Source organism: Blastococcus sp. SYSU D00820 (genome assembly GCF_054050695.1).
The window spans coordinates 1-43,759 of the sequence record NZ_JBJGZW010000036.1 but is presented as its reverse complement, the minus strand read 5'-3'; the positions used below and the strand labels follow the sequence as shown (position 1 = coordinate 43,759).

General features: G+C 75.1%; 33 protein-coding genes. 20 read left to right on the top strand and 13 right to left on the bottom strand.

Annotated features, from left to right (window positions below):
- Positions 1-438: 438 nt before the first annotated feature.
- Complete coding sequence (locus ACI79R_RS23125) at positions 439-1,614, top strand: DUF222 domain-containing protein (RefSeq protein WP_456576034.1); 1,176 nt, start codon at positions 439-441, stop codon at positions 1,612-1,614.
- Positions 1,615-1,707: 93 nt separating this feature from the next.
- Here the strand turns inward: ACI79R_RS23125 and ACI79R_RS23120 are convergent, their stop codons facing one another.
- The 4 genes from ACI79R_RS23120 to ACI79R_RS23105 all read right to left on the bottom strand — a co-directional run bounded on the left by ACI79R_RS23120 (position 1,708) and on the right by ACI79R_RS23105 (position 5,033).
- The gene (locus ACI79R_RS23120) at positions 1,708-2,664 is read right to left on the bottom strand and encodes an alpha/beta hydrolase (RefSeq protein WP_456576033.1); all 957 of its coding nucleotides are present in this window, start codon (positions 2,662-2,664) and stop codon (positions 1,708-1,710) included.
- Positions 2,665-2,675: 11 nt separating this feature from the next.
- Positions 2,676-3,632, bottom strand: coding sequence for an alpha/beta hydrolase (locus tag ACI79R_RS23115; RefSeq protein WP_456576032.1), 957 nt, complete (start codon positions 3,630-3,632; stop codon positions 2,676-2,678).
- 2 nt (positions 3,633-3,634) lie between these two features.
- Entirely contained in the window at positions 3,635-4,033 is a 399-nt protein-coding gene (locus ACI79R_RS23110; protein WP_456576031.1) for a hypothetical protein, read from the bottom strand.
- Positions 4,034-4,208: 175 nt separating this feature from the next.
- On the bottom strand, positions 4,209-5,033 hold the full coding sequence (locus ACI79R_RS23105) for an IclR family transcriptional regulator (RefSeq protein ID WP_456576030.1): 825 nt from the start codon (positions 5,031-5,033) through the stop codon (positions 4,209-4,211).
- Between the two features lie 186 nt (positions 5,034-5,219).
- Between ACI79R_RS23105 and ACI79R_RS23100 the strand changes: the two genes are divergently transcribed.
- The 12 genes from ACI79R_RS23100 to ACI79R_RS23045 all read left to right on the top strand — a co-directional run bounded on the left by ACI79R_RS23100 (position 5,220) and on the right by ACI79R_RS23045 (position 22,996).
- Positions 5,220-6,770, top strand: a complete 1,551-nt coding sequence (locus ACI79R_RS23100; protein ID WP_456576029.1) for an ABC transporter substrate-binding protein — start codon at positions 5,220-5,222, stop codon at positions 6,768-6,770.
- Between the two features lie 84 nt (positions 6,771-6,854).
- Entirely contained in the window at positions 6,855-7,796 is a 942-nt protein-coding gene (locus ACI79R_RS23095) for an ABC transporter permease (RefSeq protein WP_456576028.1), read from the top strand.
- Complete coding sequence (locus tag ACI79R_RS23090) at positions 7,793-9,829, top strand: dipeptide/oligopeptide/nickel ABC transporter permease/ATP-binding protein (protein WP_456576027.1); 2,037 nt, start codon at positions 7,793-7,795, stop codon at positions 9,827-9,829. Before ACI79R_RS23095 ends, ACI79R_RS23090 begins: the two co-directional genes overlap by 4 nt.
- Positions 9,826-10,845 (top strand): oligopeptide/dipeptide ABC transporter ATP-binding protein, encoded by a 1,020-nt coding sequence (locus ACI79R_RS23085; RefSeq protein ID WP_456576026.1) that lies wholly within the window; start codon positions 9,826-9,828, stop codon positions 10,843-10,845. Before ACI79R_RS23090 ends, ACI79R_RS23085 begins: the two co-directional genes overlap by 4 nt.
- A 57-nt stretch (positions 10,846-10,902) precedes the next feature.
- Entirely contained in the window at positions 10,903-13,554 is a 2,652-nt protein-coding gene (locus tag ACI79R_RS23080; RefSeq protein WP_456576025.1) for a family 78 glycoside hydrolase catalytic domain, read from the top strand.
- Positions 13,551-14,474: an alpha/beta hydrolase fold domain-containing protein gene (locus ACI79R_RS23075; RefSeq protein ID WP_456576024.1), complete on the top strand. Its 924-nt coding sequence runs from the start codon at positions 13,551-13,553 to the stop codon at positions 14,472-14,474. Before ACI79R_RS23080 ends, ACI79R_RS23075 begins: the two co-directional genes overlap by 4 nt.
- On the top strand, positions 14,471-17,110 hold the full coding sequence (locus ACI79R_RS23070) for a family 78 glycoside hydrolase catalytic domain (RefSeq protein ID WP_456576023.1): 2,640 nt from the start codon (positions 14,471-14,473) through the stop codon (positions 17,108-17,110). Before ACI79R_RS23075 ends, ACI79R_RS23070 begins: the two co-directional genes overlap by 4 nt.
- Positions 17,107-18,597 carry a family 43 glycosylhydrolase gene (locus ACI79R_RS23065; RefSeq protein ID WP_456576022.1) on the top strand — a complete coding sequence of 497 codons (1,491 nt, stop codon included), beginning with the start codon at positions 17,107-17,109 and terminating at the stop codon, positions 18,595-18,597. The genes ACI79R_RS23070 and ACI79R_RS23065 overlap by 4 nt, the downstream gene beginning before the upstream one ends.
- On the top strand, positions 18,594-20,132 hold the full coding sequence (locus ACI79R_RS23060) for a family 43 glycosylhydrolase (RefSeq protein WP_456576021.1): 1,539 nt from the start codon (positions 18,594-18,596) through the stop codon (positions 20,130-20,132). Before ACI79R_RS23065 ends, ACI79R_RS23060 begins: the two co-directional genes overlap by 4 nt.
- Before the next feature lie 22 nt (positions 20,133-20,154).
- Positions 20,155-21,636 (top strand): amidase, encoded by a 1,482-nt coding sequence (locus ACI79R_RS23055; RefSeq protein ID WP_456576020.1) that lies wholly within the window; start codon positions 20,155-20,157, stop codon positions 21,634-21,636.
- Positions 21,637-21,638: 2 nt separating this feature from the next.
- On the top strand, positions 21,639-22,418 hold the full coding sequence (locus ACI79R_RS23050) for an SGNH/GDSL hydrolase family protein (protein ID WP_456576019.1): 780 nt from the start codon (positions 21,639-21,641) through the stop codon (positions 22,416-22,418).
- Positions 22,418-22,996 (top strand): DUF1349 domain-containing protein, encoded by a 579-nt coding sequence (locus ACI79R_RS23045; protein WP_456576018.1) that lies wholly within the window; start codon positions 22,418-22,420, stop codon positions 22,994-22,996. Before ACI79R_RS23050 ends, ACI79R_RS23045 begins: the two co-directional genes overlap by 1 nt.
- A 4-nt stretch (positions 22,997-23,000) precedes the next feature.
- Here the strand turns inward: ACI79R_RS23045 and ACI79R_RS23040 are convergent, their stop codons facing one another.
- The 3 genes from ACI79R_RS23040 to ACI79R_RS23030 form a co-directional block, all read right to left on the bottom strand.
- On the bottom strand, positions 23,001-23,192 hold the full coding sequence (locus ACI79R_RS23040; RefSeq protein WP_456576017.1) for a hypothetical protein: 192 nt from the start codon (positions 23,190-23,192) through the stop codon (positions 23,001-23,003).
- Between the two features lie 43 nt (positions 23,193-23,235).
- Positions 23,236-24,846 (bottom strand): MDR family MFS transporter, encoded by a 1,611-nt coding sequence (locus ACI79R_RS23035; protein ID WP_456576016.1) that lies wholly within the window; start codon positions 24,844-24,846, stop codon positions 23,236-23,238.
- A gap of 67 nt (positions 24,847-24,913) precedes the next feature.
- Positions 24,914-25,510: a TetR/AcrR family transcriptional regulator gene (locus ACI79R_RS23030; protein WP_456576015.1), complete on the bottom strand. Its 597-nt coding sequence runs from the start codon at positions 25,508-25,510 to the stop codon at positions 24,914-24,916.
- Positions 25,511-25,645: 135 nt separating this feature from the next.
- Here ACI79R_RS23030 and ACI79R_RS23025 point away from each other — a divergent pair, with 135 nt between their 5' ends.
- Both ACI79R_RS23025 and ACI79R_RS23020 read left to right on the top strand, forming a co-directional pair.
- The gene (locus tag ACI79R_RS23025; protein WP_456576014.1) at positions 25,646-27,856 is read left to right on the top strand and encodes a glycoside hydrolase family 3 C-terminal domain-containing protein; all 2,211 of its coding nucleotides are present in this window, start codon (positions 25,646-25,648) and stop codon (positions 27,854-27,856) included.
- Positions 27,857-27,947: 91 nt separating this feature from the next.
- On the top strand, positions 27,948-29,672 hold the full coding sequence (locus ACI79R_RS23020; RefSeq protein ID WP_456576013.1) for an AMP-binding protein: 1,725 nt from the start codon (positions 27,948-27,950) through the stop codon (positions 29,670-29,672).
- Positions 29,673-29,679: 7 nt separating this feature from the next.
- Here ACI79R_RS23020 and ACI79R_RS23015 read toward each other — a convergent pair whose 3' ends face one another.
- Genes ACI79R_RS23015 through ACI79R_RS23000 form a run of 4 tightly spaced genes read right to left on the bottom strand, consistent with a single transcriptional unit; the run spans position 29,680 to position 33,570 of the window.
- The gene (locus ACI79R_RS23015) at positions 29,680-30,297 is read right to left on the bottom strand and encodes a LutC/YkgG family protein (protein ID WP_456576012.1); all 618 of its coding nucleotides are present in this window, start codon (positions 30,295-30,297) and stop codon (positions 29,680-29,682) included.
- The gene (locus ACI79R_RS23010) at positions 30,294-31,754 is read right to left on the bottom strand and encodes a LutB/LldF family L-lactate oxidation iron-sulfur protein (RefSeq protein ID WP_456576011.1); all 1,461 of its coding nucleotides are present in this window, start codon (positions 31,752-31,754) and stop codon (positions 30,294-30,296) included. Before ACI79R_RS23010 ends, ACI79R_RS23015 begins: the two co-directional genes overlap by 4 nt.
- Complete coding sequence (locus ACI79R_RS23005; protein WP_456576010.1) at positions 31,751-32,539, bottom strand: (Fe-S)-binding protein; 789 nt, start codon at positions 32,537-32,539, stop codon at positions 31,751-31,753. The genes ACI79R_RS23010 and ACI79R_RS23005 overlap by 4 nt, the downstream gene beginning before the upstream one ends.
- Positions 32,536-33,570, bottom strand: coding sequence for a LacI family DNA-binding transcriptional regulator (locus ACI79R_RS23000; protein ID WP_456576009.1), 1,035 nt, complete (start codon positions 33,568-33,570; stop codon positions 32,536-32,538). The genes ACI79R_RS23005 and ACI79R_RS23000 overlap by 4 nt, the downstream gene beginning before the upstream one ends.
- A gap of 130 nt (positions 33,571-33,700) precedes the next feature.
- On the opposite strand from ACI79R_RS23000, the gene rhaI reads away from it, so the two are divergent.
- The 4 genes from rhaI to ACI79R_RS22980 all read left to right on the top strand — a co-directional run bounded on the left by rhaI (position 33,701) and on the right by ACI79R_RS22980 (position 39,587).
- Positions 33,701-34,873 carry an L-rhamnose isomerase gene (rhaI, locus tag ACI79R_RS22995; RefSeq protein WP_456576008.1) on the top strand — a complete coding sequence of 391 codons (1,173 nt, stop codon included), beginning with the start codon at positions 33,701-33,703 and terminating at the stop codon, positions 34,871-34,873.
- A 19-nt stretch (positions 34,874-34,892) separates the two neighbouring features.
- Positions 34,893-36,986: a bifunctional aldolase/short-chain dehydrogenase gene (locus ACI79R_RS22990; RefSeq protein WP_456576035.1), complete on the top strand. Its 2,094-nt coding sequence runs from the start codon at positions 34,893-34,895 to the stop codon at positions 36,984-36,986.
- A 31-nt stretch (positions 36,987-37,017) separates the two neighbouring features.
- Entirely contained in the window at positions 37,018-38,490 is a 1,473-nt protein-coding gene (locus ACI79R_RS22985; protein WP_456576007.1) for a rhamnulokinase, read from the top strand.
- A 92-nt stretch (positions 38,491-38,582) separates the two neighbouring features.
- Positions 38,583-39,587, top strand: a complete 1,005-nt coding sequence (locus ACI79R_RS22980) for an Acg family FMN-binding oxidoreductase (RefSeq protein ID WP_456576006.1) — start codon at positions 38,583-38,585, stop codon at positions 39,585-39,587.
- A gap of 3 nt (positions 39,588-39,590) precedes the next feature.
- On the opposite strand, the gene ACI79R_RS22975 is transcribed toward ACI79R_RS22980, so the two are convergent.
- Both ACI79R_RS22975 and ACI79R_RS22970 read right to left on the bottom strand, forming a co-directional pair.
- Positions 39,591-40,313: a monooxygenase gene (locus tag ACI79R_RS22975; protein ID WP_456576005.1), complete on the bottom strand. Its 723-nt coding sequence runs from the start codon at positions 40,311-40,313 to the stop codon at positions 39,591-39,593.
- A 211-nt stretch (positions 40,314-40,524) separates the two neighbouring features.
- Complete coding sequence (locus ACI79R_RS22970; protein ID WP_456576004.1) at positions 40,525-42,090, bottom strand: DUF222 domain-containing protein; 1,566 nt, start codon at positions 42,088-42,090, stop codon at positions 40,525-40,527.
- A gap of 529 nt (positions 42,091-42,619) precedes the next feature.
- Here ACI79R_RS22970 and ACI79R_RS22965 point away from each other — a divergent pair.
- Positions 42,620-43,144: a gamma carbonic anhydrase family protein gene (locus ACI79R_RS22965; RefSeq protein WP_456576003.1), complete on the top strand. Its 525-nt coding sequence runs from the start codon at positions 42,620-42,622 to the stop codon at positions 43,142-43,144.
- Positions 43,145-43,759 lie beyond the last annotated feature (615 nt).

The following is a 43,759-nucleotide window of genomic DNA, read 5'->3' as shown; positions in this document are numbered from 1 at the left end:
GGTTGCTGGGCGGTTCGCCCGCCGCTGCGTTTTTGTACCTCGCGGGCCGCCGATACGCCGTCGGCCGGCCCGGTGCCGGCGCGGTGGTCGCCGGCACCGCGCTGCTCGCGGCCGTGACCGGCGTGCTCGCGCTCGGCCTGGTCACCGGCCTGCTGCGCTAGGAGCGCCCCGCAGGTAGCAGCCGGAATCGCGCTTCTGGTCGCTCGGCGGTCGAGACGGGGGGTCTCGCCGGTGCCCGTGCAGTGTCCCTGGACGGGGGGCGCGCGAGGGCGATGGACGCGCGCCGTGTCGATCTCCGGTGCTGCTCACTCGGCGGCGTTCGCCTCTCCTCGGCGGTGAGTTCCGGGCGGGGGGCACGGGTCGAGGGGTGGTGCCAATACGGGCGCTGACCTGCGCGTTCATCTTGCGCAGCACCCTGTTGGCCGATAGTCTTCGAACATGCGTTCGACAGTTGATCCGGGGGGCGATGTTCTCGACGCGATCGCTGCCGGTGTCGCCGAGCGCAACCGGCGCGACGCCGAGCTGACCGCTCAGGTGCGGGCGGCGGACCTGGCCCAGGCGGCCGAGCGCGACGGGCTGAAGGCGATGGCGTCGTGGCTGAAGGGCCACTGCCGGATGGCGGGAGCGGAGGTGCTGCGGCTGGTGCGCAACGGCCGCGCGCTGGAACACCTGCCGGCTCTCGCGGAGGCGTTCGCGGCCGGGTTGGTCAACGCGCAGCAGGTGCACCTCGCGGCCGACGCGGTGACCCCGGCCCGGCTCGTGGCCGCGGCGGCGCAGGGCGTGGATCTGGCGGTGATCGACGCGGTGCTCACCCAGGTGGCGATCGAGCAGCCCGTCGAGAGCCTGGTCCAGGTGGTGAAGAAGTACGTCGACAACTTGGATCCCGACGGCCCCGAGCCCGATCCGACCGAGCGGCGGTCGCTGACCATCCACCGCAATGCCGATGACACCGTCACCTTCTCCGGCACGCTGGACGCCGTCGGCGGGGAGAAGCTGCAGACCGCGATCGAGGCCCATTCCCAGGCCGACCGGCCCGCCGACGACACCCGCACCCGCGCCCAGCGGCAGGCCGACGCCCTCGTCCAGGCCCTGGACAACACCCTCGCCGCCGGCAACCTGCCGATCCTGCGCACCCGCAAGCCCCAGGTGCTGGCCACCATCCCGCTGTCCGACCTCGCCTCCACCGACGTCGGCCGCGGCGCCGGGCGGATGGGGTTCGGCGCCGCCATCTCCGCCGCCCGCGCCCGCTGGCTGGCCTGCGACGGCGAGATCACCCGCCTCGTGATGGGCCCCGACGGTCAGCCGCTGGACGTCGGCAGGACCGCCCGCGTCGTGCCCCCGCACCTGCGGCGGGCGGTCGAAGCGTGGGACGGGGCATGCGTGTTCGCCGGCTGCACCGCCCCGACCCACTGGTGCGACGTCCACCATCTCGTGCACTGGATCGACGGCGGCGCGACCTCCTTGGAGAACTCCGCGCTGCTCTGCGAGCGGCACCACACCAAGGTCCACTCCGGCTTCCGCGTCGAACGGCAAGCCGAGGGCCGATGGCGTACCTGGCGCCCCGACGGCAGCGAGATCCTGACCCCCGCACCGCTGCGCGCCACCGCCGCCTGACCCGGCCCCCGGCTGCCCGCCGCCGCGCCCCGCGCGGACGGCGGCACCGGCATGCCATCTGGGCGGAGCACGTGCGTGCGCGCGACCAGATGCTCAGGCGCCCGGAGCGGCGACGACTCCCGCCATCAGGTCCAGCCCCGCGCCCACCGGCTCGAGCCGGGCCGGCAGGTCGAGGAATCCGTGCGCCATCGTCCGGACGACGACCTGGCGGACGTCGACGCCGGCGACGGCCAGCTGCCCGGCGAACGCCTCGCTGGAGGGCCGCAGGTCGTCGTACTCGGCGTTGAGGAGCACCACCGGGCACAGCCCGTCGACGGCGGCGTTGGCCGGCATCGCGTACCCATCGGCCCGGCTCTCCGGCCCGCCGACGTAGTTGCGCGTGATGAACAGGCGGTCGTCCGGGAAGAAGCGCAGCATCGGCGGCAGCTCCGCCAGCAGCGCCGCCAGGGGCGCGCCGGGCTCCGGCACGACGGCGTGCACCGTCGAGTACGCCAGGAGCAGCGCCGCGGGCAGCCAACCGTCGTCGTCGCGCAGCCGCAGCGTCGCCCCGGTGGCGAGGTTCCCGCCGGCGCTGGCGCCGCCCACGGTGATCCGCTCCGGGTCGATGCCCAGGTCCGCCGCGCCGTGGCGCACCCAGCGGATCGCGGCGACGACGTCGTCGTGGGGGACCGGGTAGCAGATCTCGCCCTGCGCCAGCCGGTAGTCGACGCTCACGACCACCGCACCGGCGCGGACGGCGACCTCGCGGGCCACCCCGTCGGCCTCGCGCATGTCGAGGTCGCCGCCGAGGAACGCGCCGCCGTGCATCCACACCAGCGCCGGGCGCGGCCCGGCCGGGCCGCCCTCCGGCCGGTAGACGCGCACCGGCACCTCGCCGTGCGGGCCGGGCGCCCGGTCGTCGGAGACCTCGACGTCGGTCCGGGGCTGCTCCGGCCAGCGGCCGTACTCCTGGAGGCGGGCCAGCTTCCCGGGGTCGGACTGGGCGTCGAACCAGTTGGCGATGCCGTCGAGCAGGTGCAGCCGCTCGGCGATCTCGGGGTGCAGGGGCATGCGGGCGTCCGTCAGGCGGTGGGCTCGGCGACGGTGGCCGCCATCAGGCCGAGCGCCCGGTCGACGGCGGCGACGGTGGGCGGCTGGTTGAGGAAGCCGTGCAGGGTGCCCGGCACCAGCACCTGGCGGACGTCGACCCCGGCGCGGGCCAGCTGGGCGGTGAACGCCTCGCCGGAGGTGCGCAGGTCGTCGTGCTCGGCGTTGAGCACCAGCACCGGGCAGAGCCCGTCGAGCACGCCCAGGCCCGGCATCGCGTAGCCGTCGGCGGTGCTCAGCGGCCCGCCGAGGTAGTTGGCGGTGATGTCGGCGGTGTCCTGGGGCAGGAAGCGCAGCAGCCGGGGGAGCTGTGCGAGGTCGGCCGCGAGGGCCCCGGTCGCCGGCGGCGGCACCGGGTGCACGGTCGTGTAGGCCAGCAGCAGGGCGGCGGGCAGCCAGCAGTCGTCGTCGCGCAGCCGCAGCGCCGCCCCCGCGGCGAGGTTGCCGCCCGCGCTCGCGCCGCCGACCGAGATCCGTGCCGGGTCGATGCCGAGGTCCGCGGCGGAGTCGCGCACCCAGCGCACGGCGGCGACGACGTCGTCGTGCGGCACCGGGTAGCTGACGCCGCCGACGCACAGCCGGTAGTCGACGCTCACCACGACCGCGCCGGCCCGCGCGGCCACCTGGCGGGCGGTCCAGTCGCCCTCGGGCATCTCCAGCGCGCCGCCGCGGAAGGCGCCGCCGTGCATCCACACCAGGGCGGGCCGGCCGTCGCCGTCCCCGTGCGGCCGGTACACCCGCACCCGCACCGGGCCGTGCGGGCCGGGCGCCTCGGCGTCGGAGATCGCGACGTCCGGTGGCGGCGGGGCGTCGCGCATGCCCATGAACTCGTCGAGGCGGGGACGCAGCGCCGGGTCGGCGAGGCCGGCCTCGATGGACTCGATGCCCTCGAGCAGGGCAAGGCGGGCGGACAGGGACGGGTCGATCGGCACGTTCACTCCTCCGGGACGGACATGGCCAGGCGGCGGGGCCGCCAGTTGTCGTGCGGGGCGACGGGGGACTGCTCCGCCGGCCGGGCTGCGCCGAAGAGCACGTCGAGGACGGCGTCGTCGGCCGCGCCCGCGGTCAGCAGGACGGCGGCCGCGCCGGGCACGTCGGCCGGACGGTCGACCAGGACGACGGCCGGCACACCGGCCGCGCTGCCGGGCGTGCGGACGACGGCGACGTCGGCGTCGGAGGGCCGGCGGGCGACCGCGGCGTGCCGGCGGACGAGCGCGGGGTCGATCCCCTCCGCGTACAGGCGCAGCCCCGCCGGCAGCGGCAGGACGGGGGAGTGCCCCGGTCGCGGCGGCCGGTTGGCGAGCAGGACGATCGACGGCTCGGTCCGGGACACGCGGCCTCCTCCTCGGTGGTCAGCGGCCCGCGGCAGGGCCGTTCGCGCGCGAATGGCGGATCCGGGCGTGGACGTCGGTCTGCCGCCCGTCACGAGCGCCCGGGGAGGATGGCCGACCGACGGGGGTGCCGCGCCAGGGCCGTGCCATTCACCGGAAGACCCCTCCCCGGATGGGTCAGCGCAGGGGTGGCCCGCCGCCCTGGCCGAGCGACCGGCGGGCGCCGAGGTCGCGGGAGATGGCCCGGGCGGCCGTGCGCAGCGCCGGGCCGAGCACCCGGGTGTCGGCCCGCTCCTGCGGCACGACGACCGACACCGACGCGGCCACGGTGTCGGTCGCGTCGAAGACCGGCGCGGCCACCGCGACCAGCGGCTGCGGCACCCGCCGTCGGACGGTGGCCAGCCCGTCGCGGCGGACGTCGGCCAGCGTCCGGCGCAGTGCTGCCGAGGACACCGGCACCCGCTCCGGCTCGTGCACCAGGGGCCGGGACATGTACTCCTCCTGGACCCCGGCTTCGGCGAAGGCCAGCAGGACCAGCCCGACCCCGGTGGAGTGCAGCGGCAGCCGGCCGCCGACCTGGTACAGCACCGGGATGGCGGCGTGCGATGACAGCCGCTCGACCAAGACCGCGTCGCCGCCGTCCCGGACGGCGAGGAGCACGTGCTGCCGGGTGACCTCCTCGAGGTCGCCCATGTACGGCATCGCGACCTGGCGCAGCCCCTGCCCGCGGGGGGCGAGTGAGGCGACCTGCCAGAGGCGCAGGCCGACCGTGAACCGGCCGTCGGTGCCGCGCTCGAGGGCGCCCCACGCGACCAGCCGGGAGGCCAGCCGCAATGCGGAACTGGTCGGGATCTCGCTGCGCCTTGCGAGCTCGCCGAGGGAGAGGGAGGTGTGCGTGGCGTCGAAAGCGGCCAGCAACGCGAGCGCCCGGTCGATCACCGGTGCGCCCTGCGGAGGACGGCGACCGCGGACCCGCGGCGCCGCGCTCGGGTCCTCGATCACCCGATGGTCATCCATTCGTAACGGTTGAGGCACCCACCACAGTTGCTTTCCATTGGTCGGCATTGTGCCTGACGCCACACGGTGCACGTCCGCATGGTGGCTGTCAGCCGGGCGACGGCGCCCGCACGGCCGACAACCGGCCGTCCGTGACCCCTCGATCTGTCGAGGATGAGAGGCCAGGACAGCATGAATCGATTCAGGACGAGGGCCCTCGGCGCAGCGGTCGCCGCGGCCACCGTCGCGTCGCTCGCCGCATGCGGCGGCGCTGGCGGTGGCGCGGCCTCCTCGAGCGAGGAGGGCACGCTCACCGTGGCCTTCGACGCGGACGCGGCACCCACCGGCTACGACCCGCTGCTCTACTCGCAGGGCCAGTTCACGTTCTTCGCGGCGCTGTATGACGCCCTGTTCGTCACGGCTACGGACGGCGCCATCGAGCCGAGCCTGGTGACCGAATTCTCGAACAACGCGGACAACACGCAGACGACGCTCAGCCTGCGCGAGGGCGTCACGTTCACCGACGGCTCGCCGCTCACCGCCGAGGTGGTCAAGGCCAACCTCGACCGGCGCAGCGAGGAGGACCTGGAGGCCTACGGTGCGCTGGCGCCGGGCGGTGCCAGCGAGATCACCGACGTGACCGTGCAGGACCCGCAGACCGTCGTCATCACTTGGGCCCAGCCGCAGGCGCAGCCGGAGAACAACCTCGTCGACACCGCCGGCATCATCATCGGTCCCGCGGGCCTGGCCGACCCGGACTCGCTGGAGACCACGCCGGACGGTTCCGGCCCCTACACGCTCGACGCGGACGAGACGACCCGCGCCAGTAGCTACACGGTCGTCAAGAACGACGAGGCATGGGCCGCCGACGAGTGGACCTACGACACGATCGTCTTCGACGTGATCACCGACCCGCAGGCGCTGGCCAACGCCGTCGTCTCCGGCGAGACCGACGTCGCGACGATCCTCGACCCGAGCGTGATCGACCTGGTCGAGCAGCGGCAGAGCACCGTCAGCGTCGGCGGCACGATCGTCGGCTTCCCTGTGACGGACAAGACCGGTGCGAGCAACCCCGCATTCGGCAGCGAGGCCGCCCGGCTGGCGATCTCCTACGCCATCGACCGCGAGTCGCTGGTGGAGGACCTGCACCCCGGTGACCGGCCGACCTCGCAGCTGTTCCCCGAGTCCGCGCCCGGCTTCGACGAGGCGCTGGACGACGAGTACGCGTACGACCCGGAGCGCGCCCGGGAGCTGCTTGCCGAGGCGGGCTTCCCCGACGGCTTCAGCTTTACGCAGACGGTGCTCGGCCAGCCGGACGAGGACCAGGTCGTCATCCAGAGCCAGCTGGCCGAGGTCGGGATCACGATGGAGTTCGTGATCGCCACCTCGACCGACCAGGTCTTCGCCGCTGTCCGCACGGACCCGGCGATCTGGGGCCCCTTCGCGGTAGGCGCCCAGCCCGCGGGCTTCATCGCCGGCGTGCTCTACGGCGGCTTCATGAACATGCAGGGAGCCACGGAGCCGGAGATCGAGGCCGCGCTCGGCGCGGCGCTCGGTGCGACCGGTGACGCCCAGGAGCAGGCGCTGACCGACCTGAACCGTGCGATCACCGAGAACGCCTGGTACATCCCGGTGTACGAGAGCTTCACCTACACCGGGTACAACGCCGAGTCGGTGAGCGAGCCGGTCTACGCCGGCGAGAACAACTACCTGGTCCTCTCGGCGATCCAGCCGGCGAGCTGACCCACTTCTGAGCGGCCGGTGGCCGCGGGTGCTCCCGCGGCCACCGGCCCTCCTCCCCGAACCCCTCCTCAGACGGGAACCCGGATGCTCGGCTATGTCGCACGGCGACTCGCCCTCGCGGTCGGCACGGTGCTGGCCGCGGTGCTGATCACCTTCCTGCTGGTCCACGCCGGGGAAAGCACGCCCGGCGCGGTTCGCCTCGGTCCGGGCGCCACAGAGGCGCAGGTCGCCGCGGAGAACGAGGCGCTGGGCTGGAATCGCCCGCTGGTCGTCCAGTTCTTCGACTACCTCGGCGACCTGGTTCGCGGCGACCTCGGGACGTCGCTGGTCGACCGCCGCGACATCGCCGCCGACCTCGCCGACCGGCTGCCCGTCACCGCGTCCATCGCAGTGCTCGCGACGCTCCTCTCCGGGGTCGTCGGCGTGCTGCTCGGCGTCGCCGCCGCAGTGCGCGGCGGGCGGACCGGGCGGGCGATCACCACCGGCAGCGGTGTGGCGCTGTCCCTGCCGGCCTTCTGGGTCGGCGTCCTCTTCGTCTACGTGCTGTCGTTGCAGCTGGGCTGGTTCCCGGCAACCGGCTACACCGAGTTCGGCACCGACCCGGTCGGGTGGTTGAACAGCATCGCCATCCCGGTGCTGACCCTGGCCATCGGCGGCGCCGCGATCGTCGCCCGCACCGCTGCGGCCGGCATGCGCGAGGCCCTCGCTCAGGAGCACATCCGCACCCTCCGGGCGATGGGGACACCGCAGTGGCGGATCCGCTACGTGCACGCCCTGCGGTACGCCAGCGTGCCGGTCGTGTCCGTGCTGGGAATCCAGTTCATCGCGCTGTTCGGCGGCTCGGTGATCATCGAGAACTTGTTCGCGCTGCCGGGTCTCGGCCAGGCCAGCCAGTCTGCCGCCGTGTCGAGCGACTTCCCGGCTCTCGTCGGCGTCGTCGTCGTCGCCACGGTGGTCGTGGTCGTCACCAACTTGCTGCTGGACCTGCTGGTCGCGGCGCTGGACCCGAAGGTGCGTACGTCGTGAGTGTTCTGCCCCTCGACGCGGCCGACGAGGTCGCCACCGAGCCCATCCCCGCGGCCCGGCGCCGTCGCGGCCTGCCCGGCTTCCTGCGCCGCCCCGGCGGGGTGTTCGGGGCCACCTGGCTCGTCCTGGTCGTCGTCGGCTCGCTCACCGCGCCGCTGTGGCGGCCCTACGAGGTGACCGAGCAAGACACGGCGAACCGGCTGGCGCTGCCCTCGGCCGACCACTGGCTGGGTACGGACCCGCTCGGCCGGGACCTGCTGAGCCGCATCTTCACGGCCGGCTCGCTGCCGCTGCTGGCGTCAGCGCTGATGCTGCTGGTCGCCTTCGGCATCGGCCTGCCGCTCGCGCTGGTCGCCGCCGAGCGGGGCCGCCGGGTCGAGCGGGCGATCAGCCGGGGCACCGAGGTGTTCCTCGCGCTGCCCGCGACCATCTTGCTGCTCGCCGTCATCGGCGTCATCGGCAACCGGCTCTACCCGGTCATGGCGATCATGGGCGTGCTCATCTCGGCCGCCGTCTACCGCGTGTTGCTCGGAGTGGCCCAGTCGGTCCGGCAGCGGCTCTACGTCGACGCCGCCCGGGTCAACGGCCTGGGCTCGCTTCGCGTCAACCTGGTGCACGTGCTGCCGTCCATGGCGACGGTGGTCGCGGTTCAGGCCGCCCAGCTGTTCGGCATCGGCCTGCTGGTCGTCGCCGGCCTGGCCTTCCTCGGCTTCGGCCCGGGCGAGCCGGAACCGAGCTGGGGCTTCATGATCCAGGACGCGTCCGGCTACATCTACACCGACCCGTGGCTCATGGTGCCCACCGGTCTCGTGCTCGCGCTCACCGTGGTGGCCGCCAACGAGCTCGCCGACGCCATTGCCGGCAAGGCACAGCACGCCGGCCGCGTGCGAAGCCGCCGCCGTCAGACGCCGCTGCGGCGGGCGGTCGCCGCAGCGACCGACGGGCCGGCGGCAGACCCCACCGCCGTCCTGGAGGTGCGCGACCTGGACGTGTCCGTGGACGACGGCCCTGACCTGGTCACTGGGGTGTCCTTCTCGCTGCAGCCGGGCCGGGTGCTCGGCCTGGTGGGCGAGTCGGGCTGCGGTAAGACGATGACCGCCCGCTCGCTCATGGGGCTGCTGCCCGACGGCGTGTCCGTCTCCGGCGGGTCGATCCGCTGGCAGGGGAGAGAGCTGGCCGGCCTGCCCGAGCACGAGCTGGCCCGCGTCCGCGGCCGGGAGATCGCGCTGATCTCCCAGGAGCCGATGGTGGCTCTGGACCCGATGTTCACCGTCGCCTCGCAGCTGACCGGCCCCATCCGCCGGTTCCGGGGCGTGGGACGAGGCGAGGCGCGCACCATCGCGGCCGACCTGCTGCGCAACGTCGGCATCGTCGACGCCGAGCGGGTGCTGAGGAGCTACCCCCACCAGCTGTCCGGCGGCATGGCGCAGCGCGTGTGCATCGCGCTGGCGCTGACCGGGCAGCCCGGCCTGCTCGTCGCTGACGAGCCGACCACCGCCCTCGACGTCACCGTGCAGGCCGAGATCCTCAGCCTGCTGCGGGCGCTGGTCCGCGACACTGGACTCTCTGTCGTCCTGGTGAGCCACGACCTGGGTGTCGTCGCCGACATCTGCGACGACGTCGCGGTGATGTACGCCGGCACGGTTGTCGAATCCGGGTCCGCCACCGCCGTCCTCGACGCCCCAGCGCACCCGTACACGATGGCGCTGCTCGGCGCGAACCCCCACGTGCCCGAGGGCGAGGCCGTGCCCGAGCGGCTGGCGTCCATCCCCGGCACCGTCCCGCCGCCCGGCTCGTGGCCGTCGGGCTGCCGCTTCGCCAGCCGCTGCCAGTTCGTGCAGGAGAAGTGCACGTCGCCCTTCCCGGCGCAGCCGGCGCACGGCGGCGGGGACGTTCTGTGCATCCGGGTGGAGGAGCTCACCCGGGCGCACGCCTCGTGGGACGCCGAGTCGATCGGGGCCGAGACCCGCCCCGGCGCCGAGGTGATCGCCCCCGCCGACCAGACCACCCCGACCGCTGGAGTGTCCGCATGAGCGCCCCCGCGCCCGCCGCCCCCGTCGCGTCCACCGCGACGCCGGCGCTGGAGATCCGCGACCTGGTCGTCCGCTACGGCGCGGGCCGCAGGGCGCGGTCCGCGCCGCCGGCGATCGACCGGGTCAGCTTCGACATCGCGCCCGGCGAGACCGTCGGCCTGGTCGGCGAGTCCGGGTCGGGCAAGTCGACGATCGGCAAGGCCGTGCTCGGACTGCAGCCACCGACCGCCGGCACCGTGCGGCTGCACGGGCAGGACATCACCTCGATGCCGCTCAAGCAGCGCAGCCGGCTCGCCGCCGACCTGCGGGTGGTGTTCCAGGACCCGTACTCCTCGCTCAACCCGGCGCGGACCATCGGCCAGACCCTCGTCGAGCCGCTGCGGCTGCTGGGCGTGAAGGGCGAGGAGGCCCTGCAGCGGGCCCGCCGCGGCCTGGAGTCGGTGGGCCTGCCCGGCGACGTGGTCGACCGGTACCCGGCGCAGTTCTCCGGCGGCCAGCGGCAGCGCATTGCCATCGCCCGCGCGCTGGTCTGCGACCCAAAGGTCGTCGTCCTCGACGAGCCGGTGTCGGCGCTGGACCTGTCCACCCAGGCCCAGGTGCTCAACCTGCTGGCCGACCTGCGCGACCAGCACGGCTTGGCGTTCCTGTTCATCGCGCACGACCTCGGCGTCGTCCGGTTCCTGGCGCAGCGCGCCGTCGTCCTGTACCGCGGTCAGGTGATGGAGACCGGTCCCGTGGAGGCGGTCACGCAGGCACCCCGCCACCCATACACGGTGGCGCTGACGGCCGCGGCCCCCGTACCGCGGCCGGCGGAGCAGGCCGCCCGCCGGCAGGCGCGCGAGGCGCGCGGGTTCGGGACCGCGGGCGCGGCCCAGCCGGCCACCGTGGGGTGCCCGTTCGTGCCGCGCTGCCCGCTGGCCACCGACATCTGTTCCGCCGAGCGCCCACCGCTGCGGCCGGTCGAGGGCACGCTGACCGCCTGTCACCACGCCGAGCGCGTGCCTGCGCTCCGCTGAGTCCGCGGGCCCAGCGCCGCGGCCGCGTCCGTCCCACCGCAGTTCCTTAGGAGACCCATGCCCTCGTCCGCACCGCACTCGCTGCGGGTGGAGCACCTCGACCAGCCGCTCGGCATCCGAGTGCCGGCGCCCCGGCTCTCCTGGCGGCTGCCGGACGGGGCCGGGGAGCAGCACGCCTACCGGATCACCGCCGACAACGGCTGGGACACCGGCTGGGTCGACACCGACGAGCATCTCCTGGTGCCCTACGGCGGCCCGGAACTCGGCTCGGGCGAGCGGGTCGAGTGGCGCGTGCGAGTGCGCACCGCGCTGGGTGAGAGCCCTGCCTCGGCGGCGGGCTGGTTCGAGACGGGTCTGCTGCACGCCGAGGACTGGGACGCCGACTGGGTCGAGCCCGGCCGCATGCCCGCCGGCCCGGCGGGGCAGCGGGCGGCCGCGCTGCTGCGGGTCGAGTTCGACGTGGTCCGGCCGGTGGTGTCCGCCCGGCTGCACGCGACCGCCCAAGGCCTGTACGAGGCGTTCCTCGACGGCACACGCGTCGGCGACGCTGAGCTGACCCCCGGCTCGACCCAGTACGACGCACGCCTGCAGGTGCAGACGCACGACGTGGCGGTGGGCCGGGGGGAGGGCCGGCACGCGCTCGCCGTGGTCCTCGCCGACGGCTGGTTCCGGGGCCAGATCGGCATCACGCGCGCCGCCGACCAGTGGGGCGACCGGATCGCCTTCCTCGCCCAGCTGCATCTGACGCACGACGACGGCAGCGTCACGGTGCTTGGCACCGGGCCGGACTGGCGCAGCTCGACCGGGCACGTCACCGCCGCCGACCTCATCGCGGGGGAGACCTGGGACCTGCGTGCCCGCCCAGGTGGCTGGGACGCCCCCGGCTTCGACGACGCCGGCTGGGAGGCCGTGCATGTGGTGCAGCACGGCTTCGCCGGGCTGGTGGACTCGCCGGCGCCGCCCGTGCGCCGGGTGGAGACGATCGTCCCGGTCTCGGTCACCCGCCTGGACGTCGATCGTCAGGTCGTGGACCTGGGCCAGAACATCAACGGCTGGGTGCGGCTGACCGACCTCGGCCCGGCCGGGACGACGGTCACGCTGACCCACGGCGAGTGGCTGGGCCCCGACGGCGACGTCACCACCGACCACCTGCGCCCGGCGGTGCCCTTCCTCCCCGAGCCGCTGCCGGCCGGGCAGGTCGACACCGTGGTCTCCGCCGGGGTGCCCGGCGACGTCTTCGAGCCGCGCCGCACCACTCACGGCTTCCGGTACGTGCGGATCGAGGGCCACCCGGCCGACCTCACGCCCGACGACGTCCGCGGGGTCGTGGTGCACACCGACCTGCGCCGCACCGGCTGGTTCGCCTGCAGCGACGAGCGGATCAACCGGTTCCACGAGGCGGCGGTCTGGAGCCTGCGCGACAACGCCTGCGACGTGCCCACCGACTGCCCGCACCGGGAGCGCGCCGGCTGGACCGGGGACTGGCAGCTGTACGTGCCGACCGCGGCCTATCTGTACGACGTGGCCGGTTTCTCCACCAAGTGGCTGCGCGACGTCGCAGCCGACCAGTGGCCCGACGGGACCGTTGCCAACATCAGCCCCACCTCGCGCTCCGAGGGCCGGGAGAGCCCGGTCGCCTTCCTCAACGGCTCGGCCGGCTGGGGCGACGCCGCGGTGATCGTGCCGTGGGAGTTGTACCGCGCCTATGGCGACACCGGCGTGCTGGCCGAGCTGTGGCCGACGATGGTCCGCTGGCTGGACCGGGTCGAGCGGATCGCTCGCGAGGACCGGCACCCGGCGCGCGCAGCCGCTCGCCCGGACCCGGCGCCGCACGAGGCCTACCTGTGGGACACCGGCTTCCACTGGGGCGAGTGGCTGGTGCCCGGAGAAGACGTGGGTGACTTCGGTGCCTTCGTCGCGGCCGACAAGGGGGACGTCGCCACCGCGTACTTCGCGCACAGCGCCGGGCTGATGGCCCGGATCGCCCGGCTGCTCGGCCGGGACTACGACGCCGCTCGGTACGGCGAGCTGGCCGGCCGGGTACGCGCGGCCTGGCAGGCGGAGTATCTGGGCGCCGACGGCTCGCTCACCCCCGACTCCCAGGCCAACCACGTGCGGGCGCTGGCCTTCGACCTGGTGCCGGCGGCGCTGCGGCCGGTGGTCGCCGACCGGCTGGTCGAGCTGGTCCGCAAGGCCGACACCCATCTGGGCACCGGCTTCCTCGCCACCCCGTACCTGCTGCCGGTGCTCGCCGACACGGGGCACCTCGACGTCGCCTACGAGCTGCTGCTGCAGGACACCGAGCCCTCGTGGCTGGTCATGGTCGACCGGGGCGCCACGACCGTGTGGGAGCGGTGGAACGGCGTCGACGCCGACGGCGTCCCGTCCGAGTCGCTCAACCACTACTCGAAAGGCGCGGTCGTCTCGTTCCTCCACCGTTACACCGCGGGGCTGGAACCGGTCGACCCCGCGTACCGCCGGTTCCGGGTCCGGCCCCGCCCGGGAGGCGGCCTCACCTGGACCGAGACGGCGCACGAGTCACCGCACGGCACGATCGAGGTGGCCTGGCGGCGCGCCGGCGACCGGTTCGACCTGCGCGTCGTCGTCCCGGCCGGGACCCGGGCCGAGGTGGTGTTGCCCGACGGCACGACCGCGACCGCCGGCCCCGGCGAGCACTCTTACACGACCAGTGCGGAGCGCCCCCGATGACCGCGACGACGACCGAGTGGATCGGCCCGGCCCGGTTCCTGCCCCCGCCCCCGGCCACCTGGCGCGCGGACGGCGCGCGCCACTTCTCCGGCGTCACCTACGCCGTGGCCTTCGGCTACCGGCCGCTGCAGCTGGACGTGTGGGTGCCCGCGACCGAGCAGCCCGCCCCGCTGGTGGTCTGGGTGCACGGCGGGGCGTTCATGATGGGCGACCGCCGCCACCTGCCCGAGACGCTCCGGGAGAACCAGGTCTTCGACGCGCTGCTGGCGGCCGGGCTGGCGGTAGCCACGGTCGACTACCGGCACGCGCTCGAGGCGCCGTTCCCCGCGCAGCTGCACGACGTCAAGGCCGCGGTCCGCTACCTGCGGCACTTCGCGGGCGACCTCGGCGTCGACACCACCCGCATCGGCGCGTGGGGCGAGTCGGCCGGCGGGCACCTCGCGGCGCTGCTGGGCCTGACCGGCTCCCGCGACGATCTCGAGGGCGGCCACGGCGTCGTCGGCCCGTCCAGCGCGGTGGACGTCGTCGTCGACTGGTACGGCCTGGCCGATCTGGAGACCATGCCGCGGATGCCGCCGCCGCCGCAGATCGCCCCGTTGCTGCCCGAGGAGATGCGGGTGCCGCCGGAGGACCACCTGCTCCGCGGGCTCACCGGCGCCACGCTCGCCGACGCCAGCCCGGTGAACCACGTGCGCGCCGACTCGCCGCCGTTCCTGCTGGTCCACGGCACCGCCGACTGGCTGGTGCCCTTCGCCCAGAGCGAGCAGCTGGCCGCGGCCATGACCGCCGCCGGCGCGCAGGTCGAGCTGGTGCCGATCGAGGGCGCCGGACACGTCTGGCTTGACTTCAACGACGTCGACGGGATCGTCGACCGCTCGGTGCGCTACCTCGCCGACACCCTCCTGGAGCAGCCCCGATGAGCGACCTGACCGTCCCGCCCGTCACCGTCGAGCACCACCGCGAGCCGTTCGGCATCGGCGAGCCCGCCCCGCGGCTGTCGTGGGGAACCCGCACCGAGCAGCCCGGCTGGCGGCAGGGGGCCTACGAGCTGGAGATCGCGCCGGAGGAGGGGCCGGCCTGGTCGTCGAGCCGGGTCGACTCCGCCGAGTCGGTGCTCGTGCCCTGGGGCGCGCCTGCGCTGGCCAGCCGCGAGCGCCGGTCGGTGCGCGTGCGCGTCTGGGGCGTCGACGCCGCCGAGCCGTCGGCCTGGAGCGAGGAGACCGTCGTCGAGGCGGGGCTCCTCTCGCCGGCCGACTGGACGGCGCGGCTCGTGCAGCCGGTGCTCCCGGACGACGTCGCCGAGCCGGTGGCGCTGCTGCGCCGCGAGTTCACGCTGGACAAGCCGGTCGCCCGCGCCCGGCTGTACGCCACCGCGCACGGCGTGTTCGAGGCCGAGGTCAACGGCGCGACGGTCGGCGACGAGGTGCTGGCTCCGGGCTGGACCAGCTACCGGCACCGGCTGCGCTACCGCACGCACGACGTCACCGCCCTGCTCCGCCAGGGCGCCAACGTCCTCGGCGCGCAGCTGGCCGACGGCTGGTACCGCGGCTCCCTCGGCTTCACCGGGAAGAAGGCGTTCTACGGCGACCGCACCGGACTGTTCTTCCAGCTCGAGGTCGAGCACCCCGACGGCACCCGCACCGTGCTCACCACCGACGAGGGCTGGCGGTCCACCACCGCCGGTCCGATCACCCGCTCGGGCCTCTACAAGGGCGAGACGGCCGACCTGCGCTGCGAGCGGCCCGGCTGGTCGGCGCCCGGCTTCGACGACGGCGCGTGGACCCCGGTCGAGCTCGGCGAGCTGGACCCGGCCGTCCTCGTCGCCCCCACCGGCCCGCCGGTGCGCCGCACCCAGACCCTGCCGGTGCAGGCGATCACCACCTCGCCGTCGGGGAAGGTGCTGGTCGACTTCGGCCAGAACCTGGTCGGCCGGATCCGGCTGGCCCTGCCCGACGCCCCGGCCGGCACCGAGATCACCCTCCGACACGCCGAGGTGCTCGAGGGCGGCGAGCTGGGCACCCGCCCGCTGCGCAGCGCCGACGCGACCGACGTCGTCGTGCTCGACGGCGCCGGCCCCCGCACCTGGGAGCCGCGGTTCACCTTCCACGGCTTCCGCTACGCGGAGGTCTCCGGCTGGCCGGGCGAGCTGCGCGCCGAGGACCTCGCGGCCGTCGTCCTGCACACCGACCTGCGCCGCACCGGCAGCTTTGCCTGCTCCGACCCCGACGTCACCCGGCTGCATGAGAACGTGGTCTGGGGCATGCGGGGCAACTTCCTCGATGTCCCGACCGACTGCCCGCAGCGCGACGAGCGGCTGGGCTGGACCGGCGACCTGCAGGTCTTCAGCCCCACGGCGTCGTTCCTCTACGACACCGCCGGGATGCTGCGCTCCTGGCTGACCGACCTCGCCGAGGAGCAGCTGCGCGACCACGACGGCGTGGTGCCGATGTACGTGCCGTTCCTGCCGCTGCTGCCGTTCCCGCAGCAGCCGGAGGTGGGCTGGGGCGACGCGGCCGTCGTCGTCCCGTGGGTGCTGTACCAGCGCACCGGCGACGCCGGCATGCTGGCCGACCAGTGGGAGTCGATGGTCGCCTGGATCGACGCCTTCGCCGGCCGCGCCGGCGCCGACCTGGACTTCCCCGAGGGCGGCTTCTCCTTCGGCGACTGGCTGGACACCGCCGCGCCGCCGGACAACCCGGCCGCGGCGCGCACCCCCTGGCAGTGCGTGGCCACCGCCTACCTGGCCCGGTCGGCCCGGACGGTCGCCGCGGCGGCCGGAGTGCTCGGCCGGGACGGGGCCCGGTTCGCCGAGCTCGGCGAGCGGGCTGCGGAGCGGTTCCGCGCCGAGTACGTCACCCCGAACGGCCGGGTGGCCTTCCCGTCGCAGACGGCCTACGCGATGGCGCTGGAGTTCGACCTGCTCACCGAGGCCCAGCGGGTGCACGCCGGCCGGCTGCTGGCCGAGCAGGTGCTGAAGGACGGCTGGCACATCGCCAGCGGCTTCCTCGGCACGCCGCTGGTCACCGACGCGCTCACGCACGCCGGTGAGCTGCCGAGTGCCTACGAGCTGCTGCTCCAGCGGGAGCACCCGTCGTGGCTGTACCCGGTCACCATGGGCGCGACGACGATCTGGGAGCGCTGGGACTCCATGCTCCCCGACGGGAGCATCAACCCCGGTGACATGACGTCGTTCAACCACTACGCGCTCGGCGCGGTCGCCGACTGGCTGCACCGCACGGTCGCGGGCATCGCGCCGGCCGCGCCGGGCTACCGCCGGCTGCGGTTCGCCCCGCAGCCGGGCCCGGGCATCACCTCGGCGGAGGCGACGCACGAGACGCCGTACGGTGCCGCCGCCGTGGCCTGGTCGGTCGAGGGGAGCACGCTGACCCTCGACGTCACCGTGCCGCCGAACACGACCGCCGAGGTGGTGCTGCCCGACGGCAGCGCGCCGGTCGAGGTCGGCTCCGGCCGGCACTCCTTCACCCGGGAGTACGCGGTGCCGGCGCCGGTCGAGAAGCCGGCGCTGTTCTTCGACCCGGACGCGCACGCGGAGTGAGCCCCCGCCGCCCCGTCGTCCCCGGCTTCCACCCCGACCCCAGCGTGGTCCGGGTCGGCGACACGTACTGGATGGTGCACTCGAGCTTCGAGTACGCCCCCGGCGTGCCGCTGTACCGCTCGGCCGACCTGCTCTCCTGGGAGCAGGTCGGCTCGGTGCTGGCCCGGCCGTCCCAGCTCGACGTGTCGGCGGCGCCGGGCTCCGGCGGCATCACCGCGCCCACCCTGCGCTGGCACGACGGCCGGTTCTGGCTGGTGACCACCAACCTCGCCGACGGCGGGTGGCAGGTGCTGGTCACCGCCGAGGACCCGCTGGGCGCGTGGTCGGAGCCGGTGCGGATGCCCGACGTGCGGGGCATCGACCCCGACCTCGCCTGGGACGACGACGGCACGCTGCTCGTCAGCTACGCCGGCTTCGGCGCGGGCGGGCCGGCCGGGCTGGTGCAGCAGGCGGTCGACCCGGTCACCGGCGCGGCGCTCACCGGACGGCGGCCGCTCTGGCAGGGCACAGGGGGCAAGTTCCCTGAGGGGCCGCACCTCTACCGGGTCGGCGACCTCTGGTACCTGCTGATCGCCGAGGGCGGCACCGAGCGCGGGCACGCGGTGACCGTCGCCCGGGGGCCGTCGCTGGCCGGGCCGTTCGAGGCGTGCCCGGCCAACCCGCTGCTCACCGCGCGGGGCACCGACTCGCCGGTGCAGAACACCGGGCACGCCGACCTGGTGCAGCGGCCCGACGGCAGCTGGGCGGTCGTGTTCCACGGCGTGCGGCCGCGCGGCGCCAGCCCCGAGTTCCACGTCCTCGGCCGCGAGACCTTCGCCGCCGAGGTCGAGTGGGCCGACGGCTGGCCGCGGGTGGGGGAGTGGCTGACCCCGCCCGACGTCCGCGTCGAGGCCGACGAGCTCTCCGGCGACGCGCTGCCCGCCTCCTGGGTGGCGCCGCGGCGGTTTCCGGCCGAGCTGCTCACCCGCGCCGACGGCGGCTGGCGGCTGACCGCCACCGACCCGGATCCCGGCAGCGAGGACCTCGCCTTCGCCGGCCGCCGGCAGGAGCACCTGTCCGCCCGGTTCCGCGCCACCGTCGCGGTGGCCGACGGCGCCGCCGGCGGGCTGTCGCTGCGGATGGACGCCCGGCACCACCTCGACCTCGAGGTGGCCGGGGACCGGGTGCGCGCGGTCGCCTCGGTGGGGCCGTTCCGCTCGGTGCTCGGCGAGGCGCCGGTCGAGCCCGGGACGGACGTCGTCCTGGAGATCCGGACGCTGCCCGGTGAGGGGCACTTCTCCTCGACCGCGCTGGCGCCCGACGTGCTGGCCGCCGGGCTGGTGGCCCGCGACGGGACGGTCGTGGAGCTCGGCCGGCTCGACGGCCGGTACGTGTCCACCGAGGTCGCCGGCGGCATGACCGGCCGGCTCGGCGGCGTCTGGTGCGCCCGGGGGACGCTGCTGGTGCGGTCGTTCGTCTACACAGGCACCAATGAGGAGAGCGCATGACAGGGACCTTCACAAACCCCGTCGTCCGTGGCGTGTCGCCGGACCCGTCGGTCTGCCGGGTGGGCGACGACTTCTTCCTGGCGACGAGCACCTTCGACTTCTGGCCCGGCATCCCGATCCACCACTCCACGGACCTGGTGCACTGGGAGCTGATCGGTCACGCCGTCACCCGGCCGGAGCAGTTCCGCCCGGGAGGCGGGGACGGCGCGTTCGTGCTGTACGCCCCGACACTGCGGTACTCCGAGGGCACCTTCTACGTCGCGTGCACCAACACCGCGCCCCTCGATCCGGCGCTGGGGCGGCGCGGGGGGAACGTCGGCAACTTCATCGTCTCCACGACCGACCCGGCGGGGGAGTGGTCCGACGCCGCCTGGGTCGACGGGCAGGCGTTCGACCCGTCGCTGCTGTTCGCCGACGGCACCTGCTACTACACCCGCCGCTCGTTCGACCTCGCGAACGCCGCCACCGGCCTCGGCCCGATCGTGCAGGCCGAGGTCGATCCCTCCACCGGCCGGCTCGCTGCGGCGCCCCGCCCCATCACCGAGGGCGTCACCGGCTTCTGCTCGAACGACATCGAGGGTCCGCACCTCTACCAGGTCGGCGACACGTACTACCTGTTCGCCGCGGAGGGCGGGACCGAGAGGGGCCACATGCAGACGGTGGCCCGCAGCTCCTCGCCCTGGGGCCCGTTCGAGCCGGCACCGACGAACCCGGTGCTGACCCACCGGCACCGGATGCTGCACCCCATCCAGTGCACCGGCCACGCCGAGCTGGTGCAGGCCCCCGACGGACGCTGGTGGGCGCTGTTCCTGGCCACCCGGGCCGACCGGCTGGGCGGCCCCGACCTGCTCGGCCGCGAGACGTTCCTGGCGCCGGTCGAGTGGCGGGACGGCTGGCCGGTGATCGGCAACGGCGGCACGGTCGAGCTGGAGATGCCGGCACCCGGCCTCCCGCGGTCGCCCGGCCGGGAGCGCGGGGACGCCCCGTGGCTGGCCGGCTGGAGCACCCGCCACTTCCCGGTCGCCGGGCTGACGGTCGACGCCGCGGTCGGCCGCGTGCAGCTGCCGGTCACGCCCGCGCGGTTGGACGACGAGGGCGCGGTGAGCGCCGTCTTCCTGCGGCAGACCGAGCACTCGGCGACGTTCACCGCGACGATCGACCGGCTGCCGCCGGCCACCGCGGCCGGGGTCACCGCCTACACGGGTTCCGAGCACCACTACGACCTGGCCGTCACCTCCGACGACCGGGGGCGCCGGGTGACCCTCCGCCGCCGGGCCGCCGACCTCGTCGCGGAGACCGCCGTGGCCCTGCCGGGGGACGGGCCGGTGACCCTGACGATCGCCTGCGACGGGGCCGAGTACCGGTTCGGGGCCACGACCGCCGCCGGGACCGTCGGCGTCGGCTCGGGCGCGGCGCGGCTGCTCGACGCCTCGCACGCACCCGGGTTCGGCAGCGTCCGGCTCGGCGTCTTCGCCACCGGCGCGGCCGGGGGGACGGTCGACGTCTCCGGGGTCGGCGGGCAGTCGGTCGGCTGATCCGACCGGATAGGTTCCCCCGGTGCAGGAGTCGGAGTACACGGAGCACGACGGGCTCGGGCTGGCCGCGGCCGTCCGGGCCGGCGAGGTCACCGCCGCGGAGCTGCTGGAGCTGGCGCGTGCCCGCGCCGACCGGCTGGACCCCCAGCTGAACGCCATCTGCCTGCGGCTGGACGACTACGCCGAGCAGCAGGTGGCCGGCGAGCTGACCGGCCCGTTCGCCGGCGTCCCCTTCCTGCTCAAGGACCTCCACCAGGACATCGCCGGTATCCCGACCTCGGCCGGCAGCCGCTCGCTGGCCGGGCGCCCGGCCGAGCACACCAGCACGGTGGTGCAGCGCTGGCTGGACGCCGGGCTGGTCGTCTTCGGCAAGACGGCCACCCCGGAGTTCGGGTCCAAGGGCGTGACCGAGCCCGAGGCGTTCGGGCCGACCCGCAACCCGTGGGACCGCGACCGCACCCCCGGTGGCTCGTCCGGCGGGGCGGCGGCGGCCGTGGCGGCGCGGATCGTGCCGGTCGCGGCGGCCAGTGACGGCGGCGGCTCGATCCGCATCCCGGCGGCGTGCACCGGCCTGGTGGGCCTCAAGGCCGGCCGCGGGCTGGTGCCGGCCGGGCCGGTGGAGAGCGAGCCGCTCAACGGGCTGGCCACGACCGGCGTCGTCTCCCGCACCGTCCGCGACACCGCCGTGATGCTCGACCTGCTCGCCGGGCCCGAGGCCATGAGCCCCTTCGCCCCCGCCCTGCCCGAGGTGCCGCTCACCGCCGGGCTCGACCGGCCGCCGGGCCGGCTGCGCATCGGCTACACGACGTACTCGGCGATCCGGGGCACGGCGCACCCCGAGGCGGTCCGCGCCGTGGAGTCCGCCGCGGCCCTGCTCACCGACCTCGGCCACCAGGTCGAGGAGGTCGATCCGCCGCACGACGACGCCCAGCTGGCCCGCGACTTCCTCACCATCTGGTTCGTGCACCAGGCGATCGAGATCGACCGGATCCAGCGGCTGACCGGCTGCCGCGACCGCGACTTCGAGGTCGACACCCGGGTGATGGCCGCGCTCGGCCGCGCGGTCAGCGGCGTCGAGCTGCAGGCCGCCGACGAGCGGCGCCGCGAGCACATCGCCGGGCTGGCCCGGCTGCACGCCACCCACGACCTGCTGCTGACGCCGACGCTCGGCGAGCCGCCGATCCGCATCGGCGCCCTCGACACCCCCGCGCCCCTGCGGCTGGCCAGCGAGGCCCTCCTGCGCACCCGCACCACCCGGGTCATGAAGCTGACCGGGCTGGTCGACCAGATCGTCGACAGCAACCTCGGCTGGGTGCCCTACACCCAGCTGGCCAATGTCACCGGCCGGCCCGCCATCAGCCTGCCGCTGCACTGGACGCCCGACGGCCTGCCGATGGGCGTGCAGTTCCTCGGCCGGCTGGGCTCGGAGGAGCTGCTGCTGCGGCTGGGCCGCCAGCTGGAGCTCGCCGCGCCGTGGGCCGACCGGCGGCCGGGGATCAGCTGACCGTGCCCCGTGCGGTCGCCCTCGGCAGCTCCTTCGCCGCCGGCCCCGGCATCGAGCCGCTGGTCGAGCCGCGCTGCGGCCGGTCGGCGCGCAACTACGCGCACCTGGTCGCCGAACGCCTGGGGTACGCCCTGGTCGACGTCAGCTCCGGGGGCGCGACCATCGACGACGTCCTGACCCGGCCGCAGGCGCTGATGGCCGGTGGCACCGTGCCCCCGCAGCTCGACGCGGTGACCGGCGACGCCGACCTGGTCACCGTCACCGTGGGCGGCAACGACGTCGAGTACCTGCTCACCCTGCTGCGCTGCTCGTACCGCGCCGACCCCGCCGGCGCCCCGGCCGGCTCCGGCGCGTTCTTCGGGACGCCGGTCGACCAGGCCGCGGTGCTCCCCGCCCTGGCCGCGCTGCCGGCGCGGCTGGCCGGCCTGGTGACCGCCGTCCGGGAGCGGGCGCCGCGGGCGCGGATCGTGCTGGTCGACTACCTGACCGTCGTCCCGGACGACGCGACGCCGGCCTTCCCGATGAGCGAGGAGGACCGGGCGTTCTGCGCCGACGTCGGCCGGCGGCTGGAGGCGGCCACCGCGGAGGCAGCGGACGGCGCCGGCGCGGAGCTGCTGCGCGCCTCGGCGATCAGCCGTGGTCACGCCGTCGGGTCGGCGCAGCCGTGGGTGACCGGCTGGGTGTTCGGCGACCTGGCCCGCGGCGGGCTCGCGCCCTACCACCCGAACGCCGCCGGCATGGCGGCCGTCGCCGACGCGCTCGTCGCGCACCTGACCCGCTGATGGACGCCGTCCCCTGGGCCGCCGGCAGCTGGACCGTGCCGCCGGTCGCCGCGAGGGCCGACGGTGCCGATCTGCTGGTCACCGCCGCCGAGGGCAGCGACGCCTGGCGGCACACCGCGTACGGGTTCGTGCACGACGACGCGCACGCGCTGCTCGCCCCGCTACCCGACGCCGGGGCGGTGGAGGTCGCCTTCGAGGTCGGCTACGACCGGCAGTTCGACCAGGCGGGACTGGTGCTGCGGGCGGGCCCGGAGACCTGGCTCAAGACCGGCGTCGAGGTCTCCGACGGCGTGCCGCAGCTCGGCGCGGTGGTCACCCTCGGCCGCTCGGACTGGTCGGTCGCCCCGGTGCCGGAGTGGGCCGGCCGGACGGTCACGGTGCGGGCCAGCCGGGCCGGCGACGCGGTGACCGTCCGGGCGCGGGTGGACGACGAGCCGTTCCGGCTGGTGCGGGTGGCGCCGTTCCCGGAGGGCGTGCCGGTCGCGGCCGGGCCGTACTGCTGCGCCCCGACCCGGGCCGGGCTGGTCGTCCGCTTCCACCGCTGGGCCACCGGGCCCGCCGACCGGTCGCTGCACTGACCATTCAGCGCCGCCTGCGCCTCCGGTACCGACGCAGCAGCACGACCACGGTGACGGCCAGCAGCAGCACCCCGGTGCACCAGCCGGCGGGCTCGGCGCCGCCGTCGCCGGCGAGCGCCGTCCAGAGGCCGCGGCCGACCACGTAGCCGACGACGACCACCAGCAGCCCCGGCACGGCCGCGGCGAGGACGAACACGCCCGGGACTTCGCGCCGGGCACCGCGCGCGGATGCGCCGGGGTCAGGCCGGCTGGGCCACCGGCCGCTCGTCGGACGACGTGCTGCCCGGGTCGGCGACCGCCTCGCCGCGGGCCACCATCCCCGACACCTCCGACAGCGGCACCTCCTTGAGCAGGAGGGCGAACACCAGGCCGACCGCCATGATCGGCAGCAGGTAGCCGAAGATCGGCGCCAGCGAGCCGGCGTAGGCGTCGACGATCGCCGTCTGCAGCGGCTCGGCCGCCCGCTGGACCGTCGACGGCACCACGCTGTCCGGGCCGGCGATGCCGGCCGCGGCGGCCTGGTCCGGGTGCGCGGCGAGCGCGTCGGCGAGCCCGGCGGCCAGCCGGCTGGTGAACAGCGAGCCGAAGACGGCGACACCGACGCTGATCGACGCCTCGCGGGCGTAGTTGTTGGTGGCCGTGGCCGCTCCCAGCACGTGCGGGGAGACGGCGTTCTGCGCCGCCAGGACGACGTTCTGCATGACCAGCCCCATGCCGAGGCCGACCAGGAAGATCATGCAGCCGACCGCCCACATGGGGGTGCCGCCCGCGAGCGTGGTCATCCAGGTCAGGGCCGCCGCGATGAGCAGCACGCCGGCGATCGGGAACACCTTGTAGCGGCCGGTGCGCACCAGGATCGGCGCGGAGCCGTGGATGCCGAGCGCCATGCCGGCGACCATCGGCGTCATCAGCAGGCCGGAGACCGCCGCGGAGGCGCCGGAGGTCATCTGCAGGAAGGTCGGCAGGAACGAGACCGCGGTGATCATGCCGAGCCCGACGCAGGCGCCGATGCCGGTGGCCATCACGAAGGTGACGTTGCGGAACAGGGAGAGCGGGATGATCGGCTCCGGAGCGCGCCGCTCGACCAGCACGAACGCCGTCCCGAGCACGACGACCGCACCGAGCAGCGCCAGGGCGAGGCCCGAGGTCCAGCCGGCCCGGCCGGCCTCCTCGGTGCCGAACACCAGCGCCGCGGTGGTGCCCGACAGCAGCACGATGCCCGCGTAGTCGATGGGCGCGCTGCTGCGCCGGCGGGGCAGCGTGAGAGCGAACCAGCCGACGGCCAGCGCGGCGAGCCCGACCGGCAGGTTGATCCAGAAGCACCACTCCCAGCCCAGGGCGGGGGAGTCGGTGAGGAAGCCGCCGACCAGCGGGCCGGCCACCGACGAGATCGCGAACAGCGCGCCGATCGGCGCCATGTACCTCGCCCGCTCCCGGGCCGGGACGATGTCGGCGATGATCGCCTGCGACAGGATCATCAGCCCGCCGCCGCCGAGTCCCTGGACGCCGCGCCAGATCACGAACCAGGTGAAGTCCGGCGACAGCGCGAGCCCGACGCTGGCGACGGTGAACAGGGCGATCGCGACGAGGAACAGCGTGCGCCGGCCCCACAGGTCGCCGAACTTGCCGTAGACGGGCATGACCAGGGTGGTCGCCAGCAGGTAGGCCGTGGTCACCCACGCCATGTGCGAGACGCCGCCGAGGTCGCCGACGATGGTCGGCATCGCCGTCGAGACGATCGTCTGGTCCAGCGCCGCGACGAACATGCCGGCCAGCAGCGCGGAGAAGATGACGTTGATCCGCCGCCGGGTGAGCACGACGGGGGTCGTGGCGGGCGGTGCGGCAGGCATGGAGCTCCTCGGGGACATGCGGAGGGCCGGACCGTCGGGGACGGTCCGGGGGATCAGGGGAGGGCGGCTACCGGGGCGGCAGCGGCAGCCCGGCGGCGATCAGGTCGTAGGCCTCGTCGACGAGGTCCTGCAGCGACACGGCGAAGCCGCTGCCGGTCCAGCGGTGCAGCGCGGTGCGCATCACCGTGGAGTGCACCGCCGCCAGCAGGGTCGGGTAGCCGTCCAGCGGCAGCTCGAGCCGGGCCGCGATCGCCGCGGCCAGGATGTTCTCGGCCTCGCTGAAGCTCGCCGACAGCCGCGGCTTGAGCGCGGGGTTGGCGTCGACCACCCGCAGCCGCAGCGGCCACAGCTCGGCGTCCCCGACGATGTCGGCGACGTCCTCCCGGGCCAGCGCGCGCAGCGACTCCACCGGGGGCTCCCCGGCCGGCCGGGCCAGCAGCTCCTGCACCAGGTCGTCGCGGGCGGTGGGCACGGTGCCGATGACCGCCTCGTCCTTGGACGAGAAGTAGTTGAAGAAGGTGCGCGGGGAGACCTCGGCGCGGGCGGCGATGTCGTCGACCGACACCGCGTCGAGCCCGTGCTCGCCGACCAGCTCCAGCGCGGCCCGGTGCAGCGCGCGGCGGGTGGCGATCTTCTTCCGCTCGCGCAGCCCCGGCTCGGTCACGACACCATTCTGCCGCAGATCTTGCGGAGACTGCAAACTTGCGGAGACTGCACGGCGTGTCGGTGGCTCCGACCGGTCTGCCGGTCAATGGCAGCCGGGGACGCCATCGCCCCGGCCGGTCCGGAGGATCGGGACGTGACGCCGACCGCTCCCGACCTGTCCGCGCTGTCCCTGGAGGAGAAGGCGAGCCTGCTCTCCGGCCGGGACTTCTGGTCCACCTCACCCGTCGAGGCCGCCGGCCTGCCGTCGCTGGTGCTCACCGACGGCCCGCACGGGGTGCGCCGCCAGGAGGGCGACTTCGGTGCCGTCGGGCTGATGGCCAGCCGGCCGGCGACCTGCTTCCCGCCGGCGGTGGCGGTCGGCGCCAGCTGGGACCCGGAGGTGGCCCGTCTGATCGGCGCGGCCGTCGGCCGCGAGGCCCGCGCGCTCGGCGTGTCCGTCGTGCTGGGGCCCGGGGTGAACATCAAGCGGTCCCCGCTGTGCGGGCGGAACTTCGAGTACTACTCCGAGGACCCCCTGCTGGCCGGCGTCCTGGGCGCCGCGCACGTGCAGGGGCAGCAGTCGCAGGGCGTGGGCGCGTCGGTCAAGCACTTCGCCGCCAACAACCAGGAGACCGAGCGCATGCGGATCAGCGCCGAGGTCGACGAGCGCACGCTGCGGGAGATCTACCTGCCCGCCTTCGAGCGGGTGGTCACCGAGGCCTGGCCGGCCACGGTGATGTGCGCCTACAACAGGATCAACGGCGTCCACGCCTCCCAGAACCGGTGGCTGCTCACCGAGGTGCTGCGCGAGCAGTGGGGCTTCGGCGGCGTCGTCGTCTCCGACTGGGGTGCGGTGCAGGACCGGGTGGCCGCGCTACGCGCCGGCCTGGACCTGCAGATGCCGGGCGACAACGGCACCGGGGACGCCGAGGTGGTCGAGGCCGTGGCCACCGGCGCCCTGGACGAGGCGTACGTCGACGCCAGTGCCGCGCGGGTGGCGGCGCTGGCCCGCTACGTCGCCGAGCCGGCCGGCGACGTCGACGTTGACGTCGACGCGCACCACGCGCTGGCCCGCGAGCTCGCCGCGCGGTGCGCCGTGCTGCTCACCAACGAGCGCGGCACCCTCCCGCTGGCTCGCGGAACCCGGGTGGCGGTCGTCGGGGAGCAGGCGGTGCGCCCGCGCTTCCAGGGCGGCGGCAGCTCCCGGGTCAACGCCACCCGGGTGGACGCCGCGCTCGACGTCCTCCGCGAGCAGCTCGGGGCCGACCTGCCCTTCGCCGACGGCACCGACCTCGACGAGGCGGTGGCGCTGGCCGGCGCCGCGGAGGTCGCCGTGGTGTTCGCCGGGCTGGCCGAGGCCGACGAGTCCGAGGGCTTCGACCGCACCACCCTGGACCTCCCGGCCGGGCAGGTCGAGCTGATCCGCGCGGTCGCCGCGGCCGCCCCGCGCACCGTCGTCGTGCTCTCCCACGGCGGCGTGGTCTCCCTGGAGGGCTGGATCGACGAGGTCGACGCGGTGCTCGACGGCGGGCTGCTCGGCCAGGCCGGCGGTGCCGCGCTGGCCGACCTGCTCACCGGCGCGGCCAACCCGTCGGGGCGGCTGGCCGAGACGGTCTGGCGGCGGCTGGCCGACAACCCCAGCTGGCTGACCTTCCCCGGCGAGCAGGGCACCGTGCGCTACGGCGAGGGCGTCTTCGTCGGCTACCGGCACACCGAGACCGCGGGCGTCGCGCCGCGGTTCCCGTTCGGCCACGGGTTGTCCTACACCACGGTCGAGACCACCGGCCTGACCGTCGAGGTCACCGGCGACGACAGCGCGGTCGCCACCGTCACCGTCGCCAACACCGGCGATCGGGCCGGCCGGCACGTCGTCCAGGTCTACGTCGCGACCACCGCCGGCCCGGTGCGCCGCCCGGCCCGCGAGCTGCGCGCCTTCACGACGGTGGTGCTCGAGCCGGGGGAGACCCGCACGGTGACCCTCGGGCTGGACCGGCGGGCGTTCGCCTACTGGGACGTGCGGGAGGGCGGCTGGGTGGTCGCCCCCGGCGAGTACGCCGTGCAGGTCGGCGAGAGCGCCGCCGCGGTCGTCGCCGAGCAGACGGTGACCCTGGCCGGCGACGACCTCGTGCCCGTGCTCGACCTCGACTCCTCGGTGGCCGAGTGGTTCGGGCACCCGGTGGCCGGTCCGCCGCTCCTTGAGGCCTTCCTCGCCCGCATGCCGGAGGGCGCCGGGGAGATGCACGCGGAGATGCTCACGATGATCGGCTCGATGCCGATGCGCCGGTTCGCCAAGGACTTCGGCGCCGACCTGCCGCGGGCCGAGCTCGACCGGCTGGCCGGCCTCGCGGCCGCCGCCCGCGGCTGACCGGCGGCCCCTGCGTGCCGGCCGCCGCCCGAGGCGGTAGGCATGTCGGGGAGCCGGCGCCGAGGGCGACGCCGGGGGAGGAGCCGTGGGGATGAGCGCGACCACCACCAGTGCGACGGAGGCCTACCGGGCCGCCCGCGACCAGCTGCTGGCCCTGCGCGGGCAGCACGAGCGGGCGGTGGCGGAGTTCCGCTGGCCCGACCTCGGCGACCGGTTCAACTGGGCGGTCGACTGGTTCGACGCGATCGCCCGGGGCAACGACCGGCCCGCCCTGGTCATCGTCGAGGAGGACGGCGCCGCCACCGAGCGCAGCTTCGCCGAGATGGCCGACGCCTCCGACCGGCTGGCCGCCTGGCTGGCCGAGCGCGGGGTCGGCCGGGGCGACGCCGTCCTGGTCATGCTCGGCAACCAGGTCGAGCTGTGGGAGGTCGTGCTCGCCGTCTTCAAGCTGGGAGCGGTGGTCATGCCGACGACGACCGCCGTCGGCCCGGCCGACCTGACCGACCGCATCGCGCGGGGCGGCGCCCGGTTCGTCGTCTGCAACCCCGCCGACACGGCCAAGTTCGACGCGGTGCCCGGCGACTACGGCCGGATCAGCGTCGGCCCGGTGGAGGGCTGGGCCGACCTCCGCGAGGCCGCCGGCCGGGAGGCCACGCCCACCCCGCACCCGGGAACGGCGCCCGGTGACCGGCTGCTCCTCTACTTCACCTCCGGCACGACGTCGCGGCCCAAGCTCGTCGAGCACACCCAGGTCAGCTACCCGGTCGGCCACCTGACCACGATGTACTGGCTCGGCCTGCAGCGCGGCGACGTGCACCTGAACATCTCCTCGCCCGGCTGGGCCAAGCACGCCTGGTCCTGCCTGTTCGCGCCGTGGATCGCCGAGGCCACGGTGTTCGTCTCCAACTACCGCCGGTTCGACGCGCCCTCGCTGCTGGCGCTGCTGCGCGAGCGGGAGGTCACCTCGTTCTGCGCGCCGCCGACGGTCTGGCGGATGCTCATCAACGCCGACCTCTCCGGCGGCCCCGGCTCGCTGCGCGAGCTGATCGGCGCGGGGGAGCCGTTGAACCCGGAGGTCATCGAGCAGGTCCGGCGGGCGTGGGGGCTGACCATCCGCGACGGCTACGGGCAGACCGAGACCACCGCGCAGATCGGCAACACGCCGGGCTCGGAGGTCCGGCCCGGGTCGATGGGCCGGCCGCTGCCCGGCGTCCCGGTGGTGCTGGTCGGCACCGACGGCCGGCCGGTCGAGGGGCCGGGGGAGGGGGAGATCTGCCTGGACCTGTCGGCCTCCCCGCTCCCGCTGATGACCGGCTACCAGGGCGATCCCGAGCGGGCCGCCGAGGCGACCGCCGGCGGGTACTACCACACCGGCGACGTGGCCGGCGTCGACGCGGACGGCTACATCACCTACGTCGGGCGCACGGACGACGTCTTCAAGGCCAGCGACTACAAGATCAGCCCGTTCGAGCTGGAGTCGGTGCTGATCGAGCACCCGGCGGTCGCCGAGGCCGCCGTGGTGCCGGCGCCGGACGCCGTGCGGCTGGCGGTGCCCAAGGCCTACGTGGCCCTCGCGCCGGGCCACGAGCCGACCGAGGAGACCGCCCGCTCGATCCTCGCCCACGCCCGGGAGCACCTGAACCCCTACCAGCGGATCCGCCGGATCGAGTTCTACGAGCTGCCCAAGACGATCTCCGGCAAGATCCGCCGGGTCGAGCTGCGCGGCCGCGAGGAGGAGCTCGCCGCCGGCGCCGCGGCCAACGCGACCGAGGCCCGGGAGTGGCGTGACGACCAGTTCCCGGAGCTGCGCGGCTAGGGCACCGTCAGGCGGCCAGCACGACCAGCAGCGTCCGCGGGCCGTGCACGCCCTCGACCCGCTGCAGCTCGATGTCGCTGGTCGCCGACGGGCCGCTGACCATGGTCAGCGGGGCCAGCGGGTCGAGCCGGGCCAGGCCCTCGGGCACGCCCCCGACCACCTGGCCGGCCTCGACCACGCAGACCAGCACGTCGGGCAGCAGCGACAGGGCCCGCCGGCCGGACAGCGGCGAGCCGTCGAGCACGAGCGTGCCGGTCTCGGCGATCGCCACGGCCACCCCGGTGAGGGTGGCCTCGAAGGCGACCAGGTCGACGGCGGCGCGGCCGTCGTCCTCCCGGCTGCCGGCCGGCCGCCATGTGGCGGGCACCCCGGGGGCGACGACGACGGCGGCCGGGTCGACCCCCACCGTGCCGAGCGCGGTGGCGACCGCGGCGCCGATCCCGTCGGGAGCGCAGCGGACGACGGTCGCCCGGTAGTCCTCCAGCCGGTCGGTGAGGACGGCGCGCAGCTCCGCGGGCGCGCGGTCGTCGGTGGTGCGGTAGTCGCGGACCACCTCGGGTGCCGGCCGGCGCTCGCCGAGGGCGGTGCGGATCCGGCCGAGGACCTCGTCGCGGGCGCTGCTCACCGGCCGTGCTCCTCGGTCCACTGCTGCGTGAAGGTCTTCGCCGGCGGCGCCGGCAGGTCGCGGGTGCGGGTCCAGCCGCTGACCGGCGGGGGCAGCGTGGCCGGCAGCGTGGGCCGGCCGCGGGCGAGGAACCGGCCCAGGCCCGCGGCGCGCTGGGCCAGCCGCCACAGCCGCGGGTTGCTCATCGCCCGCGCCAGGGCCCGGAACCCGGCGGCCTCGACGGTCAGCCGCTCCTGCGCCTCGACGTGCTCGGCGCGCAGGTGCACCAGGATCGAGGGGATGTCGATGGCCACCGGGCAGGCGTCGTAGCAGGCGCCGCACAGGCTGGAGGCGTAGGGCAGCGAGGCGTTGTCCTCGACGCCGGTCAGCTGCGGGGAGAGCACCGCGCCGATGGGGCCCGGGTAGACCGAGCCGTAGGCGTGCCCGCCGGTGCGCTCGTACACCGGGCACACGTTGAGGCAGGCCGAGCACCGGATGCAGTGCAGCGCCTCCCGGCCCACCTCGTCGGCGAGCACCGCCGTCCGTCCGTTGTCGAGCAGCACGAGGTGGAACTCCTGCGGCCCGTCGCCGGGGGTGACCCCGGCCCACAGCGAGGTGTAGGGGTTCATCCGCTCGCCGGTGGAGGAGCGGGGGAGCAGCTGGAGGAAGACCTCCAGGTCGCGCCAGGTCGGCACCAGCTTCTCGATGCCCATGACCGTGATCAGCGTCTGCGGGAGGGTCAGGCACATCCGGCCGTTGCCCTCGCTCTCGACGACGGCGAGCGTGCCGGTCTCGGCGACGGCGAAGTTCGCGCCGCTGATCGCCACCCGGGCGCGCAGGAACCGCTCGCGCAGGTGGGCGCGGGCGGCCATGGCCAGCTGCCGCGGGTCGTCGGTCAGACCGGGGTCGACGCCGGGGATCGTGCGGGCGAAGATCTCGCGGATCTCCGACCGGTTCTTGTGGATCGCCGGCACCAGGATGTGGCTGGGCTTGTCCTCGCCGAGCTGGACGATGAGCTCGGCGAGGTCGGTCTCCCAGGCGGCGATGCCGGCGGCCTCGAGCGCCTCGTTGAGGCCGATCTCCTGGGTGGCCATCGACTTGACCTTGACCACCTCGTCGGCCCCGGTGGCCTGCACCAGCCGGGTGACGATCGCGTTGGCCTCGGCGGCGTCACGGGCCCAGTGCACGGTGCCGCCGCGCGCGCTCACCTGCCGCTCGAGCTCCTCGAGGTGCTCGTCGAGCCGGGCCATCGTCGCGGCCTTGAGGGCCCTGCCCGCCTGGCGCAGCTGCTCCCAGTCGGGCACCTCGCCGACGACGGCGGCGCGCTTGCCGCGGATCGTCGTGGTCGCGTGGCCGAGGTTGGCCCGCAGCTGGCCGTCGCGCAGGGCGTCGCGGGCGGCGTCGGGGAAGGGGCGGTGGCCGCGGAGGTTGCCGACCCCGCGCGGAGCGGTCGGCAGACCGAGGAAGACCTGGGTCACCGGGACACCGCCGGCGTCGTGCTCTGCTGGGGGGACACGGCTTCCTCCGTCGAGGCGAGGATCTCGGCCAGGTGGACGGTGCGGGTGCCCGACCGCAGCCGGGACAGCCCCCCGCCGATGTGCATCAGGCAGGAGGCGTCGCCGGCGGTGCACACCTCGGCGTGCGTGGACAGCACGTTGGCCATCTTGTCGGTCAGCATCGCCGTCGAGGTGTCGGCGTTCTTCACCGCGAACGTGCCGCCGAAACCGCAGCACTGGTCGGCCGCGGGCAGCTCGACCAGCTCCAGCCCGCGCACCGCGCGCAGCAGCTGCAGCGGCCGGTCGCCGACGCGCAGCAGCCGCAGCGAGTGGCAGGTCGGGTGGTAGGTGACGCGGTGCGGGTAGTACGCGCCGACGTCGGTCACGCCGAGGACGTCGACGAGGAACTGGCTCAGCTCGTACGTGCGCGCGGCCAGCGCCTCGGCCTCCTGCGCGAGCCCTTCCTCCCCGGCCCGGCGCAGCACCATGGCCTGCTGGTGGTGGATCGAGGCCACGCAGGAGCCGGACGGCGCGACGACCGCCTCGACCCCCGACGACGTGGCACCGCTGAACGCCCGCACGTGGTTGGCGACGATCGGCACCGCCTCGCGCCGGTAGCCGGTGTTGACGTGCATCTGCCCGCAGCAGGCCTGCCCCGGCGGCACGACCACCTCGTGCCCCAGGCGCTGCAGCAGCACCGCCGTCGCCCGGGCCACCTGCGGGACCATCGTGTCCACCAGGCAGGTGGCGAACAGCGCGACCTTCATCGGGCTCCCTCCCGGTCCCTCGCCGCATCCCGGCGGACCATGCTCGACTCGCGGACGACGAGCACGGGCTCGAAGACCGGTTGCTGGTGCACGTGGCCCGTACGGCCCTCGTCGAGGAGCAGCTCGGCGGCCCGCCGGCCCAGCTCGGCGCGCGGCTTGCGCACCGACGTCAGCGGCACCGCCGCCGCGGCGGCGAAGTCGATGTCGTCGTAGCCGACGATCGCGAACTCGTCGGGCACCCGCACCCCGTGGCGGACCATCTCCTGCAGCACGCCCAGCGCCAGCAGGTCGTTGGCGCAGACCGCCGCGGTGGGCCGGCGGGCGGCCGGCACGCCGATCACCCGGGCGGCGGCCTCGCGGCCGCCGGCGACGGTGAGCTCCTCCGGGGAGAGCACCAGCAGGTCGGCGTCGCCGGCCTCGGCGACGGCGGCCTCCACGCCGGCGCGCCGCTCCTGGATCTGCGGCAGGCCCGACGTCCCGCCGATGAAGGCGATCCGCCGGTGCCCGCGCTCGAGCAGGTGCTCGGCGGCCAGCCGGCCGCCGAGCACGTCGTCGGTGGCCACCGCGCAGCGGTCGGCGTCGGGGGCGCGGCGGTCGACCAGCACCACCGGGACGCCCCGGGCGCGCAGCGCCTCCAGCTCGGGGGTCAGCTCGGCGGTGGGGGTGATGAGCACGCCCTGCACGCGCTGCTCGGCCAGCACCGACAGGTGCGCGGCCTCCTTGGCCGGCCGGTCGTCGGAGTTGCACAGGATCAGCGCCAGGCCCGCGGCGTTGACCACGTCCTCCACGCCCCGGGCGACGTCGGTGAAGAACGGGTTGGCGATGTCCAGCACCACCAGGCCGACGGTGCGGCTGGAGCCGGCGCGCAGCTGGCGCGCGGACTCGTTGCGGACGAAGCCCAGCGCGGTGATCGCGTCGAGCACCCGGGTGCGCGTGCCGGCGGCGACCAGGTCGGGCCGGTTGAGCACGTTGCTGACCGTGCCGACGGAGACGCCGGCGTGGGCGGCGACGTCGCGGATGCTGCTCGTCACGCGGCTCCTCGGGTCGGGCTGAATCGTCTCAACCGGCGCGGCCGGGTGCTTTGACACGTTAGCAGCGACGTGCGTAGGGTGCGTCATGCCAGCACATGAATCGTTTCACAAGCCGTGATCGGAGCCCGACGTGACCGACGACCTGCGGACGCGAGCCCTCGCCGCCCTGGCCGAGCAGACCATCGAGCTGCCCTCCTGGGCGTTCGGCAACTCCGGCACCCGGTTCAAGGTCTTCGGCCAGCCGGGCGTGGCGCGCGACCCCTTCGAGAAGCTCGAGGACGCCGCGCAGGTGCACCGCTTCACCGGCGTCGCGCCGCGGGTGTCGCTGCACATCCCGTGGGACCTCGTCGACGACTACGGCAAGCTCGCCGCGCACGCCGCCGACCTCGGGGTCTCGATCGGCGCGATCAACTCCAATCTGTTCCAGGACGACGAGTACAAGCTCGGCTCGCTCACCCATCCCGACCCCGCCGTCCGCCGGCGCGCGATCGCGCACCACGCGCAGTGCGTCGAGGTCATGCGCCAGACCGGCTCGACCGACCTCAAGCTCTGGCTGCCCGACGGCACCAACTACGCCGGCCAGGACGACCTGCGCGCCCGGCAGGACCGGCTGGCCGAGTCGCTGCAGGAGATCTACGCGCTGCTCGACCCCGGGCACCGGCTGCTGATCGAGTACAAGTTCTTCGAGCCGTACTTCTACGCCACCGACATCCCCGACTGGGGCACCTCGCTGCTGCACTGCCTGGCCCTCGGCGAGCAGGCGCAGGTCGTGCTGGACACCGGCCACCACGCGCCGAACACCAACATCGAGTTCATCGTCATGCAGCTGCTGCGGGTCGGGCGGCTGGGCGCCTTCGACTTCAACTCGCGCAACTACGGCGACGACGACCTCATCGTGGGCGCGGCCGACCCGTTCCAGCTGTTCCGGATCATGAACGAGATCGTCGGCAACGACGCGCTGCGCCCCGAGGCCGGCGTCAACTTCATGCTCGACCAGTGCCACAACATCGAGCCGAAGATCCCCGGCCAGATCCGCTCGGTGATGAACGTGCAGGAGGCCACCGCCAAGGCGCTGCTGGTCGACCGGACGGCGCTGCGCGAGGCACAGGTCGCCGGTGACGTGCTCGGCGCGCACGGCGTGCTGATGGACGCCTACTCGACCGACGTCCGCCCGCTGCTGGCGGAGCTGCGCGAGAGCCGCGGCCTGGACGCCGACCCCTACCGCGCCTACGCCGCCTCCGGGCACCAGGAGCGGATCGCCCGCGAGCGCGTCGGCGGCCAGCAGGCCGGCTGGGGCGCCTGAAAGAGGACCTGGCAGCTCCCTGACCGCCTTTCGCGCGCGAAAGGCCCCCCGACCTCTCTGGAAGGAAGCACCACTCGTGACCAACCCCGTCGTCGCGGACCTCATCGCGCGCAGCAACCGCCTGGGCGCCGACCCGCGCAACACCAACTACGCCGGCGGCAACACCTCCGCCGCGGGCACCGGGACCGACCCGGTCACCGGCGCCCCGGTCGAGCTGCTCTGGGTCAAGGGCTCCGGCGGTGACCTCGGCACCCTCACCGAGTCGGGCCTGGCCGTGCTGCGGCTGGACCGGCTGCGCTCCCTCGTCGGCGTCTACCCGGGCGTCGAGCGCGAGGACGAGATGGTCGCCGCGTTCGACTACTGCCTGCACGGCCGCGGCGGGGCCGCGCCGTCGATCGACACCGCGATGCACGGGCTGGTCGACGCCGCCCACGTCGACCACCTGCACCCGGACTCCGGCATCGCGCTGGCCACCGCGGCCGACGGCGAGGAGCTGACCCGCGAGTGCTTCGGCGACCGCGTGGTCTGGGTGCCCTGGCGGCGGCCCGGCTTCCAGCTCGGCCTCGACATCGCCGCGATCAAGGAGGCCAACCCCCAGGCCATCGGCTGCATCCTCGGGGGGCACGGCATCACCGCCTGGGGCGCCACCAGCGAGGAGTGCGAGGCGCACTCGCTGGAGATCATCCGTACCGCCGAGCGGTTCCTCGCCGAGCGCGGCAAGCCGGAGCCGTTCGGCCCCGTCGTCCCGGGCTTCGAGCCGCTGCCCGAGACCGAGCGCCGGCAGCGGGCCGCCGCGCTCGCGCCGGTGATCCGCGGGCTGGCCTCGACCGACCGGCCGCAGGTCGGGCACTTCACCGACGCCGACGTCGTCCTCGAGTTCCTCTCGCGGGAGAAGCTGCAGCCGCTGGCGGCCCTCGGCACCTCGTGCCCCGACCACTTCCTGCGCACCAAGGTGCGCCCGCTGGTCGTCGACCTGCCGGCGTCGGCCCCGGTGGCGGACGTCGTCGCGCGGCTGCGCGAGCTGCACGAGGCCTACCGCGCCGAGTACGCGGCCTACTACGCCCGCCACGCCACCCCCGACTCGCCGGCCATGCGCGGCGCGGACCCGGCGATCGTGCTGGTGCCCGGCGTCGGCATGTTCAGCTTCGGCGCGAACAAGCAGACCGCCCGCGTGGCCGGTGAGTTCTACGTCAACGCGATCAACGTGATGCGCGGCGCCGAGGCGGTGTCCACCTACGCGCCGATCGACGAGAGCGAGAAGTTCCGCATCGAGTACTGGGCGCTGGAGGAGGCCAAGCTCCAGCGGATGCCGAAGCCCAAGCCGCTGGCCACCCGCGTCGCGCTGGTCACCGGTGCGGCCAGCGGCATCGGGCGGGCGATCGCGCACCGGCTGGCCGCCGAGGGCGCCTGCGTCGTCGTCGCCGACCTCGACCGGTCGAAGGCCGAGGCCGCCGCGGCCGAGATCGGCTCCTCCGACGTGGCGATCGGGGTGGCCGCCGACGTGAGCGACGCCGAGGCCGTCGCCGCGGCGTTCCGCGAGGCCGTGCTGGCCTTCGGCGGGGTGGACCTGGTGGTCAACAACGCCGGGCTGTCGATCTCCAAGCCGCTGCTGGAGACCACCGAGGCCGACTGGGACCTGCAGCACGACGTCATGGCCAAGGGCAGCTTCCTCGTCTCCCGCGAGGCGGCCCGGATCATGATCGAGCAGGGGATGGGCGGCGACGTCGTCTACATCTCCAGCAAGAACTCGCTGTTCGCCGGGCCGAACAACATCGCCTACGGCGCCACCAAGGCCGACCAGGCGCACCAGGTGCGGCTGCTGGCCGCCGAGCTCGGCCCGCACCAGATCCGGGTCAACGGCATCAACCCCGACGGCGTCGTCCGCGGGTCGGGGATCTTCGCCGGGGGCTGGGGCGCCTCGCGCGCGGCGGTGTACGGGGTCAAGGAGGAGGACCTGGGCGAGTTCTACGCGCAGCGCACCCTGCTCAAGCGCGAGGTGCTGCCCGACCACGTCGCCGACGCCGTCTTCGCCCTCACCGGTGGCGACCTGACCCGCACCACGGGCCTGCACGTGCCGGTGGACTCGGGCGTGGCCGCGGCGTTCCTCCGGTGACGACCGCCTCTCGCGCGCGGAAGGCGACGCCGTGAGCACCGAGGTCACCGTCGCGGCGGTCGACCTCGGTGCCTCCAGTGGCCGCGTGATGCTGGCCCGGGTGGGGCCGGGCCGGCTGGAGCTCACCGAGGTGCACCGGTTCCCGAACCGGCCGGTGCGTACCGCCGGGACGCTGTCGTGGGACGTGCTGGCGCTGCACGCCGGGGTCCTCGACGGGCTGCGGGCCGCCGGCCGGGAGGCCGGGCGGCTGGACGGCATCGGCATCGACAGCTGGGCGGTGGACGTCGGCCTGCTGGACGCCGACGGCGCCCTGCTGGGCAACCCGGTGCACTACCGGGACGCCCGGCACGAGACGGCGGTGCCGGCGGTGCACGCCGCCGTCCCCGCCGACGAGCTGTACCGGGTCAACGGGCTGCAGCACCTGCCCTTCACGACGGTCTTCCAGCTGGCCGCCGCGCGGCCCACGGCGCGGTTCGCCGCCGCCCGCCAGGCGTTGCTGATCCCGGACCTGCTGGCGTACTGGCTGACCGGCGCGCGCGGTGCGGAGGTCACGAACGCATCGACCACGGGGCTGCTCGACGCGACGACGCGGGAGTGGTCGGGCGAGCTGCTCGACCGGCTGGGACTGCCGCGCGAGCTGCTGCCGCCGCTGCGGCAGCCGGGGGAGCGGCTGGGGGAGCTGCTGCCCGAGGTGCAGGCGGAGACCGGTCTGGGCGCGGTGCCGGTGCTCGCCGTCGGCTCGCACGACACGGCGTCGGCGGTCGTGGGCGTGCCGGCCCGGGACCGCCGGTTCGGCTACGTCTCGTGCGGCACCTGGTCGCTGGTCGGCGTGGAGCTGGAGAAGCCCGTGCTGACCGAGGCCGGCCGGGCGGCGGGCTTCACCAACGAGCTCGGCGTGGACGGCACGGTGCGCTATCTGCACAACGTCATGGGGCTGTGGCTGCTGCAGGAGTCGCTGCGCACGTGGGCAGCGTCCGGGCTGCCGGCCGACCTGACCGAGCTGCTGGCCGCGGCCGCGCGGGTGCCGGCGTTCACCGCCGTCGTCGACCCCGACGATCCGCGGTTCCTGCCGCCGGGGGACATGCCGGCGCGGATCGCGGCGGCCTGCGCCGAGTCGGGGCAGGCGCCGCCGCAGAGCCAGGCGGAAACGGTGCGCTGCATCGTCGACAGCCTGGCGCTGGCCTACCGCCGGACGCTGCGCCGGGCGGCCGAGCTCTCCGGGCAGGACGTCGACGTGGTGCACCTGGTCGGCGGCGGCGCGCGCAACGCGCTGCTGTGCCAGCTCACCGCCGACGCCTGCGAGCGGCCGGTGCTGGCCGGGCCGGTGGAGGCCGCCGCGCTGGGCAACGCCCTGGTGCAGGCGCGGGCGCTGGGCGCGCTCGAGGGCGGGCTGCCCGAGCTGCGCCGGCTGCTGCGCACCACCCAGCCGCTGGTGGAGTACCGGCCGGCCGGCTCTCCGGCGGCCTGGGCGGCCGCGGAGGCACGGGTGTTCCCGGCCGGCTGACCGTCGGGGCAGGAGCGGTGCTGCTGCCCGGGCGCGCATGGGGTAGGCAGGACGCGAGCGCCGTCCCCCATGGGGCCGATCGGGAGGTAGCAGTGGACCAGCAGCAGTGGACCCGCGTGGTCGAGGCCGCGACCCGGGCCCCGTCGATCCACAACACCCAGCCGTGGCTGTTCACCGCGGCCGGTGACCGGCTCGACGTCCGCACCGATCCGACCCGGGCGCTGCGGACGCTGGACCCCAGCGGGCGGCAGCGGGTCATCAGCTGCGGGGTGGCCGTCGAGTTCGCCGTGGTCGCGCTGCGGGCGGCCGGCCTCGCCGCCGAGGTCGAGGTGCAGCCGGACGACGGCGACGCCGACCTGCTGGCCACCATCACGGTGACCGGGCCGGCGGAGGCCACGGAGGAGGACCGGGCGCTGGGGGCGGCGATCGGCACCCGGCACACCGAGCGGGCGCCGTTCCTGCCGCAGGCGGTGCCGGTCGAGCTGCTGGAGGAGCTGCAGCGGGCGGCGGGGACGTTCTCGGTGTGGTTCAAGCCGATCACCGAGTCCGACGAGGAGGTGGCCACGGTCTTCCTCATCTCGCGGGCCGAGGAGATCGAGCAGGGCGAGCCCGAGTACGTCGAGGAGCTGCAGCAGTGGCTGCGCACCGACCCTGCGGCCGTCGACGGCATCCCGGTCGGCGCGGTGCCGGAGGAGGACCCGGCGACGCGGCCGTCCAACTGGCTGATCCGGGACTTCGTGGTGGGCTCGCGGCCGGCCGACCGGTCGCCGTTCCACAACCCCGACCCCGATGCGCCGCCGCCGGTGCCCGAGCGGCCGGTGGTGGTGCTGATGGGCACCGACAACGACGACCGGCTGGCCTGGCTGACCGCCGGGCGGGCGCTCGGCCAGGTGCTGCTGCGGGCGACGGTGGCGGGGCTGGCCTCGTCGCCGCTGACCCAGGCGCTGGACTGGCCGGCGACCCGCACGCAGTTGCGCTCGCGGCTGTCGCTGGTCGGCCACCCGCAGATGCTGCTGCGGCTGGGCTACCCGTCCAGCGACCGGACGCCGCCGACGAACCGGCGACCGGTGGCCGACGTCCTGACGGTCACGTCCTGACGGTCACCCCGCGCTGAGGCCCGGGGCGGCGGCCGGGTCGCGGCCGTCGACGGTGCCCTGGCTGCCGAGGACGGCGAACCGGGCGAAGAGCTCCTCGGCGTACCAACCCTCGCGGGCGGTGCGGTCGACGACCGCGGTGTGCGCGGGGCGGCGATAGGCGAACGCGTTGAGGGCGGCCGTGTCGTCCCAGACGCTGAAGGTTCCTTGCAGGCCGATCGGTGCCTCGCCGATGCCGAGGGCCATCCGGAGGCCGGGGGAGCGGTGCAGGTCGGCCGAGACCGGCGGGACCGCGCTCCAGAAGCGCGCGGCGCGGCGCAGCACCAGGCGGGCGCGGGTGACCGCGGCGACCGGCCCGTTCCAGCGGGTGGGGGTCGGCGTGCCGAACGGCTCCTGGCGCGACCACCGGCCGCGGGTGGTCAGCGGACGCAGGCGCACCGACCACTCCTCGTCGGCGAGGTCCCGCCAGCAGCCGGTCAGCCGACCCCCGGCGAACGCGTCGGCGGTGGCCTCGTCGTCCCAGACGGCGAGCAGCCCCCAGCGGCGGGGATCGGCGTCCCGGACGGTGAAGGTGCGACCGCTGCCGGTGCCGAGCAGCTTGGCGAACCGCAGACCCGGGGTGTGCCGCAGCGGCCGCCGGTCGGTGGCCATGTGCGCCACCGCCCGGGGAACGGCGCGCCCCGGCACGCCCCACAGGTGCAGGGTCACGAGGGGGGCGGGGGCGGGCACGGCGTCGAGTCTCCCCGACCGCCGGGTGGGTGTGCCGGGACAGCTGGAGAGTGCGGCGGACTGGGCGACACCTCGCCTCCTCGACTCCTCGATTCGTCGGCTCCTCGATTCGTCGGCTTGCGGACATGTCGACCTCCGGGCAGCCGTGGGCCGGGACCGGTGGCCCCTCCCATCCCCAGGAGGGGCCACCGGCGTCGGGGTGGCGGTGCGGTCAGAAGGGCGGTGGTTCGGCGGCGGGGACGGCATCCGGCGCCTGGCCGGTGAGGAGGGGTGGTGCGGGGCCGGGGTACCAGTCGGGGCCGGGTGGCCGGGTGATCCGGGTGACCCCGCTGGGCGTGGTGACGGTGAGTGCGCCGTCGGGGGTCATGGTGAAGCGCCAGCCGCGGGCGTGGGTCTTGAGCCGGTGGTGGCGCCGGCAGAGGCAGCAGAGGTTGTCGCAGGCGGTGGCGCCGCCGGCGGCGTGCGGGATGACGTGGTCCAGGTCGGCCCAGCCGGCCCGGTGGTGGCAGCCGGGCATGCGGCAGTGCTGGTCGCGGGTGCGCACGAACCGGTCGGTGGGGATCGGCGGCCGGTAGCCGTCGACCGGCTCGGGTCTGCCCAGGACCGCGCAGCCACAGTTGCCGCCGCCGCGGGTGGCGTCGTCGGGGTGGTCGCGGCAGCCTCGCCGGGCGAGGCGTTCGAGCTGCGACCGACTGAGGGTGGCGCGGAGCTGGCCAGTGCCGGGGTCGACCAGGCCGATGTCCAGGCTGCCGCCGTGGGGTGCCTGCAGCCCGCCGGGGCACAGGGCGTCGAGCTGCTCGAGCACCTGCCGCAGGTGGGCGGCGGTGATGGGTTGGCCGTCGACCGCGCCGACCGACCCGCCCTCGCAAGCGGCTTGGAGCGCCGGCAGTGGGGCGAGCACGGTGATGTGCGCGGTGACCGGTGGGCGGGTGTCGTCCCAGGGCCGGGTGATCAGGGCGTGCAGCGCCGCCACGCGCAGCACGCCGATGGGTCGGTCGTGCCCGTCGGCTTTGGCGGCGCGGGCCAGCTGGTCGGCGGTGGCGTGCATGGCGGCGACCTGCTCGGCGGTGCCGGTGACCTCCAGCCGCGCCATCCCGTCGCGCAGAGCCCGGTGCTCCACGTTCGCGGTCTTCTTCGCCTGCTCCCGCCGCCGGTCGGCGGCCTGCTGGTCCAGCCGTTGCAGCTCCCGCTGCACCGCCGCCCGCACCCCGCTGACCGACAACTCCATCGCCTGCGGCAGCACCAGCGCCTCCACCGCCCGCACCACGTCCGGAGCGGTCTGCCCGGCCTTCTCGACCCCGAGTTCCTGGGCGATGGCGCGGGCGCGGGGCCAGTCGAGTTCGCCGTCGGCCAGGGCGGCCCAGGTGGCGGTCAGCCGGTGGCGCAGGTCGAGGACGACCGCCAGCAGCTTGCTGGCCTCGGTCCGCGACACGTTCACGATCAGGGCGAGCTCGTCGGGGAAGAACTCGCTCACCTCGCTGGGCAGCGGATCCGCGGCCCAGCCCGGGGACGCCGCACCCGGGGTGTTCGGGGCCGGGTCGTCGGTGATGGGCCGACGCGCAGCCAGCTCCGCCACCAGCCCCACCTCGTAACCGGCCAGCCGCGACCGCAACTGCTGCACCCGCTCCAGCTCCACGGCCAGCTCGGCATCGGTGCGCGTCTCCGGGGGCAGCACGTCGGACAGCCGCGCCGGACGCTGCCCGGCCAGCAGCGGCGGACGCGCGGCGGCAGGCAGCGACTGCGCCACGGTCAACCCGACCCCGAACCCCTCGAACACATGTGCGATTCTGCTCCACGGGTACGACAGGAACGAGCAGGTCAGCTGTCTGTGGACGAGCTTGGTGCCTGTGGACGAGGTCGACATGCGACCCGTCGGTGATCACCGACTGCTGACGGTCAGCGCGCTGCCGGCCGCCGAACCATCTACCGAGCGTCGAGAGGGGCATCGCGACCGCGAGGCGAACTCGCCGTCCCCAGCCGCCTGCACCTCGAGCACCGGACGCCTGACCCCGCACCATCCGGCCTCGCACCGGAAGCGGTCCGGACATGACCGGGATGACGACGGTGTCGGCCTCTCCCTCCGCCACGATCTCGTGGGGGTCCACCTCCCCGCGCGCGTTCGGCGCAAGGTGCCACCGCCGTCGCGCTGGCGAGTGACCCGAGGGGCGGCACAGCCGGACGCCTCATGGCCCGCGGACAGACGTACTCGACCGCCTCGCAGGCGGCCCGCTCTCCGGACATCCGGCTCGGCACGACCCCCCGGCCGTCCTACGCTGGCCGCCGCCCCCACCGACAGGAGATCGCCCGTGCCGCTGTTCGCCTTCGAGGGCCGTGCGCCCCGCGTCCACCCCGACGCCTGGGTCGCGCCCACGGCCACGCTGGTCGGCGACGTCACCGTCGAGGCCGGCGCCTCGATCTGGTACGGCGTGGTGCTGCGCGCCGACTTCGGCCCGATCGTCATCCGCGAGGGCGCGAACGTGCAGGACAACTCGGTGCTGCACGGCGGCACCGACCCGGTCACCGAAGTGGGCCCGGGCGCGACCATCGGCCACGTCTGCGTGGTGCACGGCTCGGTGATCGGCGCCGAGGTGGTGGTCGGCAACGGCGCCACCGTCCAGGACGGCGCCCGCATCGGCGCCCGCGCGATGATCGCCGCCGGCAGCCTCGTGCCGCCCGGCGCGGAGATCCCCGAGGGCGTGCTCGCCGTCGGCGCACCGGCCCGCGTCCGTGGCCCGCTCACCGGCAGCGCGGCGTTCTGGGTCGAGAAGAACCCGGAGACCTACCGCCAGCTGGCCCGCCGCCACGCGGCGTCGATCGAACAGGTGGGCTGAGCCGCTCCGGCGTACCGTCTACCCACCGCCCGGGGAGCCCGCCGGGCGGAGGACACCGCCGTCCGAGGTCGCCCGATGGTCCTGCGCAACCGCATCGCCCCGGCTCTCGGCGCGCTGGCGGGCGCCACCCGCCTCGCCGCCGCCGGTGCCGGGCTGGCCGCCGTGCCCGCGGTGACCGCGCCGCTGCTGCAGGCCGGTCCCGCGCGGGGTGCGGTGCGGGCGCTGCGGTCGGTCGCCGGCGCCTCGCTGGACCTCGGCTCGGCCGCGGCGGTCGCCGGCACCCGCGCCGTCGGCACCGTGCTGACCGGCGCCGACCCCCTGCCCGACGGCTCGGTGCGCAGCCTCGGAACCGCCGTCCGCGGCCTGTTCGAGCCGCCGCTGGCCCGCCGCACCCGGCGGGTCTACGCCGACCACGGCCGGGTGCACCTGGAGCTCGCCACGCCGGCCGAGGACACCCCCGAGGGGGGGGGGGGGGGGGGGGGGGGGGGGGGGCGGGGGGGGGGGGGGGGGGGGGGGGGGGGGGGGGGGGGGGGGGGGGGGGGGGGGGGGGGGGGGGGGGTGGGGGGGGGGGGGGGGGGGGGGGGGGGGGGGGGGGGGGGCTGGGGGGGGGGGGGG

Excerpts from the sequence above, each read along its gene's own strand:
- ACI79R_RS23125 (WP_456576034.1), top strand. The coding sequence starts at position 439 with ATGCGTTCGACAGTTGATCCGGGGGGCGATGTTCTCGACGCGATCGCT.
- ACI79R_RS23120 (WP_456576033.1), bottom strand. The coding sequence starts at position 2,664 with ATGCCCCTGCACCCCGAGATCGCCGAGCGGCTGCACCTGCTCGACGGC.
- ACI79R_RS23100 (WP_456576029.1), top strand. The coding sequence starts at position 5,220 with ATGAATCGATTCAGGACGAGGGCCCTCGGCGCAGCGGTCGCCGCGGCC.
- ACI79R_RS23095 (WP_456576028.1), top strand. The coding sequence starts at position 6,855 with ATGCTCGGCTATGTCGCACGGCGACTCGCCCTCGCGGTCGGCACGGTG.
- ACI79R_RS23085 (WP_456576026.1), top strand. The coding sequence starts at position 9,826 with ATGAGCGCCCCCGCGCCCGCCGCCCCCGTCGCGTCCACCGCGACGCCG.
- ACI79R_RS23080 (WP_456576025.1), top strand. The coding sequence starts at position 10,903 with ATGCCCTCGTCCGCACCGCACTCGCTGCGGGTGGAGCACCTCGACCAG.
- ACI79R_RS23075 (WP_456576024.1), top strand. The coding sequence starts at position 13,551 with ATGACCGCGACGACGACCGAGTGGATCGGCCCGGCCCGGTTCCTGCCC.
- ACI79R_RS23070 (WP_456576023.1), top strand. The coding sequence starts at position 14,471 with ATGAGCGACCTGACCGTCCCGCCCGTCACCGTCGAGCACCACCGCGAG.
- ACI79R_RS23060 (WP_456576021.1), top strand. The coding sequence starts at position 18,594 with ATGACAGGGACCTTCACAAACCCCGTCGTCCGTGGCGTGTCGCCGGAC.
- ACI79R_RS23045 (WP_456576018.1), top strand. The coding sequence starts at position 22,418 with ATGGACGCCGTCCCCTGGGCCGCCGGCAGCTGGACCGTGCCGCCGGTC.
- ACI79R_RS23035 (WP_456576016.1), bottom strand. The coding sequence starts at position 24,846 with ATGCCTGCCGCACCGCCCGCCACGACCCCCGTCGTGCTCACCCGGCGG.
- ACI79R_RS23020 (WP_456576013.1), top strand. The coding sequence starts at position 27,948 with ATGAGCGCGACCACCACCAGTGCGACGGAGGCCTACCGGGCCGCCCGC.
- ACI79R_RS23005 (WP_456576010.1), bottom strand. The coding sequence starts at position 32,539 with ATGAAGGTCGCGCTGTTCGCCACCTGCCTGGTGGACACGATGGTCCCG.